Genomic DNA, 56,064 nt, shown 5'->3' with positions numbered 1-56,064 from the left:
TGGCTAGTAACAGCAATGCTAAGTACGTCCCTGTGCGTTTTACGATCATCTTGTCGTCATCCCCAACCTCAGCTTACTTTTTAAATAATTGCGTAAACTTTTGCGTAATCGCATCTTGATTTTCATTCATCCAGCTCCAGCTCACATCAAAAGTAGGGATATCCTTCGCATTAACGCGTCCTTGAATTTGAATGTCACTGCGACCTGAAAGCAAGTAAGAGTCCGTAACCAATTTTTGAGCTTCATCGGAAAGCAAGTAATCAATAAAAGCTTTGGAAGCATCGACATTTTTGGACGTTTTCATAATCATCGCAGGTCGTGGAGAGATCACCGTTCCGCTTGCTGGATAAATCAAATCAATCGGTTCACCTTTTGCTTTTGACGCGTACGTCATATAGTCAACGCTTGCCATAACAATCTTTTTCGCGCCTGAGATAACCGGATCCATAGCTTCTTGGTTAGCACCAGCAATAATAGCGCCATTTGCTTTCACTTTACCAAACAGATCCCAAGCAGCGTCACCGTTTTTATTCGTGTAGCCAGACATGAAATCAAGAGCGGAACCAGATTGAGCAGGATCTGGGATATTAATTTGATCTTTCCATTCTGGTTTCGTTAGATCGCTCCACTCTTTAGGCGGATTCGTTACAAGCTTCGTGTTATAAGCAATACCTAATGCTGACAAGCTGTAGCTAAAATAGTTACCCTCTTTATCCGAATAAGCAGGAATTAATTTATCAATATTTTTAGCTTCTTTATAAGGGAGAGTTAACCCACTTTTCGTAATTCCGATTGCGGAAGGAAGTGAAGCTAGAATAACAACATCGACGACTGGATTTCCTTTTTCAGCTTCCATACGTGCCATGATTTTACCTGTCGTACCTTGGAACATTTCAACTTCTACGCCAGTTTTTGCTGTGAAGCCTTTTTGAATGCTAACAGCAAGTGGGTTAGGTCCCGCACTATAAACAACGATTTTACCGCTTAACTTTTTTGCTTCAGGCGTTGTCGTTGGAGCTGTAGACGTGGATGCAGTTGCTGCTGCCGATGCTGTTGGTTTTTCCGTTGCTGTTCCAGCGGTCGTCGTTTGGCTGCCCGTTCCACACCCCGTTAATCCTACGCCGATCAAAACCGTCATTAAAGCTAATGTACTCGTGTGCAAAGATTTCTTCATTTTTGTTTTCATTGATAAACTCCCTCTCCTATGTATGGTAACTGCTTAAGAAAGCACGTGAATCTGTTGCTGTGAAACGTAAAGCTTTACGAAATCCCCTACCCTTAATCGCGTAGGATGATATGCCATCCAAACTTCTCCCGTATTCAAACGCACCGTGACCTCATAACGTTCTCCCATGTAACTTACCGTTTGTACAACGCCTTCATAGGTAAGGTCATTCTCAGAAAGAGATTCCCACCGCACATGCTCAGGTCGGATTAGTCGCTTGTCCACTTCTAACCAATTGGTTTTGCCAATAAAGCGAGCAGTGAAGGGATGCGTAGGCTTTTGATAAATGGCTTCTGGGGTATCTTTTTGTAAAATACGCCCATCTTTCATTACGATGATTTCATCTGACATCGACATGGCTTCAGTTTGATCGTGTGTGACATAAACAGTGGTGAAACCGATTCTTCGTACCAAATTCATCAGTTCTAATCGCATCTCTTCTCGCAAAAGGGCGTCAAGCGCGCTCATTGGCTCATCGAATAATACGAGCTGTGGCTGGATAACAATTGCACGAGCAAGCGCAACACGTTGCTGCTGGCCTCCTGAAAGTTCGTGCGGATAGCGCTTTTCCTTCCCTTGCAGCTGTACCAACTCAATCGCTTCCATCGTTCGCTGGCGCCAATTTGATTTGTCACCAGTAGCTTTAAGTCCAAATGCTACATTCTCCAGCACGGTTAAATGCGGCCAGAGTGCAAAATCTTGAAAAACCATACCAAAATTACGTTTGTGTACAGGGCGATTGATCCTGCTCTTCTTCGAGAACAAACAGATATCTCCGAAATGCAGCTCACCCGCATCAGGTGTCTCCAGACCAGCAATGATTCGAAGTAGGGTAGTTTTACCGCAACCCGAGGGACCGAGTAATGTAGTGAATCGTCCTTTGGCGAGAGAAAGCTCAATACCTTCCAACGCTGTCATAGAACCAAAAGATTTGCTTATACCGCTAAGTTGTAGAGACATCGCATGCTTCCTTCCGTGCTTTTGATCTCACCTTTAGTGTAAGAGCCTATCGTCAGCTAAGTGTCATAGCAAAGTAAATAGATTGTTAAGTTTTTATTGTGTATCTATTCATTTCCATAGATTTTTTCTATAATGATCCCCAAAGCAGATGGGTAAGAAAGAGGGATGAGCGATATGAATTGGAACATGTTAAAACTCCAAGTAATAGAACTACTTGATAAACACAAACGAATTACGTCAGTTGCAGAGCACCTAGGGCTTAAGCAGCCTACAGTCTCCTTTCATATGAAATCGATGGAGCAAGAGCTGGGTGTGCAACTATTTTATTCGCGCGGTGGCAAGGTCCATTTAACCGAGGCGGGGCAATCATTGAATCATTACGCGAAGAAAATTAACGCACTTGTTCAGGAAGCCGAACGAGTCGTGAAGGAGTTCGATGAGCGTGGCAGCGGTCATTTGAAAATAGGAGCAAGCTCCGTTCCAGGAACCTATGTGCTCCCAGAGATGCTGAGTTCATTTTCGAAGCTGTATCCGCAAATTTCAGTCTCTTTAACCGTAAGACCTACACCCGTCATTCAAGAAATGCTGTTAAATCATGAGATTGATATTGGCATCATGTCAGCAGAACCTTTTCAATGGTCGCCACTTGTTGGGGAAACGCTATGCGAAGATGAGCTCGTTTTCTTTTTTAATCCTAATCATCGCTTTGCGAGACAAGAATTACTGCACCCTGAGTTCTTAAACGAAGTACCCTTTATCCTGCACGGACAGGAGTCTAGCACAAGAACCATGACACTAAATTGGGCCAAAACACTAGGAGTTAAACTAAAACCAGTGATGGAGATGGACTCCTTAGAAGCGATTAAACAGGCCGTTATGACAGGGGAAAGTGTTTCAGTTATTTCTAAAATAGCCATCGCAAAAGAGCTGTTACGAGGTGAATTGAGCTGTCGAAGCATTCCTCAAAACCCTTTTAAACGCTATATTTATTTCACCTACAATGCGGATCGCATCCGTTCATCCGTCTTTGATAGCTTCCTTTCCTGCTTACATGATTCTGTACGATCCTTCTAATCCTATTTACAAAAAGCACAAATCTAGATGACAATCTACAAACAAATCACCTTTATGCTCAGTTCTGTAAGGGAAAAACTTTCCAGAACCGTAGAGGAGATGAAGTGATGTTTAGGAAAAAGGCAATGACTGTCATTATGGCAGCTGTAGTTGGGACTAGCTTAATTGCTAGTATCGGCGCGGTACCACAGTCAGTAAGTGCAGCAAGCAACATGGTTCCAGATTACGAGGTAAAGCTTCTCCTGAATCCAAGTGTCGTACTTGGAACTGATTTCAAGTTGACGAGCAGTGTAAGATCAGCATTTGGTATGCCGGATACCGTTACTAAAATGAACGTAGAATTCCTTGATACCAATGCTAAAGACATCTATAACAATGGCTGGAGTCCACGTATTCGTAAGACAGAAGGTGAGAGTGACTTTGAACTTAGCTATAAAAAGAGATATGCCATAACTGGAAGCGACATTAATGGGGCACTCACATTGGCTAATCAACAAGGATTTAACTCAGGGGATACAGGCTACGAGGCGCAAGTTGAGTGGGGCTATCAGAAGAAAACACTAAGTATCACTCGTTCGAAAAAAGGAAGTAAATCGGGCTATAGCGGAATGGATCTACCTAATCTTGCGGATTCACGCAGTTTACTCATAAATAATGCACCTGATAAATTCAACAACTGGGTTTCTAGCGGTTGGGGAACTAGTAAGCTATCGACTTCAAGAGTTTTTGGTCCAATCCTTGCTAAACGATCCATCGGTACTTGGAGTGGGTTGCAGTTGTACATTGAAGTTTGGCCAATAAAGAATGCAGCGGGGACAGGCACTGAATACGTCGTGGAAGCTTCCTTCAAAACAACAAGCCAGACGACAGCATCTACCAAACATGACGAGTTAATTACCTACCTTCAAGGAAAAGGCTGGTTCCTTGCACAAGATTCCTTGAAGACACAATTAATTATGGATCGTTACTAAATAACGAATGGAGATGAGTAAATCAATGTTCCAAGCTCATAAATTGTCCAAAGTAATCATAGCCTCAACCGCAGCGGCTTTGCTATTAACAGGAGGCATTCTTAGTCCTCAGCAGGCTTCTGCTGCCAACGGTACACCGAACTATGAAGTTAAATTTAACTTAAATCCTAGCATCGTCGTGGATTCAAGTCATAACTTGATCAGCAGCGTACGCAGTCAATTTTCGACCGGTTCTTCCTCCAAAGCTTATCGTGTTCAATACATGGATACAGCGACAGGAGCCATGGATGCACAAGGCTGGAGTGATCGTATTCGCAAAAAAAGCAGCGACAGCACACACCAATTCCAATTCAAAAAGCGCTACCCAATCACCAATGGAGATATTAACGGTGCGTTAACAACAGCAGCGAACGATGGTTTAAGTAGCTCCACTTCCGGATTTGAGTTCCAGGTGGACTGGACCTATAGTAAACAAACCTTAAGCGTCCAGTATGAAAAAGACGTGACCGTATCGGGCTACAGTGGTAGCGGATTGAATGCGCCAAACTTGGCAACATCACGCTCCGTTTCTGTTTCCAATGCGCCAAGCCAATTTAAAAACTGGACCAGCTCAGGTTGGGGAACAACGCAATTGAATAATTCAGTTATTTATGGTCCTATTGATTTTAAACGTTACGAAGGTACCTATGAGGATTTGGATCTCGATATCGAAGTATGGACCATCCTCAATGCAGCAAAAACAGGAACTGAGGACATTGTGGAAGCTTCCTTTAAGACAGACAGTCTAAGCGAGGCGACGAGTGTACGTACAGCATTAATGAATGTACTATCCACAAAAGGCTGGTTAGTGCAGTCTGACGTCCTCAAAACAAGCTTAATTATGGAGCGTTATGCACCTGTAGCCCAAACGCCAGATACCTCAGCTCCTTCCGTACCAGCTGGATTGAGCGCTACTGCAATGTCCAGCTCTCAAGTTCAATTGAACTGGACTGCATCGACAGACAACGTCGCAGTAACCAGCTACGATATTTATCGTAACGGTTCCAAAATCGGAACATCATCAACGGCAAGCTATAGTGATTCAGGATTAACAGCATCGACAGCGTACAGTTACACCGTCATTGCCAAAGACGCGGCAGGAAATGCTTCTGCAGCGAGCACGACTGCAGCAGTCACAACACTAGCGAGTGGCGGCACTGGTACAGGATCACTTTACTACAACATAAATGGAAGTGTCGTTTCGTATCTAGAAGCCGAGACTTTCACAGCAAAAACAGGCACATTCGCACAAGCGACTTGTTCGGCATGCTCCGGAACAGCTAACATGCAAACACCTAATGGATCTGGAGATAGTGATTCCAATTACCTCAAATATGACCTTGAAGTCACAAATGGCGGTTCTTTCTACATCTACTTGCTTTCCCAAGGTCCAGATGGCAGCTCGGATAGCTTCAACGTAGCCGTTGATTCAGGCAGTAACTACCAAGTAACAACGGGAAGCGCTGGTAGCTGGGCTTGGAAAAAACCAAGCAGCTCCATCTCACTTTCAACTGGCACACATACGCTATACATCAAAGTGCGGGAAGACGGCGCCATGGTCGACAAAATCGCCCTCTCCAAAACAAGCAGCACCCCAAGTGGACTTGGCGGTACTGCGCTCATTCCATCAACTCGTTAAAGAAAAATGCCTTTAATCCTGAAGCTCTCATTCCCATCCACGTGATGGTACTGAGAGCTTTTTTGTACAAGCCCCACCGCGCCCTCCGAGAAAAGCCTCGCCATGTCACCGTCTATTTGCGCGCCTTCATCGGCAAGCCCTGCTGCAGCCCTCCACAGTAAGCCCCACTGCACCTCCACGTGTAGTCCTGCCACGACCATCAAAGCAAGCTCCGCGAAAGGCTCTACCTCCAGCTCCAGCCCTGCTCCACTAACGGGACCAAGTAATTTTTCATTGTTTACTATTGGCACTATCCCTTTAGCTCAGAAAGAGATGGCGGGTCGAGAATACTTCAATTTTGCTACTCGTGAACAACGGGATGGTGTTAAGCAAGTAATGGAGAAACGGAATAGACGAGATAGAGAGCAATTTTACATCCATATGGACTTAAAGAGAGTGAGGTAATGTTATTAGTGAAATGAACTAAAAGCAATTTAAAGAAGAAAGTGTAGAATTTTGATCTGTGTAGGAAGCATAGGATGTGTTATTTCGTAGTGGAGGGGTTGGTGGTTCTAGAATTATTCATACAGGTTTTGACCAGATGTTCAAAAATAGGAGTATCAGACTTAATCAGATTGATACGATAGCAGAATTCGTCCAAATACGTTTGAAGATATTTAGGTCCAATACCGTGAAAGGTAGTGCTAATCCATGTGCTAACCTGTTTTGCGAATTCGAGAAGGGGGCGTTGTTTTTTTGATGTATAAAAGCCTGTAACCAATTCAATTGTTTCTACCATAGGATCAATATGTTTTTGTTGAAAGCTGTAAGTATCGGACTTTGTTATATGTTTGGTATGAGGTTGATTAGGTATTACATGTTTAATTTTAATCATGGTTGAAATCGCAGCTTGATCTTGCGAAGAGCCGATAAGAAGTAGTTGTTCTTGGGGATGTTTATGAACTGTTGGATTAAATGGGCGTCCATATATAGCAGAGTTAATCAGAATAGATCCAGTTAGCGGACAGTGGTTATCTGCCTGCTGAATGGAAGTGCGAATTTTTTGGAGGATTAGCCAGGCTGTTTTGTAAGTAACCTTAATAAGCTGGGACAGCTCTGTAGCTGTTGTACCAATATGAGTGCGTGAAACCAAAAATATAGCCAGCAACCATTTGCGAAGTTGTGTTCTCGAGCCCTCCATAATCGTTCCCGCGAGCAGTGAGACCTGATGTCGACAGTTAGAACATTCATATAAGGGTAAACGTCTGGTAGTTGTAATGTAAGCATGTCGATAATCACAACGTGGACAGCAAAAACCTGTCGGCCACTTGGATTGATATAGGTATTGAATGCAGGCGTCTTCCGAGGAGAAATGTGAGTGAAATTGCTCAAGGGACCAGCTAGAAATGTTCATGACATCTATCCTCCCAATTGCATAAAATAGAAACATTTGTTCCTATTTCATTATATCAAACATATGATCGTATTTCAATAATTTGGGAGTATTTTTCTTGAAAGTTATTTCTGAGTCAAAGGGATAGTGGTGATAGAGAGATGTAAGTTGAGATAAGCAAGTTGTGTGGGGGCAAGGTAAAAAAGTTGACAGGAATTGGCATAGGTATTGGAAAATCGAAGAGGAAGAGGAAGAGGAAGAGGAAGAGGAAGAGGAAGAGGAAGAGGAAGAGGAAGAGGAAGAGGAAGAGGAAGAGGAAGAGGAAGAGGAAGAGGAAGAGGAAGAGGAAGAGAATGAGAATGAGAATGAGAATGAGAATGAGAATGAGAGGGGGAGTTAGTCAAAGTTACTGGGAGAGAATTGTGTCCTAATAGTGTCGTGATACACGCGGGATGAAGGAATGTGTTTTCTTCTTTTTTAGGTCATGTCCGCATAAGGTAGTACTAATGAATTTGGCGCTATAACAGGAACGGGGCAATAGAGAAAGGGGGAACAGAATGCTGCAGAGGCGACGGTGGAGAAGCAGACCAACTGTGAAAACAAGCCGAAAAAAAGTACTGTGGATCGGTCTGCTCATCTTTGTCTTGTTTTGTGTACAGTTTTTTATCTTTGTAGAACGGAATATTAGACCACCTTTGATGAATTTGGCCAAGGTGAGGGTTAAGCAGATTGCAACTCAGGCGATTAATAGTGCGATTGCCGAACATGTTGCTGGAGGAGCGAATGCAGAGCAGTTGATTGATTGGAAAATGGATAAAAACAATAAAATTACGGGTTTCATGTTGAATTATAATGAGCATATGCGGATTACTTCGGAAGCTATTAAAACGGTGCAAGGTGAGCTGAACGGTTTGGAAACAATTTCTGATCATATACCCATCGGGCAAGCGATGAATAGTGCGATTCTGGCTTCTTTTGGGCCCGATATTCCGATTAGATTGCTTCCAGTTGGAAGTGTGAAGGTGGATTTGCATACACGTACGCAAAATGTCGGCATTAATATGGTGATGTTCGAAGTGTATGTGCGTATTATTGCTGAGGTTTCTGTTATTATCCCGTTTGATTCGGAAACGGAAATCGTAGAAACGGAGATACCAATTTCCTACTCGCTTGTAGTTGGGGATGTTCCTACTTACTACTATGATAATAAGGGAAATCCTGTGGGAGGTTCGAAGGAAGGCACCCCGCCAAGTATAACATTACCAACAATTCCTAACTCAGGGTCTACGAGTGCTCTCCCTAAGGAGGGAGTTACCAAATAATAAATAAAAAGAAGTAACTCACCCAAAAGGGAGGTTACTTCTTTTTGCTTCGATCTTCGCGTTCCCATCTGCGTAAGGACGGATAAGGATCATAACTCCACTCTGTTGCCCCATTATCGCGATACAGTCCAAAATGAAGATGAGGCGGGAATTTGCCAGATGTACCAGGTTTCCCATACCCAGAGCTGCCAACCCAACCAAGGGTTTGTCCGGGTTTGACGATGTCATTGATTTTAATCGTTTTTTGAAATCCAGATAGGTGGGCGTAATAGTGATAGATGTTATTTAGATCGCGAATACCAATTCGCCAGCCCCCGTAGGGATTCCATCCTTTTATTTCAACGATGCCGTAACAGGTGCTTCTTACAGGGACCCCGTAGCCGGCAAAAAGATCTGTACCTTCATGGGTCCGATGTCCACCCCAACCGCGACTATCCCCCCAGGTGCTGCGATACGAGTAGTTAGAGGTCACAGGTAGAGGGAAAGCGTGCGTATTTGCCTCTAGGCTGCCCAAAGACTCATAAATGGCAGTGAATTGTCGGATTCGCTCTACGCTTCGTGCATTTTGGTAGTAATTCCAGAGGTTAATTTGTAAGTTATCAACTCTAGTCCCATTGTTGCTTAAGATGGCAGCCATTGCCGCTAATACATCTAAATCGTTGGTGCGTTCTGCAAGACCATCCCCCGATCCATCCCGGCCAACGCCATGGAAAAAGGAGACGTTTTTCAGATTAGTGTCTTGTGGATCTGGGTTGAGCATGCCTGCCCAAATTTGTTCGGAGAAATAAATATTTGTCATGCGTTGTTGTACGGTTCGTTTCTTTACGGTATTCATTGTTTTCTCATATTGATCAACAGCAGCTAAGTAGGTCCAAGGGATACCTGTGAGTAAGCCTATTTTTTCAAAAAGTTCCTTTCGTTCTTCTTGTGTATACTTCGTGGGTTGGGAACTCGGCGTTGGAGCAATCTGGTGGTCATTAGCCATTGCATGTGATCGGTCTAGGTGTGAAAAAGGCGTTGGTGTGATTGCTGATAGGAGGAGGCTAAGGACGAGAACCTTTGACCAAAATGCTCTACTTTGCATCTCTATCATCCTTCCTGAAATGTTAGTTCTTAGGATGTACGGATATTTGGTTGTTTATCCTTCGATCTTTCGTTGCACCGGGATATTTGCTATGATGCCAATAAGAGGTGGGAATAGTGACTTTTAACCATAGGGAAGAACATGTTGACGATGACATGCTAGTTGTTCAAGCTAATTTGGATGATGTAAATCCAGAGTGGATGACTTATGTGATGGATAAGCTTTTTGACGCAGGTGCAAATGATGTTTACATGGTGCCTATTATAATGAAAAGAGGACGTCCAGGCATCATGTTGAATGTGCTTGTGGATGAGGAACGACTATCTTCCATTGAGGAGGTTATTTTTAGCGAAACTACGACACTGGGTATTCGCTATATGCGGGCATCGTGTCATCGATTGGCAAGAGAATTCGAACACGTGGAGACGCCTTGGGGGACTTTAACCGTAAAGGTGGGTTATCATGCTGGGAAATTAGTACAATTTGCACCTGAATTTAAGGAATGTGAACAAGTGGCAAGGCTGCATGAAGTTCCTCTAAAGATGGTCTATGAGGAAGTTAGGTTGTTATTTATGCAACAACAAAGACAAAAAAACGCTCTTCCACTGTGATGGAAGGGCGTTTTATCTTTATTATTGTGGAGTACCAGGAATGGCATCGCCTTGGTGCGTATGAGAATGAGAGTGACCGTGATGATGGTCGTGATGATGCTCGTGTTTGTGATCATGATCATGACTATGATCGTGACTATGATCGTGGCTGTGAGAATGGTCATGATGGTGGTGATGGTCATCGTGTGTATGCGCATGTTCATGGCTATGATCATGTGCCAGATGCTCATGACTTACTTGCCATTTTCCAATTAAGGGGTCGATTTTACCAACTACTACTCGTAGTACATTCGGTTGCTTAGGCAAGTCTCTTGTGCCTGCGCCATAGCCAATATGATCAACTACCATAGGTGGGAAGCTTTTGGAGAATTCATCAACAATTCCCGAAATAATACCGGCTCCTGTTGGCGTTGTCATTTCTAAACTATAAGGAGTTGAAGCGATAGGTACGCCTTTCATCATCTCCAGTGTGGCCGGAGCGGGTACTGGATAAATACCATGATCGATATGTATGGTACCAGATCCAAGTGGCACTGGAGAGGAGAAAATACGCTCGATTTGCAAGGAGTCGATGGCTAATGCAACACCTACGATGTCGACGATAGAATCTATGGCACCGACTTCATGAAAATGCACTTTTTCAATTGGAGTTCCGTGAATTTTAGCTTCGGCAATCGCAATTTTTTCGAAAATAGCCAAGCTTAGTGCTGTAACACGCTCATTGAATTCTGCTTTTCGAATGGTATTGACGATTTCTGAATAATGTCTGTGTTGCTTCGGTGGATGTTCAGGATCAAGAATGACATCCAGTTTGAGAGCGGAAATCCCGCGCTTCATAACACGTTTCCATTCCAAGGTGTAGGGCTCTAGTTTGATTTTGGAAAGCTCATCCTCAATATAAGCACGATCTGCTCCCGCATCAACTAAAGCGCCAAGGGTCATATCGCCGCTAATGCCAGAGAAGCAGTCCAAATATAAAATGCGCATGGTCGTTATTCACGCTCGTTTCGACATATTTTTGTTAATGAGTCCAGCATAATAACCACCGCCAAAACCATTGTCGATGTTAACGACAGAGATGCCTGGAGAACAGCTATTGAGCATGGACAGCAGCGGTGCGATCCCAGCAAGGTTCGCGCCGTAACCAATACTCGTCGGCACAGCAACGATGGGTTTAGACACAAGCCCGCCCATGACGCTGGCAAGTGCGCCCTCCATGCCGGCTACAACGACAATCGCGTTCGCACCGCGAATGAGTTCGAGCCGGCGGAAAAGCCGGTGAATGCCAGCGACACCCACGTCGTATACACGTTCAACGTGGCTGCCCAGGCATTCTGCCGTAAGTGCGGCCTCCTCCGCCACGGGGAGGTCGGAGGTGCCTGCGCACACGACGGCAATATAGCCGTCGTGGACTTTGAGCAAGGGGCGCTTAAACCAAGTGAGCGCCCGTGCAGTTTCGTGGTAGGTGACACCTGCCACGTTGGCTACAACATGAGCGGCTTTGGCCGCGTCGACGCGTGTGGCTAGCACGCGGTCGGTGTGCTCCATCAGCCGCCGGAAAATGGCCTCAATCTGCTCTGGCGTCTTGCCTTCCCCGAAGATAACCTCGGGGAAGCCTGTACGCTTCTCGCGATCGACGTCGAGCTGTGCAAATCCAAGATCAAGGTTGGCGGGACCTGATCCGCCTTCCTTGATGATTTGCTTTTTGGCTTCTTCTATATCCAGATCGCCGGTCTGAACGAGTTTTAAAATCTTCTCTAAGTCCATCATAAGGAAGCTTCTTTCACCTTATCTTTCGTTTCCTGGGATAGTACTTCATTCATACTTCCCGTGCGGTAGCCTTGCAGGTCTAGCGTGACATAGGTAAAGCCAAGCTTGCTGAATTTTTCATAGATCGCATCGCGATGTTCAACGACCTTGTGAATCTCATCAGGCATAACTTCAATACGAGCAATCTTCTCATGATGACGTACGCGTACCTGATAAAGACCAAGCTGGGATAGGAAGTACTCGCCTTCATCCAATTGGTCAATCTTCCACTTCTCGATTTGTGTACCGTAAGGGATGCGAGAAGATAAGCATGCAAAAGAAGGTTTATTCCATGTGCTTAACCCAAGCTCTTTGGAAAGCGCTCGGATCTCGTCTTTGGTTAAGCCGGCTTCTTGCAGCGTGCTGCGGACGCCTTGCTCATTCTTCGCTTGTAGTCCTGGTCTATAGTCGCCTAGATCATCGACATTGGAACCATCCAGGATATACGGATACCCCAGCTCTTTCGCAATATCTTGCAAATGGGAATAAAGCCCCGTCTTGCAGTGATAACAACGATCAGGATTATTGGCTACGAAATTCGCGTTCTCCAATTCCTTGACCTCTGTTTTGTGCAAGCGAACGCCAAATTGTTCGGCTAGTTGAGCGGCGGCATCGAACTCCCTCGTGGGAAATGTTTCGGATGCTGCGGTTACGGCAAGCACTTGATCACCAAGCTCTTGCTGTGCACGTTTAAGGACGAATGTACTGTCAACCCCTCCGGAGAAGGCGACGATGACACGGCCCATGTTTCTTAAAATTTCGCCAAGCTTGCGATCTTTCTCGCGCGTCACTTCAGTTATGCTCATGTTTCTATCCTCCCATACAGCCTTTATGTAGTAAGCTGAGCTGTTTTGGTCCATCTAAACAAGTGTATCACAAGTGACCCCCAAAGTGGATTGTTTTGTCAGTCATTCATGTTATAATAACATCATTGAGAAACCAAATAAAAAGGCGGGAATTACAGTGCCTAGAAAAGTATTAGAGAGAAAACCAGACTGGTTAAAGATCAATCTTAAAACCGATGAGAATTTTAAAGAAATTAAATCTATGATGCGTTCCAAGACGTTGCATACAGTGTGTGAAGAAGCCAAATGTCCGAACATTCATGAATGCTGGGCGAATCGGACAGCGACCTTTATGATATTAGGCGATATTTGTACGCGTGCATGTCGCTTTTGTGCAGTCAAAACAGGTCTCCCAACGGAGCTTGATCTGGAAGAACCGGAACGTGTTGCAGACGCAGCCTTGCAAATGGGTCTTCGTCATTGTGTTGTTACTTCTGTAGCACGTGATGATTTAACAGATGGTGGTGCGATGATATTTGCTGAGACGATCAAGGCGATTCGCCGTAAGCTGCCACTATGTACAGTAGAAGTATTAATTCCTGACTTCCTAGGTCGCGAAGAGTCACTTGCAACCGTACTAGAGGCAAAGCCTGACATTCTTAATCACAATATGGAAACCGTTGAGCGGATGTCAGATCGCGTGCGTTCCAAAGCGAAGTATCGTCGTTCGCTGGAGCTGTTGCAGCGTTCTAAGCAGATAGCACCTAACATTCCAACCAAATCCAGTGTGATGATTGGCGTAGGGGAAGAGTGGGACGAGCTGCTTCAAACGATGGAAGACCTACGTGAGGTGGATTGTGATATTATGACGATCGGTCAATATCTGCAGCCGTCTACAACACATTTAGCGGTATCACAATATTATACACCGGAGCAATTTGCCATGCTGAAGGAAGAAGGCATGAAACGTGGCTTTAAGCACGTGGAGTCCGGTCCGTTAGTGCGCAGCTCCTATCACGCGCATGAACAAGTGAAAGCAGCATCAAGCGTTTAGAATTTATTGAACGGATCATAGAAAGGAGAGCTTCCTACCACCATGATTCATATTGCAAATAAAACATACGAGCTTGTTACCGATCACAAAAATGGTTGGAACTTTGAAGTGTTCAAAGAACGTTTCAGCGAAGTATTGGAGCGGTACGATTATATTGTAGGCGATTGGGGATATAGTCAATTACGCTTGAGAGGGTTTTTCAAAGAAATCCACCCGAAGGCCACTAAAGAAACCTCCATTGCAGCTCTTCAAGATTACTTGAATGAGTACTGCAATTTCGGCTGTGCGTATTTTATTATTGAAAAAGTAAACGCGCCTAAACAGCAAACGCCAGTGGAAGTAATTAGTTCAACGACAGTTTAGCCATAAAAAACGCCATCTGAACTCCAATAATAAGGAGTTTCAGATGGCGTTTTGTTGTTCAGGGTTTGTTTAGGGTCCTATTTAACTTCAAGCCCTACGAATGCTTCACGGACACGATTCCAGAAGGGGAAAGGCCTGAAGCGAGCAAATTTCACTTTTACATTGGAAGCAACACGGCACCGAATAGATACGACATCTGCACGCTGCATATATTTATGGTCCAAAGACAGAAGCATATTTTGTTGTGCTTTCGGGTAAATGTCACAATGGTGATGCTTCGGTAAAATCATCGACGAACCTAGCGTACGGTACACCCGATTGTTGATCGACGCAATCTCAGCAATTTGAATAGCTTCTAGCGATGGATGAACCATGGCGCCGCCTAAGCTCTTGTTGTAAGCTGTACTGCCTGCAGGTGAGGAGATGCAGATGCCGTCTCCACGGAACATCTCGAACATTTCATCGTTCACGTGAAGTCGTGCGACCAGCGAAACTTCGATTCCGCGAATCGTAAACTCATTAAGTGCCAGATGTGTTTCAACGCCCTCGTCGGTCGTAATTTCGATCTCAACAACGGGGTATCGCACCACTTGCAGCTCCTCAGGTGTTGTAACGCTAAACATAAGTGAAGCCAGATGATCCAATTCATTAGGCTTCCAATCCGCAAAAAAGCCAAGATGTCCCGTATGGATCCCAACGAATGCGATATGATCTAACTTGTCCACATACTTATGAAAAGCTTGGAGCATTGTGCCATCGCCGCCAATAGACAGGACGATATCGGGATTTTCCTCATCCCTTGGCATACCTTGTTTCGCGGCGAGTGTGTGGAACCGTTCAGTCAGCCCCTTGGAGATGTCATCGCCTCGTTCAATGACGTTATATTTCAATCTTGTTCCTCCTAAGAGTTTTGCTTTAGCAAAACTTTCTTCGTAAGCGTGTGCTGAGTTTCATAGAATGTTCTGCTTTAATAATTCGAGCAATAGGCATCGATTTCTTGGAGAATGGAGTCAGGTGTATGCCGAAATTCTGCGGCAACGCGATAACTGTCGTTACTGAAGTGCGCAACTCTGACAATTTCGCCGTAGACTGTAATGGGTTGGGTAAGACTCGGGAGGATAAAGCTGAACTCCAGAATCAAAGGAAAGAAAAGTCGGTTGGATGTAACGAAAGATAATCCGCCAACACTAATATCGAGGAGTTGCCCTGTAAAAGCGACACCCTTCTGTGCAGACAAGTTTCGTATGCCGGCAACACGCAGTGTAATTGGTGTGCGAATGGTAAGTTTTGCACGAGGATGCCGTCGGTTTTGATGCTGAAAAACTTCCTCAGGAAGCGACAGCGTTAGCGAACAGATCGTCTTTTTGAGTTCAAGCTGAAGCAAATCAACATAAGCATAATATAAAATGGCACCGTCTTTGAAAGAGAACTCTACGAATGACACATGGTCAAGCTTGTCAAATGGGTATACACCCAATTGTTCCAGACATACCGTTATCGAATTTTCACTTATTTTGTCGATAGCAAAATGATCTTCAAAACAGAAAGGCTGTCCATCTTTGCATTCACCAACAATGATAATATGACAATCCTGATTTGGCGAAAAGGAAGCCAATTCTAGTACCTTATTCCAATCCATAGCATCACCAAGTCGTTAGATTTACATTCACATCTGCCTATACATCCAGTAATTCTTCTCTCATCATAATTTATATAAGTCAAGAAGAAAAGCCCCAAACGGGGCTTTCTCTAAGGTTTTACGATTTTCTTGTTAAGACAAGGTGCTCGTCACGAGTGAGAGCTCAAAGGAATGCGCAAAGTTGGTTGAGATGGGGCGCACACGTATTGAGAAGTGAGGGCCATGAATAAGATGAGACGGAATTGTAGCTTGGAAGCGCTGCGAATGATCAATAATCTCCCCTATGGGTGCCATCATGATGATTTTTTGCTCCCATGTTTCGCCATTTTCTGCGTAATAAATGACTTCTACAGCCGTATCCTGCGGCCAAATGGAGCCGAAGTGTATGTGCGCCGAAATCACCTTCGTCGATGGAGGGATTTCGTCTAAAGGCACGTCGGAAGTCGATTTATTGGCGTGATCATCGATACTCATAATTCGCACCTGATGCCAATTGTTGCGAATGAATTGCTTATAATCGGCCACTTTGGTAGCAACATCATATTGGTCCGCTACAAAGAGGCGAGCACGTTTGGCAGTGGGAACATACGTAAGATTCGTATAATCCTGCACCATGCGGTGTGTGTTATAAACAGGTGTCAGCGATTGAACCGATCGCTTCATGCGTCCAATCCACTGGTGTGGGACTTCACCTTGATTGTAGTAGAGGGGAATAATCTCAGTCTCTAACAGGTGATAAATCGCTTTCGTATTTTCTTTTTCCTGCGCGGCCCAGTCCGCGGTACCCGTGGATCCGATGGCCCAACCGTTCATGCCGTTGTAGCCTTCTTCCCACCAGCCGTCCAGTACACTGAAATTAAGGACGCCATTCATGGCAGCTTTCTGGCCGCTGGTACCGCTCGCCTCGAGAGGTCTGCGAGGGTTATTAAGCCACACGTCAACGCCTTGCACGAGATAGCGAGCCATATTCATATCATAATTCTCGAGAATAACGATCTTACCGAGGAACTCCTTCAGCTGTGAGATACGGTAAATTTCTCGAATTAATTCTTGACCGGGGTAATCAGCAGGATGGGCTTTGCCTGCGAAAATAAATTGTACCGGTCTCTCAGGATCATTGATTAATTTCTTGAGTCTATACAAATCATTGAAAATTAAATTCGCCCGTTTGTAGGTAGCGAAACGTCTTGCGAATCCAATTGTAAGGGCTTTAGGATTTAAATAGTGCCGTACCTCGTCAATCCGTTCTTCGGATTCTCCGTTACGTGTACGCTGCTCCATGAGATTTTGGCGGGCATAACGTACTAAATCCCCCTTCAAATGTTGATGAACATGCCAGATGGATTCATCAGGGATGACCTCGATTTGTGCCCATTGATGCTCGTTAGATTGTTCTGCTCGCCATGTACCTGGAAGGAAACGGTCAAATAGTTCTTTCCAAGCAGGTGCTGTCCATGTATCCAAATGCACACCGTTCGTGATGGATCCGATCGGCACCTCACTGGCATCGATATGCCCATGGAATTCTTTGAACATTTCGCGTGAAACTTGCCCATGCAGCTTGCTTACACCATTTCGCAGCCCCGCTGTATTCATCGCCAAATGTGTCATATTAAATTGACCGGACTTATGGTCAAGTCCTAACGCAATAATGCTTTGTTTATGCTTAGGCAGCTCGCTGAATAGGTGTCCCAAATAATGTTCCACCATCTCGACAGAGAAGGTATCATGACCCGCAGGGACGGGGGTATGCGTTGTAAATACAGTTGCGGAACGCACAGTCTCAACAGCAACGTGAAAAGGAAGACCTAAGTGAAGCAATTCCTTCAAACGTTCTAGGGTAAGGAAAGCCGCATGGCCTTCATTGATGTGGTAGACATTCGGGTAAATACCAAGTGCTCGAAGAACTTTGACACCACCGATGCCCAGCACCATCTCCTGAGCTATCCGCATATCTTGATTGCCGCCATACAGCTGGGCTGTCAACGCTCTATCAGCGTCATTATTGGCTTCATGGTCAGTATCCAGCAAAAAGACCAGATTGCGGCCTACCCGAGCAGCCCAAACCATAAGGGTGATATTTCGACCGGAGATATCTAGTGAGACCGTGAGCTGTTGGTTATTTTGAAGGACAGGACGAATCGGTAATTGCTTAAAATCATAGGGGAATAATTCACTTTGTTGACTGCCGTTCGCATCAATCTTTTGTGTGAAATATCCTTTTTTATAAAGCAGGCCAACGCCTGCAAGCGGTATGCCCAGGTCACTGGATGATTTGATATGGTCACCAGCGAGGATACCAAGCCCTCCGGAATATATCGGAAGCGATTCATGAAACCCAAATTCAGCTGAGAAATAAGCGATTTGAACATGCCCTTCGTCAGCATGGTTGTTCTCAAACCAGCCGGGTTCTTTCATATACGCATCGAAATTGGACATGACTTGCTGATAGCGTTCGATAAATGCCATGTTCTGACCAAGTGCCTCTAGTTGAGAGGCGTCTATGTCATGCAGCAGTCTTACGGGATTATGGCCGTAGGCTTTCCAGCGATCAGGGTCGATGCTTTCAAACAGCTGGAGCGCATCATGGTTCCAGCTGAACCATAAATTAAAAGCAAGCTCGTTTAAGCGTTCAATTGCCTGAGGTAACGCTTTCGCCTCTTGGGGGACGGCTTCTAACATATCTGAATATTCGCTCCCTTTATAAACATGATCGTAGTTTCCCATATTATCTTGTTCCACCAACCTTTTCATACACCAGTTTAAGTAAGGAATATGCGAGGAAGAGACCCATGATGACTGCAAAAGCACCAACAAAGACCATCGCACTTATCGGGAAAATAAGTTTTAGATAGCTCATCAAGGGGGCTGCCGCGTCATAGTGAGGCGCAAATACGGCTTGCGGACTTCGAAATTGCTGCATAGGCTCCCAAATCAGGAGAACAATAGCAGCAGAGAGAAATCCATGAAGGAGGCGGGCAAAAAGAAAAGGGAGATAGCGCATGTTGGTATGACTTAGCAAGCTGACAATTTGAGCATGCACGGACATGCCTGCCCAGGAGAGAATGAAGGCGCCTATCGCGACTTTACTGGAGAGGGCTAGATCAGCCGGAGCCCCGCCTGCAGCCTTAGCTCCTAATGTAACTTCGAATAACCCGTTCATAACAGCTTGTGAGAGCTCGTGAGGTAACCCTGTGATGGTTAAAAGGGACGTTATGAGCAGGTAGAACACATTCATGACCTGGGCAGAGGTGAGCACTTCAAGAACGACGGAGAAGAAAACAACAAGTCCACCTACAACGAAAATTAATCGTAGAGAGTGGAGGATAGAGTCACTTAACAAAATGCCTAAAGACCGACCATCCTGCATTCTTGCGTTGTGCATGGTCTGGAACGCTTGTTTCCATATAGGGCCCCTTTCCTTTAATGGTTGAGGCGTAGGTATGGCCTTCCTGCCATGAAACCGCATGGTGAGGCCGATTAGGAATGATCCTCCATAATGGGCAATGGCCAAAATAAAGGCTAAAGTAGCATCATGGAAAAATCCGATCGAAACAGCTCCGATCAGAAAGATCGGATCCGAGCTTGTAGTGAAGGCAACCAGCCGCTCGCCTTCTTCCCGATTGACCAGCTTCTGTTCCCAGAGCTGCGCTGTTAGTTTAGCAGCTACGGGATAGCCAGCAGCGAAGCCCATCGCCATAACGAATCCTCCGATACCAGGGATTCGAAAGAGGGGACGCATCATGGGATCAAGCAGCGTGCCAAAGAAATGAACAATTCCGAAGCCAAGCATAATTTCGGAGATAACAAAGAACGGGAATAGCGCTGGGAATAGCACGTCCCACCAAATGGAAACGCCGCGCAAGGCAGCTTGAAACCCGTCATGAGGGAAAAGGACTAAGCATACAATAATGCCAATAATGACGAATGACATAAGTAAGGCTGGGGTGAAGTTTGGTTTCGGCATAGACGATAGATACCTCCTCTTATTCAACTATATGAATAAGCTTGGACATACATGCCGTCCCGAATTTCATGAAGTAGTAGTAGGACTGAATAGCACTTTATTTTAGTCCTTGGGACTGTTCAGTCCTTGTTTTTATGGTAAAATAGAACTAGTATACGTAAATCCTATACATCGGGAGTGATTCAAATGACAGGTGTCATTGCCGGATTGGTTGTCTGTATGTTCGTGTTTGTCATTCGAGAAACGCTCATGCACACAGGAGATGAGGATTTAGAGAACTATTAGATATGAATTGCGAGGATCCTAGGTATGTCAGAGAGCAAGAACAGAACCATATTTGAGTTGATGGGTGGAGCGGAGACGGTAAATCGTTTGGTAGAGGCATTCTATCCGAAAGTCGTACAGCATCCGTTACTTTCGCCGCTCTTTCCAGCTGATATAGACCCAGTTATTGAGAAACAGAAGCTGTTTCTTACCCAATTTTTTGGTGGTCCAAGCTTGTATTCGGATCGCCATGGTCATCCGATGATGCGAGCTAGGCATATGCCATTTCCAATTACAAGGGAACATGCAGATGCATGGTTATCATGTATGACTGAAGCTATGGTAGATATAGGCATGCCGGAGGACCTAAAGGCTTTTCTCATAGAACGGCTTAGAGGTTCAGCGTATCATTTTATAAACACACCTGAGGAAGACTAGTCCGTTCTTCCTACCACACTAACTAGGGGAAAAGGCGGGAATTCAATTGGTCGAACCTTTATATGAGATATCAGTAACATGCACCTACTGTACCAATTCGTTCAAATCGAAGAAGGTTCGACCAAGCTTCAAAAAAGCGAGTAAATCAGATACGGATTTCTGCCTTCACTATAAGGATATTAACCCGGACTATTACGTTGTTCGGATCTGCCCTTTTTGCGGGTATGCGCATACGGAGAACTTCTCGGAAAAATGGACTCCGACGGAGCGAGAAGTGTTTCATGAGAAAGTAGCTCAGAACTGGTCGATGCGCGACTATTGCAGGGAACGAACATGGGAAGATTCGGTCCACTGTTTTAAGCTGGCTCTTCTCAGTGCACAAATCAAAAACGAGAAATCCCGCGTGGTTGCTGGTTTATTGCATCATTTGGCTTGGCTGTATCGGGGTAAAGGTGATTGGGAGCAGGAAGAACGCTTCCTATCCTACGCATTAGCTGCTTATATCCAAGTATTTGAAACGGAAGGCATGGATTTGAATAACGCGAAGCTTATGTATCTGATGGGAGAGCTAAGCCGAAGATTGAAACGTTTTTCAGATGCGGTCAAATGGTTTTCACGTATCATTAATGATCGTAAGATTATGGATGCCGGGATGATTAGAGCTAGTCGAGAACAATGGATCATTACGAGGGAAGATATGCTAGCGATGCGACTAGAGCTGCCTGAAGAGATGAAACAAGCTACTTAACTGAAGCCAAGATAGGCATGTAAATAAAATGAACGCTCAACCATGATACGGTCATCAACCGAATGGTTAGGCGTTCATTTTTTGTACAATGATTTGAGGGTGTTCATACAGGGTGGGCCGGTTCTTGCCGGTATGTTTGGATTGATAAAGCGCGTGATCGGCTTCTGCAATAAGCGTTCTAAGATCTGTGTGGGAAGATTCTGATGTTGAAATTCCAATCGAGATCGAGATCGGTGCGGCTTCTAGTCCGTTCTTTTTATGTAGAAATAATTCGGCAATCGAGGTACATAAGGTTTGGCCGTAGCTAAGAACGCGGGTAGGATCGGTTTCTGAACAGAGCAGAATAAATTCTTCTCCCCCATATCTGGCTAAGTAATCTTGCTCATCAATCAAATGATGCAGGACAGAACTTACTTCCTGAAGGAGTTGATCGCCTTCCAAATGTCCGAATCGATCGTTGTATAGTTTGAAGTTATCAAGATCAATCATCATGATGGAGACTTTTCGCTTATGTAGCGCACGCTGTGCAATGGGCATAAAGCTTCTTAAATTGGGCAGCTTGGTTAAACCATCTTGATTCGCTTGCAACTCAAGCTTTCGTTGCAGTCGCCAATTGTTGTTCTCGTCATTCACCATGATGATGATCATGAAGAGGGTGGCAGATGTAATCGCAAACATAAATAGTTGATCAAGGGTATACGACCAAGAAAAGCTGCTTGTCAGGAAGCTATGTGTAACTAGACGAAGAATGTAAACGAAAGCACATATTTGGAGTGCAAAACGAATAGGAATGTCCAAGAAGCCGTTACGGTACTCTTTGTTATGGAAAAAGGAGCTAATGAAGGCTGGGGCAATGAGGTCTTGTGCGATGATGAACCAAGCTTGATTGTCAGATACGATGAGACTAGTACCTGCTGGAAGTAAGGTTGAAAAAAGTGCAACAGGTAATCCATATCGCAATCCGGCCATGAAGATGGGTAATGAACGAAGATCGATGATGCCAAATGTCTCTGGGAGAGGAACCAGCATCATGATGATGCTGGCCAAACCCGTAAGTAATGATGCGAATAGATGTTCGTGTGAATCAATCAGCATTTTGCTATGAACTTTTAACGCTAAATAATTTAAGGTCACTAAGGTACATGCGCTTGTCAAAGGAATGAGATACTCATTCATAAAGGTTCGTTTGCTCCTTGCAATGAACTACGAATTATGTTTGTTTCGCACCGCGGTGTCCGCTAATAAATAATCTCGATCTGTATCCACAAGTGTCAATTTGTTATGACAGCAAGGGAACACAAGGAGTTTCTTTTTACCTTCGTGAATAGAGGTGAGTTCATCAATTTTGAGCGGCAATAAGACATTTGAGCTCAGACAGAATGGACATTGGGCCACGTAAATGTCCTTCATGATGATGTCGTAAGGCCATGTATTGGCAAAAGGTATCAAGAGTTACTTCGTTTCTGATTCGCTCTTGTCGGAGGAAGAACTTTTCGCGAGCTCAGCTAGTTTCTGCAGGAGAATATGTTGTGGCATATGCATGAGATGTTCTAAAGGTACTTTAAGCTGTTCCGCTAACTTCACAGCTGTTTCAGGAGAAATTTGCAACGGTTTCATTAGTAAGAAATCACCCATCCTGTTCCGATTTAGTCCGAAGGAACTATACATAATTGAAGCATACTTTTTGAAGAGAAGCAATGAGGAAGATGCGGATAGTTGGCGAATGACGAACGGATATGATTTAATTAAAAGTGGAAAGGATAGGTGATCGCATTGTTAACATTACCTCTTAATCAAACATGGAATCTTGAAACATTTTTCCCTGGAGGAAGTGACTCTCCTGCATTCGCTGCACACCTGAAGAAGCTTCAGGAATCGATTGCATCTTTTCAAGAGCAAGTTCGTCATACGGCTTCCCCGCAAAGCGTGGAGGACACAGCGCAACTAGCACAATTGATTGAATTGCTTCAGCACAATGTGATGCATATTCATGAGGCTGATTCCTTCGTGGGCTGCTTGCAGGCGGATAATCAGAAGGACAAAAAAGCACCTGTACTCAGTGGACAAGTGAAAAGCTTATATGCCGAGCATTTATCGTCCCTCACACATTTTGATCAGATTCTGACAGGTGTGCCAGATCAGGTCTGGGGAGCGATACTGCAGCAAGAGCCTTTTCAAGCTATTGCCTTTTCATTGGATGAACGACGCTCACTAGCAAAAGAAAAACTCCCGCCAGAACAAGAGGCGTTAATTAATGATTTGGCCGTAGACGGCTATCATGGGTGGAGCGATTTGTACAATTCGACCGTAGGTCAATTCAGCATGGCTGTTGAAGTCGATGGTAAGCAGGTTGAATTATCTGCGGGTCAAGCCTTTAATAAGCTGCATACGGAGAACCGCGAAGAACGTCTAGATTTATTTGAGAAATGGGAACAAGCTTGGACGAATAAAGAGGAATACTGTGCAGAAGCATTGAATCACTTGGCTGGCTTCCGTCTTCAGGTTTATAAGGCAAGAGGATGGAAAAGCATACATAAAGAACCGCTAGCGATCAATCGGATGGAAGAAAAAACATTGAACGTGATGTGGGACGTCATTGACCGTAATAAAGGTCTTTTCGTGGAATATCTCAATCGAAAAGCGAAGCTGCTTGGGGTTGACAAGCTCGCATGGGTTGACGTCGATGCGCCGCTTGGCGATTCATCCAAGAAGATTTCCTATGATGAGGGTGCGAGTCTGATCATTGATCAGTTCAAGCAATTTAGTCCGAAGCTTGCTGCCTTCTCAGCGGAAGCTTTCGAGAAGCGCTGGATCGAAGCAGAAGACCGTCCTGGTAAGCGCCCTGGCGGCTTCTGTACGTCATTCCCGCTAGCGGGTGAGACACGTATCTTCATGACGTACGGCGGAACGCTGAACAACGTCTCTACGCTCGCTCACGAGCTTGGGCATGGCTATCATCAACATGTGATGACCGATATGCCGGCTCTGGCGCAAGAATATGCGATGAACGTGGCAGAAACCGCATCTACCTTTGCTGAGATGATCGTAGCGGATGCTGTCGTGAAGAGTGCTTCGACAGATGATGAGCGCATTGTTCTGCTCGAGGATAAAATCCAGCGGGCTATCGCGTTCTTCATGAACATTCATGCGCGGTTTATTTTTGAGACGAACTTCTACGCGGAACGCAGTCAAGGCTTAGTCAGTGTGGAGCGCCTTAATGAGCTCATGGTTGATGCTCAAAAGCTCGCTTACAAAGATGCATTGAGCAGCTATCATCCGCATTTCTGGGCAGCTAAGCTGCACTTCTATGCGACGGATGTGCCGTTCTACAATTTCCCGTATACCTTCGGATACATGTTCTCTGCAGGTATTTACGCCAGAGCTGTGCAGGAAGGCGCGTCCTTCGAAGACAAGTACATCTCACTGCTTAGAGATACGGGCAGCATGAATGTAGAAGAACTTGCGAAAAAACATCTCGGCGTGGATCTGACAGAGCCAGATTTCTGGCAAAGCGCCGTGGATATGGCAGCACAAGACGTGAAGCAATTCATGGAACTAACGGAATCGAAAGTTCGCGTTTAGGCTATTTGCAAAGAAAAACAGCCCCTCGGAGAAGGTCTCTAGGGGCTGTTTCCTTTATGTATTAAAGTTTAAATATCTGAATCGTCTGCTGCAGTTGGGTCACTACCCGCGTCATTTCTTCCGCTTGTGTAACGATGCCCTGCACCGTTGAAATTTGCTCATTCATCGAAGCGGACACTTCTTGCGTACCAGCCGCGGATTCTTCTGTAATGGCTGAAATATTTTCCATGGCAGCAGCAATTTGTCCTGAGCTTTGAAGCATGCTTTCGCTCTCTTCAGCGAAGCGTGTGATCTCTTCCGAGATAAAGCCGACGCTGCCAACAATCTCAGCAAATACAACTTCGGTTTGATCGATCAAGACGGTCTGCTTCTTAACGACATCTTCGTTCACTTGAATGCTGCGAATGGCATCTTGGATCCCTTGTTCAATGCTCTTAACGAAGCCGAATACTTCACGTGTTAGGGAAGTCGATTCTTCAGCGAGCTTACGCACTTCTTGAGCTACGACGGCAAAACCACGTCCATGCTCACCAGCTCTAGCTGCCTCAATGGATGCGTTAAGGGACAAGAGGTTCGTTTGTTCAGCAATCTCAGAGATGGACCGAGTTACATTCGTAATACCAGCTGCTTGGCGAGCAAGCATAGCAATCGTATCTGAAACCTGTTTAGTCACTTCTACATTTCGTTTCATACCGACGCCTTGGCTCTCAACCGATGTGCGTCCTTTTTCAACGAGGGTCATCATTTGATCCGAACGGTGTTTCATTTCTTGGGCAGATCCAGCATAATTGACAATTTTCACTTCAATATCTTTGGACGTGATGGAAACGCCTGAAATCTCCTCGGAGATTTGTCCCGCACCCGCTGCAAGCTCATGGGCCGAAATACTCACTTGTTCAAGAACAGTGCGGAAGCTTTCATTTTTCACATAGATATCACGACTTGTCTGGAAGACCTGTTTCGAAATGGTCCCTGTATCACGTAAAATATCGCGAAGCTTGTCAATCATTTTGTTAAAAGATTGACCTAGTTGACCTAGGGAATCATCACTTGTAATTGCTACTTTTTGGGAGAAATCACCTTTGGAGATGTTGAGCGCAATGCGAGAGATATCTGCAATGGGTTCTGTCAATTGAGCTTCAAACCAACGAATGAACGGAAAACTTCCTGCTAGAATAATTACTAGGAAAATAATGCCAAGTAAGCGGTTCCAGTCTGAGGCAAAAGTTACAATTAACATGAAAAGAGAGTTTAAACCAATTAGTGCAAAACAACCAAGTTGTAGTTTCTTTCTAAACGATAAGGATGAGATTTGTTCCAATCCGACCGACTCCTCTGCAAAATTTGTTAACATATGGAGAATAATATTAAGCATATTCGAAAATTATATCACTGAACTTGGAAACATTCTACAGTTTTTCGACATGAAACGTTCAGTATTTACAAGAAAATTGACATTTTCATTATTTGAATATAAAGAATATAGCGAATATTTCAAATATTGGCAATTAACTGTTGAATTATGTAAATTGAGTGGGTATAATGGGACTACAGTCACAAAAAATTAACATAATTTATAAATAAAAGTAATTTAAGGAGTTGTAGCTCAAAAATGGATCATTTTACACTCGCGAGACAAATTGATGTGGTATTTCGAAAGATCAAAGAAGAGCTTTCGCATATGAACTCCGGCACTGTATTTGTTCATATTCGGAACAACGAGATTGGGAAATTTGGCATTAAACACCTGCCGTTTGAAGGTACAGAAGGTGCATTGTCAGCGGTAGAAAATGCGGGGCTGACGGAGTTGCAATTTCAATCTTTCCGTCAGATGGCGATAGAGTCATTGAAGCGTAAGAAGAGCTGGACACACGGGGAAATTTTGTTCGACTTCGCGGTAAGAAGAAATGTCATTTCCGTTAGTGTAAGTTTAGAAAGCAATTATAATATGGCTACATACGCCAGAACGATTTAGCACTTATACCGTTATAAAAGAAGAACCCCTATCACAATTGTGATTGGGGTTCTTTCGTTAGCAGGATGCGACCCTTGCCATACGGAATGCACATTGGTGTTCCGAAGATCGGATCGGTGGTCACTTGGCAATCCATATCGAATACCTCACGCAGCAAGGAAGCATTGACAATGTCCTCTGGCTTGCCTTCGGCATAGATAGCGCCTTTTTTAATGCTGACAATGTGGTGAGCATAGCGACAAGCTAGATTAATGTCATGAAGGACCATGACAATTGTACGTTGTTCTCGCTCGTTCAGTTCGAATAGTAAGTCCAGTACCTCAATCTGATGCGTAAGATCTAGATAGGTGGTTGGCTCATCTAGGAGCAAGGTAGGTGTATCTTGAGCTAAGGTCATTGCAATCCATGCGCGCTGGCGTTGTCCACCAGAGAGTGAATCTACAGTGCGATCGGCAACCTCTAACATATCGGTAAGCTCAAGAGCCTTCATGACCTTGTTCTCATCCTCTTCACTCCATTGCTGCAGCCAGCTTTGATACGGATATCGTCCCTGTTTGACGAGTTGTCTGACGGTAAGGCCTTCTGGTGCTACAGGCCCTTGAGGCAGGATGGCCATCCGTCTAGCGACTTCTTTCGTAGACAGCTTAGCGATCTCATGGCTGTCCAATAAGATGCTCCCTGAGGTCGGTTTCATGAGTCTGGCCAGCGAGCGCAGCAGCGTTGATTTCCCACAGCCATTGCTACCGATAAAAACAGTTATTTTTCCCTTTGGGATTTGTACATCTAAGCTTTGAAAAATGGTTGTTTCTCCATATGTCAAGCGAAGCGATTGGGCTTCGAGAGCTGGGTCTAAGGTTGTCATGAGCTTGTTCTCCTTTGTCGTAAACATGGCGGCTTAACCGCGATTTCTACTTCGATATAGGACATAGATGAAAATGGGGGCGCCGATTGCTGCTGTGAAAACACCTGCTGGAATGTCGAGCGGTTTGAATAGGAAACGACCCGCTAAGTCAGCAAGCAATAGCAGCAGGGAGCCTGTTAAAGCAGAGACAGGTATCAAAGAGCCGAAGCTAGGACCAACTAGCTTACGTGAAATATGTGGGGCCATAAGCCCGATGAAGCCGATGGCTCCGCCAAATGCAACAGCAGCTCCAGACAAGGCAACACTGAGCATAATTAACAGGAATCTTTGACGTTGAACCCGGCTACCAACACTCATCGCGATGTCTTCACCTAGGGATTGCACGGTAATATGCCGCGCACAGATGAAGATGACCGGGATTAAAACAATAACCCAGGGTAACAAGGGATACACAGCTTTGGTCCACGATACACCGTAAATGCTGCCCGTCATGAAAGTAAGTGATTGCTGAGCAAGCACAATAGGGCCTGTAAGCATTAAGAGATAGGAGATTGCACTCATCGCAGCTGTAAGCCCCGTTCCAATAAGTACGAGTCGCAGCGGAGTTATGCCATTTTTCCATGAAAACAAGTACACCAGCAAGGTTGCAACGAATGCACCTAGAATAGCGGCGACAGGAAGCCAATGGATGCTGAGTTTATCTGAGAAAAAGAAGAAAAACGAAACAGCACCAAGCGATGCCCCGCCTGTTGTACCAATCGTATCTGGTGACGTTAGCGGATTGCGGATGATCCCTTGCAGAATCGCACCAGCGACACCTAACGATGCACCGATTAGGACGGCCATAATGACACGTGGTAGGCGCAAAGTTCGCACAATCATTGTACTGGAACCTTCTCCATTGCCAAATACAGCGCGTACAACATCCAATGGTTTAATCGTAATACTGCCGACACCTGTACTTATAATCATCATGAGGATGACGGCAAGTAATAGAGATAGAGTGATGATAATGGCTTTTTTGCTTATTAAAAAAGAGTAACTTTGGCTTCGGATTGTCACATCACGCTTGGAAGTGCTCATTTCAAGAGTCCCCCTTTGCGCGCGATATAAATAAAGAACGGAACGCCTAGAATCGCTGTCATAACGCCGACATGAACTTCTTTTGGCATAATAATAAATCGAGCACCAATATCAGCGCTTACCAAGAGGATACCTCCAAGTACGGCGCAATAAGGAATAACCCATCGATAATCAATGCCTACTAGAAAACGGACAATATGAGGAATCATGAGTCCGACGAAAACGATGGGACCCGCAACAGCGACGGAACCGCCAGCAAGAATGACAATAATAATTGCAGTAATTACTTTTATGTAAACCGTTTGTTGACCAAGCCCTTTGGCAATGTCGTCACCCATCGATAGCACATTAATATGAGGAGATAATACGATAGCGCCGATCCAAGCAAGCAGCATATATGGGTATACCGACTGCAGCATGGCCATGGTACGTCCTTCTACGGAACCAACAAGCCAGTATAAAACTTGCTCAAAAGCTTTGCCATTACCTAGAAGAATGCCTTGCGTTAGAGAAGCGAAGAATGCTGTCATCGCTGCACCGGCGAGCGTAATTTTCATGGGTGTTAAGCCGTCGCGTCCCAGCGACCCAAGCGCATAGACCAATGTAGCACTCACGGCAGCACCCAAAAAAGCAATCCAGGTAAATTGTGATAGTCCGGATACGTTGAAAAAGCTAATAGCGATAACAATGGCAAATGCAGCTCCTGAATTAATGCCAAAAATACTCGGCGAAGCGAGTGGATTTCGAGTCATCGCTTGCATAAGGGCACCGGCAACTGCCAAACTGCCGCCAACGAGTGCGGCAATTAATGCTCTAGGGATTCGTACAGTCTGAATAATGATAGATTCATTCGTTGGTTTGTCAGAAGGATCAAAGGAAGTAAGGATTTGATCCCAGGAATACGTTTTGAGGCCAAATCGGACACTGCTGAGCATTAATGCGATGAGCACACAGGCCGCAGCCAATAAACCAATGCTCTTATAAATACGAGAGAGACGTTCTGTCGTCGTTGTGGCATGCATGTTGGATGGTTACCCTCTTTCTTTCTACCTTTCAATGTACCTTTCTTGCTTCATTTATTTTAAAGATAACCGTACTTGAAGTCAATGAATATGAGAATCATTATCAAAAGTATTGACAAATAAGACCCGATTCTAGTAGTATGTGCTAGAGAATGAGAATCGTTATCACGATAATTCACCAAGGGGGAACCAAATTAATATGTTTAGTACAAATCGTCGCAAAATTGGAAGAGCGTGGGCTATGCTTGCATGTCTCTTTGTATTTAGTATGATCGTAACGGCATGTGGGGGCAAAGCTGACACGCAAACATCCTCTGCTTCTGCAGCACCGCAAGCAACAGCCAAATCGGATGCTCCTCGTACAGTTAAGCATGCTATGGGAGAAACAGCCGTTCCTGCTAATCCGAAACGTGTAGTTATTTTGACAAATGAAGGAACAGAAGCTTTGCTTGCGCTTGGTATTAAACCGGTTGGCGCTGTTGAATCTTTTTATGGCAACCCATGGTTTGACCATTTCAAAGCGGACATGCAAGGCGTTACAACAGTTGGCGTTGAAGGACAACCCAATCTGGAAGTCATCGCATCACTTAAACCTGATCTAATTATTGGTAATAAACTTCGTCAAGAGAAAGTGTATGAGCAATTGAAAGCCATCGCACCAACGGTGTTCTCTGAAACACTTCGCGGCGAATGGAAAAACAACTTCAGTCTATATGCGGACGCTTTGAATAAAAAAGCCGAAGGCGATAAAGTCATTTCTGACTACGATAAACGTATTAATGATTTTAAATCCAAAGCAGGCGACAAGTTGAAAGAAAAGATTGCTGTTGTCCGGTTCATGGGCGGTAAAACAAGATATTACTTTGATGATATGTTCTCAGGCGTAGTCTTCAAGCAGCTTGGATTCGCACGTTCGGATGCTAAGAGTGCTGAGAAATCTTTCGAAGACATTACGAAAGAGCGTTTAACAGAACTGGATAATGCAGATCGCGTCTTCTACTTTACGTATGAAATCGGTGATGGCAAAGGGAATAAACAAGAGCAAGAGTGGATGAACGATCCACTATGGAAAAACCTGAAAGTAGTCAAAGACAATAAATTGGTCAAAGTAAACGATGCAACTTGGAACACAGGCGGCGGAGTGAGATCGGCTAACATCATGTTGGATGATTTATACAAAATCTACGACATTAAATAATGTAAAAAAGGGCTTTCACCGAGTATCTACCCGGATGAAGGCCCTTTTGTTGCTTAAGTATTTTGGATCGAAATTATCTGCTGAATTTATTGCTTGTACCAGCAAGTTGTTGCTCAGCAATTTGAACGAGACGACGAGTGATGCTGCCTCCGATAGAACCTGTGTCATAAGACGTCATGTAGCCGTAGTAGCCATCTTGAGGAATTTGGATGCCCAATTCTTGAGCAACTTCATACTTCAATTGGTCTAGTGCTGATGAAGCTTGAGGAACTACCAAGGAGTTACTGCTGCGAGATTGTCCTGTAGCCATCTGATATCACCTCCAGTAATAGGTAGTATGAACAGTTTTGTTAATATTACTCATTATTTTTTTGGAAATTTTAGCCTTTTTTTAAAAGCTCAAAAGCAGGAATGTTTCGTCTTTGTTATAATGGAGAAATGACGTCGGGAAAGCGGGGAGAAAGCATGTTTGAATTAGCGATTAAGGGCTGGTCTTTAGATAAAGATTTACAAATTATTCAGGCGGACGTTCACATGTCTGTGGAAGATAGTCTACTTATTGAAGAACCTTTATGCATAGATGTTGGACTGCCAGCTTTGTTATACAGTGCGTTGCATGATACCGCACCAAACCGTTTTGCCCCAGCAGATCAATGGGAGCGGATGCCGTTCTTCGTCTGTGGCTGCGGCGACCCCGAGTGCAGAGGGTTCTCCTTCGTTGTACGTCATTTGGGAGGGGAGCAGCTGGAGCTTTCGTCTGTAGAAGAGCGAACGAATGGAACGTACCGCGAATTAGAGACGCATGTCATTCCTGCTCTTGAATACCGTCAGCAGCTTGTTGACATTGGCGAGACGTATCTGCGATTTATAGCCGAGTTGGATTACCGGCCCTATTTCCATGATACCGTGAAAGTCGTCGAAGAGCTTGTCGCACAATTACATCTTAAATTACGGAGTGAATGATATGGCGTCATCAGTGAAATTTTATGTGGTTTGGGTAGGGCACAAGCCAGGTGTTTACCGTTCATGGGCCGAATGCCAAGCCCAGACCAATGGCTATCCACAAGCCAAATTCAAGTCTTATGAGTCTGAAAATGAAGCCCGCCAAGCACTTGAGAAGGGCTGGCAAAAGTCGCTTAATTTTGCTGCGAAAGGAACTGGCACTCAAGCTGCAGGTAAAAAGTCTGCGACTCCAGAATCTGCGCCTGAGGTCGATTATGATAGTATTTCTGTGGACGTAGGCTGCTCAGGAAATCCAGGAATTGTGGAGTACAAGGGTGTAGACACACGGACCGGCGAAATCATTTTCTATCAAGGACCGATTTCGAAAGGGACGAATAATCTAGGGGAATTTCTTGCCATCGTACATGGACTAGCCTACTTAAAGAAAAAGGGAAGTAATCAAACCATTTATACCGATTCGGTGACTGCACTGAGCTGGATTCGCAAGAAAGAAGTATCGACTAATTTAGTTCGGGATACATCAACGGAAGAAATTTGGACATTAGTGGATCGCGCATTGAAATGGCTGCATACGAATACGTACACGAATAAAATCGCCAAGTGGGATACGAAAAAGTGGGGCGAGATTAAAGCAGATTTTGGCAGGAAGTAAATGGATGAATCGTGTTTGTGAGTTGCTGGCAAGCTGATTTAGAATTACTTTGATGCGTTATCACACTAAAGGGAGAAATATTGCGAGAAGTGTGGTATGATAGTTTCATTGTTTTCATAACAGATATGAATTCTAGGAGGAATCAAGTATGGCACATCCAAAACAGCGCAGTGACATGATTAAAAAAGGTTTTGACCGCGCACCGCACCGTAGCTTACTACGTGCAGCTGGCGTTAAAGAGGAAGATTTCGGCAAGCCTTTTATCGCGGTTTGTAACTCTTATATAGACATTATTCCTGGACATGTTCACTTGCAAGAATTCGGTAAGCTCGTGAAAGAAGCGATTCGCGAAGCAGGCGGGGTTCCTTTCGAGTTCAACACGATCGGGGTTGACGATGGTATTGCGATGGGGCATATCGGGATGCGTTATTCCTTGCCGAGCCGTGAAATTATTGCGGATTCCTTGGAAACGGTAGTAAACGCACACTGGTTTGATGGTATGGTGTGTATTCCTAACTGTGACAAAATTACACCAGGTATGATCATGGGTGCCCTGCGCGTTAACATCCCAACGATGTTAGTAAGTGGTGGACCGATGAAAGCTGGTAAAGATAAAAACGGTAAATCCATTTCCCTTTCTTCCGTATTTGAAGGCGTTGGTGCTTTCCAAGCGGGTAAATTGGATGAAGCGGGTCTGGAAGAGCTTGAACAATATGGTTGTCCAACTTGTGGATCATGCTCCGGTATGTTCACAGCAAACTCAATGAACTGTCTTGCAGAGGGTCTTGGATTGGCTATGCCAGGTAACGGTACAATTCTTGCTGTTGCTGAAGAGCGTAAACAATTCGTTAAGGATTGTGCAAAACAACTGATGGTTCTAATCGAAAAAGACATCAAGCCGCGTGATATCGTAACGATTGATGCGATTGATAATGCATTTGCTTTGGATATGGCGATGGGTGGTTCCACGAACACAGTTCTTCACACATTGGCAATCGCGGCAGAAGCGGGTATCGAGTATCCAATCGCTCGTATTAACGAAGTAGCAGAGCGCGTTCCTCACCTTGCGAAAATTGCTCCAGCTTCCGATTACCACATTGAAGATGTGCATTTGGCAGGCGGTGTGAGTGCGGTAATTAATGAGTTGCTCAAAAAACCAGGTGCTTTCAACGGTGATTGTCTATCCGTTACGGCACAAACACTTCGCGAGAACGTGGCTGGACGTGAAATTCAGAACTTTGACGTGATTCGTCCACTTACGAACCCGCATAGTGATCGTGGTGGTTTGGCAGTTCTGTTCGGTAACTTGGCTCCTGAAGGCAGTATCGTAAAAGTTGGTGCTGTTGATAAGTCCGTTGGTGGACGTCACGTAGGCCCAGCGATTTGCTTTGACTCCCAAGACGAAGCATTGTATGGTATCGCAAATGGCAAAGTAAAAGAAGGACACGTTGTTGTCATTCGTTATGAAGGACCAAAAGGTGGACCTGGTATGCCAGAAATGTTGGCACCAACGTCACAAATCGTTGGTATGGGTCTTGGCGCGAAAGTAGCTTTGATCACAGATGGACGTTTCTCCGGAGCATCCCGCGGTATCTCACTAGGACACATGTCCCCAGAAGCTGCTGAAGGTGGACCACTTGCTTTCGTACATGATGGCGACATCATCGACGTAGACATGGATGGACGCAAAATCGAATTGCAAATCAGCGATGAAGAGTTTGCCAAACGTCGTGAGTCATGGGCTGGATTCCAACAGAAGATTACTTCTGGTTACTTGGCTCGTTATACTAAAATGGTAACGAACGCAAGTGCTGGCGCGATTTTGAAAATCTAATTTTTTGCAAAATTAAGGCCCTATCCGACTTGTGTCGGGTAGGGCCTTTTGTGCGACTAATGGATGTGGAACATGTTATACTCACTATCCCCTAAGCTCAGTTTTTCTAACGCAAGCTGTGGGGTGGAATGATCACTGATGCTACCATCATATGAGCACTATCCCCTAAGCTCAGTTTTTCTAACGCAAGCTGTGGGGGTGGTGGTCACTGATGCTACCATCATATGAGCACTATCCCCTAAGCTCAGTTTAGCCTTCATGGAACTGACAACCTGAGCGAAAGGGATAGTGCCCATAGATTTAGTTCTCGTGACACTCCACGTAACACGTAACTTGGGTATGTTCCCATTCAAGCCAGAAAAAAATGCATAAACAGAAGCGATCCACTCAAGACTGTTATCCCCACGACGATCGATAAGGTGAGGACGAAACGTGCCTTGAAGATCGATAGCATCATCAAGGTGCTCTTCACATCGATCATCGGGCCGAACACTAGGAAAGCGAGCAGAGAGCCCGGTGAGAACGATTTGGCGAAGGAAGCAGCTACAAAAGCGTCTGTCGTTGAGCATAGCGAGAGCAGATACGCGAAGCCCATCATGAACACATGCGAGACGAAGGCGCCTTGGCCGATGGCGCTCAGGCTATCCTGTGCCACGAATGTCTGAATTAGCGCGGTCAGCAGCGCACCTATCATTAAGTACTTGCTCATCTCGAAGAGCTCGGAGGAGCCGTGACTGATCATCGTCATGACGCGACTATCACCGTGAGCGTGGTTGTGACCATGATGATCGTGCTGGTGTCCGTGATTATGATGTTGATGCACATGGTTATGCTCGTGCTTGTGGTCATGATCATGGCTATGATGATCATGTTGGTGAGCATGACCATGTGTCTTGCTTGCGGCCGGCTCAATTGGATGGCGCAACGGATTGCTTTTGAGGAAGCGCGTGAGCAGGAAGCCAATCACAAGCGCAACGCCAAAAGTGAGCCCCATGCGTGAGTAGGCCATGGCTGGGTCGCCTTGGAAAGCCATCCACGTGGAAGCGAAAACGATGGGGTTAAGGATGGGGCCGACTAGAATGAAAATGACGGCGATGTAGACAGGCATCCCTTTGCGCATCAGTCTACGGACGAAAGGGATCATGCCACACTCACAAAGGGGAAACATAATGCCTAGCACACAGGCAAATAATATGCCCCCGATAGGGTGTTTAGGTGTCATTCGCTGAATGACGCCTTCAGGAATGAAGTTTTCTACGATCGTAGATAGCAGTACGCCGAGAATCATGAAGGGAAGGGCGTCTAAGAAGATGTCCAGAAAAGCCATAAACACTTGGCTGATTGGCTCCATGATCATCCCCAGAGGGGGGAGTTGTCTTGTTGTCACGATCAGAAACAAGAGAAATACGCAAATCACCGTGGAAACGGGAAGGCTCCATCGGTATAGAGTTGAGGACAATGCATTGACACCCCTTTGCCGCAAGGATTGGTATGTATCTATCCTATGTACATGCTAGGCTATCTAGGACAATGTCCTCGATTGACATTGATCTTTAAGGGTGTATAATAATAGAAAATCAATTGCGATGATAGGAACAAGTACGTTTGTTTTTTTTCGTTTCTCAGAGAGCCGGTGGTTGGTGCGAACCGGTGAAACAAGCAAACCGAATGGATCCTTGAGCTTGAAGCTGAACGCTGTGTAGAATCACCGGAACCTAGGCCGGATTAAAACCACAGTTAACTATGCTAAACGGTAGCTCTCCGTTATCAGAGCCTGAAGGTTTACATGCGCATAACTTTGGTTTATGCAGGTAGACAAATTAGGGTGGTACCACGGTCTCTCGTCCCTTGCGGAGGGAGGCTTTTTTGTTGTCTTTTTTACCGATACGAATGAGAAGAAGTGAAAATCATAGGAGGTTTTTGAGATGAAACGTGTATTATCTGGCATGCAATCCAGCGGTCAGCTGACGATTGGTAATTATATTGGCGCACTACGCAACTTTGTGAAGCTGCAGGAGCTCCACCGTTGCTATTTCATGGTGGTTGATATGCACGCAATCACAGTGCCGCAAGATCCTGCGGCGCTCCGCGAACAAACCGAGTCTATCGCTTCGCTTTATATTGCTTCGGGTCTAGACCCGAATAAGGCATCTGTCTTCCTGCAGTCCCATGTTCACGCACATGCGGAGCTAGGCTGGATTATGACGACGCTAACCCATATGGGCGAGCTGGAGCGCATGACACAATTTAAAGATAAGTCAGAAGGCAAGGAATCCGTGGGTGCAGGGTTATTCACCTATCCGTCGCTAATGGCAGCAGATATTTTGCTGTATAATGCGGATTTAATTCCTGTTGGCGACGATCAGAAGCAGCATTTGGAGCTGACGCGCGATTTGGCGAACCGTTTTAACAACCGTTTTGGAGATATGTTTGTTATGCCACAACCTTATATGCCAGAAGTTGGCGCAAGAATTATGTCACTAGATGATGCATCAAAGAAAATGAGTAAGAGTAGCCCGAATGCCGGTAGTTACATCGCGATGCTCGATGAGCCAGCCGTGATTCGTAAAAAGCTTAGTCGCGCGGTTACGGATTCTGGGCGAGAGGTCAAGTATGATCCTCAGAACAAGCCTGAGGTAAGTAACTTGATGTCGATTTACTCACACTTTGCGGATATGAGTCTGGCTGAAATTGAAGCTAGATACGAGGGACAGGGGTATGGTCCATTCAAAAAGGAGCTAGCTGAGCATATTGTTTCTGTTTTGGAGCCAATTCAGCAACGCTATCGTGAGATTCGCAGTTCGGGAGAAATTTTTGAGATTTTGAAAAAAGGTGCGGATGAAGCTGCAGAAGTTGCCAATCAAACGCTGCTTGAAGTGAAGAAACGTATGGGCTTTATTGTACGATAACGTATAAAGTCATCTATACAACCAAAAAAAGCTCGAAATCCCTAAGATCGCGGATTTTGAGCTTTTTTAATTTACTCGCTAGGTGTATTTTTACGACGCATCTTAGCCTTCACAGCAAAACCGTAACCGATAAATCCTAACGATATAAGCGTGAAGAGGAGTACCATCCAAGGCTCTCGAAGAGCAATGAAAAGGGAGATAGAAGCGAGCAGCAGCGTACCTACAACTGCGAATAGGAGTGCGAGTGGTTTACTCATAGGTGTGACCTACTTTCTAGAAGTTATGGCTATGATCTTATTTTAAACTTTTTTTAACGCTGTGCATATAAATTCATTTCCTCCACATACTATCTTTGCAAGCTTGCAAATACATCAAAGATTATAGCTGACTGAAAGGAGTACGATCCTGATGGCACAATCTCGTAGCAGTAACACACTAGTCGTTCCGCAAGCCAATCAAGCTTTAGATCAATTGAAATATGAGGTAGCTCAAGAACTGGGCATTCAAATCCCTCAAGATGGTTACTATGGCAACATGGCAACCCGTGATACTGGTTCTATTGGTGGTGCGATTACTCGTCGCTTGGTACAAATTGCTGAGCAATCGCTCGCGGGACAATCTGGGTCTAACTACCGTTAACTTAGAGTCTCCGTACTAGCATACCCGAAATATGTAATAATAAAGCTCAGGAGCCTAAATAGCTCCTGGGCTTTTGGTGCGTAATCGAAAGATCAACAATGAAAAAGAAAAAGACCCAGGCAACTTGCGCATGGGCCTCGCTCGATGTTGGATCTCAGTTAATGAACTTTCAGTAAAGATCGACCTTCAGTTTCTTTCCAAGCTTGGTGTCGTTCACCCAACCTACATAAGAATCAAGGGTTTGGAAGTTATGATCCATCAGGATGACGCCGACGAATGGGTATTGCTTACGATGACGATAGCGGACATCTGCCCATCTCACTTCATAGCCCCATCGATGTTCTTTGACCTCAGCGGAGGTGAAAGAGGAGAAATAGAGGAGCGATTGAATGTCCTCATGGTGCTTGGAAACCTCGATAGCCGGGTGCTCTGCACAAGTAATCGTGTCCAACCACTTGAGCTTGCCATTCTTGAGCTCGCCTAATTGATACGTGCCATCAGCGCACTCTTTGACGACATTCCAGACATAGAGATTGAATGTTACAATAAGCGTATATTTGTCACCGGGTTGATAGGTCGCATCTTTGCGATAGAGACCTTTTTCGATAATGGCATGGTCTAAGGTTCGCCAAATGTAATAAAGCGCGAGTAAGCCGTACAAGGTTGGGAAGATGAATTGTGGTCTAGCGAGATCGAAGGACCACATGAAAATCGCAGCAATGTGACTTGTGAAAATAAATGGATCGAAGATGTGAATAATGTTCCAAGATACCCATTTTTCCGAAAAAGGTCGAAGGGCTTGTGTGCCATAGGTATTGAAACAGTCGGTAAACACATGCACACAAACGGCGATGCCGATCCACATGGCCAGATGTAAGAAGGAAATACCATGGAAAAATGGCGCAAGAGCACCAGTAATCAGTAACGTCCATAAGGGAAGGGCTGGCAAGGAATGTGAGCGACCACGGTGATTACGAATATAGACGGCATTTCCCTTGAAACGGAGAAGTCCATCAATATCAGGAATCTGAGAACCGACGACAGTTCCAATAAAAACAGCCGTCGTTGCTGCAGTACTTGCAGAAATGCTCGGGTCAATTTGTGAAAGGCCTGCTAAACCTAAGCCGATGACGAGATGAGTGCCTGTATCCAACTGGTTTTCCTCCTAAGTGTTTCTGTACATAGTTTGTCTGCAAAGTGGTGGGTTATTTAACATCTTCCTCTTAGTTTACCATTTTAGAGTAAAAAATAAATCAGAAGGAGATCTAAAAATGTCTAAAGTTTTTGTAGAGTATGCCATAAAATCGGAGTATCGGGCCTCATTTCTCATCTATATGCAAGGACTTCAGCGGCGGGAAGGGCGTTTGGAGCTATTGACGGGAACAGATCAAGAAGGACTTTTTGTAGAAATTTGGCATGATGTAACGTATGAAGACTACCTGAGCATGAAGGAAGTTCGATTAAACGTAGAGCGATTGCGTGATGGGCAACATGGTGATTGGGAGCAATGGATCAAAGGCGGCATTCAAAAACTGCACATGTGGCATTTTTCGTCCGTTACATATTCTTAAACAAAAAAACCGTTGCTCTATCAGAGCAACGGTTTTCGTATGGGATTCAGCGATTATCTGGAGATTACTCCTCCACGGAAGGGATAGCTGTAATTGAGTTCTTCATCGAATGTAATGTAATCCAGATTCACCATAAGTAATAGGAAACGCATGCCAGTTACAGGGTCGCTGATGATGATATGATCACGGCCTGCAGCCTCCAATCTTCCTTTGAAAATCTTGGCGTTCCACTCGGAGTTATTTTCATAAGTCATGTAGATGGTGGCCATTTTACCGAGGTTCAAACGCAGGATATTTTCAATGTATGACTCTTCCACTGGAAGGCCAGGGATATTAACGCCTGTTTGTAATCCGCTTCCTGGTGGCGTAAGAACAGATCCCGCTGGCGTTTGGGGAACAACTTTATTCGTAATGTTAGTCGGGACAGGGAATGCCGGATAGGGACTGCCGTATGGCATTTGCGGCATCGCTTGATTACCTATTTTGTAAGGGTTATTCAACATGATGATAATTTCCTCCTTGAGCTTTCAATATGAAAGCTTCCTTCATTTGATGTGTTTTAACGATCTAAAAGGTCATTTTCCATAATCATCATATTGTGCTAGTGCCTATTTGGTGACGAATTTGAAAGGAATTCACAAAACAAAAAAGCTCCCGAAGGAGCTTACGTGAATAGAAATTTATAACCGACACCCCACACGGTTTTGATGTGCTTGGGTTCTTTAGGATCATCTTCAACTTTTTTGCGAAGGTTGGCGATATGCACATCGATTGCACGTTCCGTTACTTGGGAATCAAAGCCGCGAACACGGTTCAACAACTCTTCTCGACTGTATACTCTGCCTTGATTTTGCCAGAAAAGCTTCATAATCTCGAATTCGGAGAAGGTTGTTTCAATATTCTTGCCGTCAACGTAGAGACAGCGTTTCTCGAAATCCAATTGTATCCCTTGTTGTTTAAGTTCGGTAGACGATAGAGACTGTTGTGTAAAGGTGTTGGAACGGCGAAGTAAGGCTTGAATTCTGGCGGACAGCTCTCTCATCGAAAACGGTTTGCATAAATAGTCGTCAGCACCCGTCTGAAGCCCCTTAACACGATCTGAAACTTCGTTCTTGGCAGATACCATTAGAATTGGAATGTTTGAGGTATGACGAATCGTCGTACATAGGTGTATCCCATCCATATCGGGCAGCATGAGGTCAAGAATAATCATATCAGGCTGAAATTCTCGAAATAAGGCTTCACCTTGTCTGCCATTCTCCGCACGTTTCACTTCATAGCCATCTTCGTATAAGTAAATGGACATCATTTCACCGATACTTACATCGTCTTCAATAATTAAAATTTTAGACATACAGGTTCCCCTCCTTTTCCTTTAAAAGGCTAGGTGCTCGCTATGCCCTCCGCAATAATCGATCCTATCTATATGACATGTTATCCTATCCATTTTGTGACGTCCAGTTTTAACTTTATTTTTGAACGAGAAAAAAAGAAGCCCTTCGTAACTTTAACCCTCGGTACTCAGGTCAAGTTAGCCAGCTTCTTGGGGGTAAGGTGATAAAGAATAAAACAATCATACGGTCAAATGCTTTCGGACAAGATCTTCGCTTAAATGCTCCGCTTTCCCTTCGGCGGCAATGGTGCCGCGGTCGAGAACATAGTAGTAATCCGCAATACTTGTGGCGAATTCTAAGCTTTGTTCGACTAGGAGCACCGCAATTTCTCGATTGCGCTTAATTGTTTCAATGATGGCTTCGATCTCCATGACAATAGATGGCTGTATCCCTTCCATGGGTTCATCCAGCAGCAACAGCTTAGGTCCTGAAGCTAACGCTCGTGCGATAGCTAGCTGCTGCTGCTGACCGCCGCTGAGGTCGCCACCTTTGCGATGAAGCATTTGGTGAAGAACCGGAAACGTATCAAAGAGAGTTTCAGGCAATTTCTTGCGGCGATCAGCCGCGGCCTCGAGGCCTAACATGAGATTTTCCTCAACAGAAAGTTGGGGAAATATTTCCCGGCCTTGTGGCACATAGCCGATACCGGACTTCGCGCGGCGATCTGGTGAAGAGGAAGTTATGTCATTGTCCATGTAGTGGATATGGCCAGATCTTGGCTTAATGAGACCCATAATACTCTTCATCAGTGTTGATTTGCCAACCCCGTTGCGCCCCATTAGGCAAACGATCTGACCGGGTCTTACTTCAAGGTTGACGTTGCGAATAACCATGCTCTCACCGTAGCCGGCTTCTATACTCTGTAGTTTAAGCACCGCGCTCAACTCTCCTTCCGAGATAAACTTCCGCTACTTTATCATCATTCTGTATGTCTTGCATGGTGCCTTCTCGAAGGACCGTTCCTTCATGAAGTACGGTTACCGTTCTAGCGAATTGGCGTACGAACTCCATGTCATGCTCAACGACAATAATCGTTTGATTCTCTGCGATCTCATGAAGCAGCTCGCCGGTTTTCTCTGTTTCACTGTCGGTCATGCCCGCAGCAGGCTCATCGAGCAGCAACAGATCAGGCTCTTGCATCAGCAGCATGCCGATTTCGAGCCACTGCTTCTCCCCATGGGAGAGGGAGCCTGCGCGTTCTTTCGCTTTACTCTGCAGGCCGATCATGCCAAGCCTGAGGTGGAGGCGTTCTCTTTGTTCGCTAGTTGTTTTAGCCCAGAGCGCGCTGAGGAGGCCGCGCTGCTGCTTCATAGAAAGTGCCAGATTCTCAAAAACCGTTAGGGTAGAGAAAACCGTAGGTGCTTGGAATTTACGTCCAATACCTAGCTGGGCAATCTGGTGCTCTTGGTGCTTGGTGAGGTCAATCGCTTCTTTGAAAATGACATGGCCTTGGGACGGCTTTACTTTGCCGCAAATGACATCGAGCAGCGTTGTCTTACCGGCACCGTTAGGGCCGATAAGAAAACGGAGTTCGCCAGACTTTAACGAGAAATCTAGATTTCGCAAGGCTTTGAATCCGTCGAAGTTCACCTCAAGTCCCTTGACGCTCAGGATGGTCTCGTCAGTTGTCGGTTGTTGTTTCGCTAATTGTCCTAGCATTGAAATGTTCCCCTTTCTGGTTTTCATAAGCAGAGTTTACGTTTCTATGACTTCTTGCGATGAAGTGATAATTTTGGGATGGCTATTTCTTTTCCATTTAGGGAGATAGTGCGTCAATGTGCCCACGATTCCCTTCGGTAAGAGGAGAACAACTATGATGAACATGGCTCCCATCATGATTGGCCACCAAGCGGGATAAGCTTCGCTAAACGTCGTTTTGGCTGTATTGGTAAGTAAGGCCCCAAGAACGGCACCGCCAATGGTTGAACGACCGCCAATAGCTACCCATAGCACCATTTCAATTGAGGGTACAATCCCCATTTGCGCTGGCGAGATAATACCTTCTTGAAGTACGAAGAGTACACCCGCAAGTCCAGCTAAGCCCGCCGAGACGCAATAGATGAAGACTTTATACGTGACGGGATTATAGCCGATGAAGCGCACCCTGTTCTCACCATCCCGAATCGCAGTGAGGATATTGCCGAGTCGGCTGGTTACGAGCAAAGAACTCAGGATGAGAACGACGAGTACAACGGCTAAGGTGAGATAGAAGAATATCAGTTTGGTCGATTGGGATTGCAGGTTCAGGCCAAGAAAGGTTGTAAAATTCGTCAAGCCATTCGTGCCGCCTGTATAACCTTGCTGACCGACGAACAGTGTTACGGTAATGATGACTAATGCTTGCGATAAAATGGAGAAGAATGCTCCTTTAATCCGATTGCGGAAGGTGAAATAGCCAAGGATGAAGGCGACAATCATCGGTACTATGAGCGCTAACAGGAACGCTGCTGTTGCACTGTGAAACGGTACCCAGAACCACGGTAAGCTTTTGACACCGCTCCAGGACATGAAATCAGGCAATTGATTAGGCGTGGAAGAGAGCTTCAGATGCATCGCCATGCAATAAGCGCCAAGCCCAAAGTAAACGCCATGTCCCAGACTTAAAATACCGGTATACCCCCAGATTAAATCAATTCCGATCGCGATAATGGCATAAGCCAGGAATTTGCCGAGTAAGGATAAACGAAAGTCAGACAAGAACAGGGGGGCAAGCGCGATGAGTAATAAACCTATCCCATAGATGGTTAGTTTGAGCTTAGATTGTCTGGCAAAGAGCATAGATGAGGTCACATCCTTTCTTCAATCTAAGGATCTCGAACGCATCGTTACAAGTCCCATTGGTTTCCATTGTAAGAACGCGATGATCAGTGTAAATACAAGCACTTTACCGAGTGTAGCGCTGGTTGTATATTCCAAGGCGGTATTGAAGACGCCGATCCCAAGCGCACCAGCCACAGTGCCAATTAATTTGCCGATTCCACCTAGTACGACGACCATAAAGGCATCGACAATATAATAGGTGCCAATTGTAGGCCCGATTGGGCCAAGCAAGGACAACGCACAGCCAGCGATACCTGCCATGGCTGAGCCGAAAGCGAAGGACTGTGCATCGACTCTACGGGTAGAGATACCTAAACACGAAGCCATTTGGCGATTTTGCATAACAGCTCTCATACGTCTGCCGCCAGCAGAGTGGTAGAGATACAGATAGATGATGAAGATACATAATGCCACGAGCCCTAAGATAAAGAGTCTCTTATAGGGAAGGATCAAGTCTGCTGTTACATGCCATCCGCCTTCCAGCCATTGTGGTGCCTTAACGGCCACATTGGGTGCCCCAAAGATGGAGCGGGCAATTTGTTGCAGGGCAAGAGAGACACCCCAGGTAGCTAATAGGCTATCCAATGGTCTACCGTACATGAAACGGATGAGTACAACTTCGAGCAGCCAGCCAATGGCAAAGGCTACTACGAAGGCGACACCAAGTGAAACGACGAAATACCATCCGAATGCAGAGGCCGGTAAATAGGTTTGGAAGCCTTTTTGTACGAGGTAAGCCATATAGGCACCGATCATAATAAATTCGCCATGTGCCATATTCATTACATTCATGAGACCGAAAGTAATAGCGAGACCGATGGCGATTAAGAGCAGAATGGAGCTTAAGCTGAGTCCGTTAAATATTTGAAGCAGTAGCAAACTCATGACAACATCTCCTTTCTGAAGAAGCGGGAGTGAAATGATGAAATCCAGGACTGCGGTTAGGCAGTCCTGGTTTCTGAGTGTACAGAATGCTGATCACTTCGTTACTTCTGCGCCCCATGGGTACGTTTTGAGGAAAGGATCCGGTTTGAGTGCTTTGCCAGAATTCCAAATTTCTTTAATTTGGCCATCTGCTGCAATTTGACCAATTCGTGCTGTTTTGTAAATATGTTGATTCTCACCATCAATGGTAACTTTGCCTTCAGGTGAGTTCCACTCGATGCCTTTGGCCGCTGCTTTGACTTTCTCAACGTCAAAGGAGCCAGCTTTTTTCACAGCTTCTGCCCAAAGGTATACAGCTGTGTATCCAGCTTCAATCGGATCATCCGTTACACGGTCTTTGCCGTATTTCGCTTTGTAAGCCTCAACGAACTTCTTATTCTCAGGTGTATCTGTCGTTTGGTAGTAGTTCCATGCTGTGTAGTGACCGTCGAGAACGGAAGCGCCGATACCGCGCACTTCTTCTTCAGCGATACTCACGGACATGGTAGTTAAATCTTTAGACGTAATCCCAGCATCTTTCAGCTGCTTGAAGAAAGCAACGTTACTATCGCCGTTCAAAGTGTTGAAGACAACGTCTGGTTTTTCCTTTTTAATCTTACTAATGATTGTATTGTAGTCCGTGTGTCCAAGTGGTGTGTACTCTTCAGCAACAAGCGTTCCGCCATCTGCCTTCAACTGCTCTTTAATAATTTTGTTAGCAGTTCTTGGGAATACGTAGTCGGAACCGAGGAGGAAGAATTTCTTGCCTTTGTTTTGCAGGAGCCAAGTTACTGCGGGGATGATTTGTTGATTCGTTGTCGCACCGATGTAGAAGATGTTAGGTGAGGACTCTACGCCTTCATACTGAACCGGGTACCACAGCAAACCTTTGTTTTGCTCAACCACAGGTAGCACGGCTTTACGGCTAGCGGATGTCCAGCAACCAAAAATTGTAACTACGCTGTCTTTTTGCAGGAGCTTCTTTGTCTTCTCTGCAAATGTTGGCCAATCCGATGCCCCATCTTCGATGACGGGTTTAATCTTTTTACCTAATAGACCCCCAGCTGCATTAATTTCGTCAATCGCCATGAGTTCAGCATCTCTAACGGATACCTCACTGATGGACATTGTACCTGTTAGTGAGTGAAGAATTCCCACTGGTACGGTGTCGCCAGATGTTGTTGAAGCCGCAGGTGCAGTCGTCGTAGAGGTGGTAGTTTCTGTCTTCGCACAGCCGGCCGCTACCAACATCAAAGCCATACTTAGTGCAACTGTAAGCTTACCTTTGTTTCTTATCTCTCTCATTCACGTCCCACTCCCTTGCCTTACAAGATTTGGATTACATGGCTTATGATAAATGCCGATACAAGTTAATGTCAATATACATGACATAAACAGGATGTTTTTTGTTGTCGATGCACAAAAGGAAGTGGGATTCCTGTGAAAATCACATAATAACGAAATATTTTTATGAAATTCGAGGATTAAGTGTCACTATATATAACATTAAAGATTTACAATCCTAAAATACACGAATATAATGAGTGTAAAGGATTACCATTATTCGGTTTTTGATGAGGTGAGACATGTGCATTTAACGGAAAGAGAAAAAGAGAAGCTGCTCATAACCGTGGCTGCTGATCTAGCTAGACGAAGGCTAGCCAGAGGATTAAAGCTTAATTACCCTGAAAGTATCGCTCTGCTGACTTCTGAAATCATGGAAGGAGCTAGGGATGGCCTGACAGTTGCCCAACTTATGACGTTTGGCACGACGATTTTGAAAGCAGATCAGGTTATGGAAGGCGTTCCTCAAATGATTCATGAAGTGCAAGTGGAAGCTACGTTTCCAGATGGTACGAAATTAGTTACCGTACATGAACCCATTACATAATTACTAAGGAAAGGGGCGAGCGCATGGTTCCAGGTGAATATCGAACAGCCAAAGGTTTTATTGAAATGAACGCCAACAGACAGACGATAGAAATCATCGTTACCAATACAGGAGATCGCCCAGTCCAGGTAGGATCGCATTTTCATTTTTTTGAAGTAAATAGAGGCTTAGCATTCCCGCGAGAGCTGGCATTCGGCATGCGGCTAGATATTCCAGCTGGAACGGCTGTCCGGTTCGAACCTGGCGAGCAGAAGCCCGTTCAGCTTGTCGAATTAGGCGGAGCAAAGCTGTCTTATGGACTTAATAATCTGAGTCAAGGCTTGGCGGAAAAAGACAAAATGTCGGTCGAAACAAGAGAAAGATGGCAGACTTGGGAGGGGATGCTCGGTGAGTCGAATAGATCGTAAGAACTATGCGCTGATGTTTGGCCCAACAACAGGTGATGCCATTCGATTGGCAGACACAGAGCTTTGGGCACAAATCGAGCATGATTACACCGTTTACGGAGATGAATGTAAGTTTGGCGGCGGGAAGGTTATCCGCGACGGTATGGGGCAGTCCAGCGGTGCAACCCGTGCACAGGGTGTCTTAGACACATTAATAACGAATGCTGTCATTATTGATCATTGGGGCATTGTCAAAGGCGATATTGGCATTCGGGATGGTCATATTGTGGGTATTGGCAAAGCAGGGAACCCGGATATTATGGATGGCGTGCATCGGAATATGATCGTTGGTGCAAGCACGGAGGTTATTGCAGGTGAGGGCAAAATCGTAACAGCTGGCGGCATCGACGCACATATCCATTTCATATGCCCACAACAAATTGAAACGGCACTTTCCTCAGGCGTCACGACGATGATCGGTGGTGGTACTGGTCCGGCAACGGGAACCAACGCGACAACCTGCACGCCAGGTGCTTGGCATATGCAGCGGATGTTGGAAGCAGCCGAAGGGTTCCCGATGAATCTGGGATTTACCGGCAAAGGGAACTCATCCTTCTTGGAGCCTCTGACAGAACAAATTGAAGCGGGCGCCATTGGTTTGAAGCTCCATGAAGATTGGGGAACAACGCCGGCAGCGATCGATATGTGCTTGGAAGCAGCAGATCGTTATGATGTGCAAGTAGCGATTCATACGGATACATTAAATGAAGCGGGATTTCTAGAGGATACCTTGGCCGCGATCAAAGGGCGTACCATTCATACGTATCATACCGAGGGCGCAGGGGGCGGTCATGCACCGGATATTATCCGAGCGGCTGCAGAGCTGAATGTTCTCCCCTCTTCAACGAATCCGACTCGCCCATATACGATTAATACCATTGAAGAACATTTGGATATGTTGATGGTGTGTCATCACTTGGATAGTCGTATTCCGGAAGATGTGGCATTCGCAGATTCTCGGATTCGCCCTGAAACGATTGCTGCGGAAGATATTTTGCATGATCTTGGCGTGTTCAGTATGCTGAGCTCCGATTCCCAAGCGATGGGGCGCGTGGGAGAAGTGATTATTCGTACGTGGCAAACGGCGGATAAAATGAAAAAGCAGCGCGGGCCGCTAACTCCTGATACCGCTGAGTATGATAATTTTCGTATTAAACGTTATATAGCGAAATATACAATCAATCCAGCTATAACGCACGGCATCTCGCATCTTGTTGGGTCCATTGAACCAGGCAAGTTTGCAGATTTGGTCGTTTGGAATCCGATGTTTTTCGGTGTGAAGCCGGATTTGGTTCTCAAAGGGGGCAGTATCGCGTATGCGCAAATGGGAGACCCAAACGCCTCCATTCCTACGCCTCAGCCGGTCTTCGGCAGACCGATGTTTGCTGCATTTGGGAAAGCGTTGACGCAAAGCTCGATAACCTTCGTCTCTCAGGCGGCATATGACGGTGGGATTGCAGAACGCTTCGGATTACAAAAGCGGGTAGAACCGGTGAAAGGCTGTCGCAGCATCTCTAAGAAGGACATGATTCATAACGATGGAACACCTTCTATTGAAGTAAATCCCGAAACCTACGAGGTGAAAGTTGACGGCGAAGCAGTAACCTGTGAGCCTGCGACAGAGCTGCCGATGGCTCAGTTATATTTCTTGTTTTAAATAGAATAGAAGGAAGCCGCGATTGAGGATTGAGGTGACGATATGACAGCAACAGAACAATCATCCTTTCATTGGTTAGCCTATCAGCAACTGTTGGATTCGGCGCTTCCAATCGGCGGGTTCTCCCATTCATTTGGACTGGAAACACTTGTCCAGCAGGGGAGATTGACGACGATCTCCGAGCTGGAGGCCTACATTCGTTCGATGCTTGCTAATAGCTGGGTATCATCTGATGCGATGGTCATTAAAGCGGCTTATATGCACATTCCTAGCGGGGAGCTTAGTAATCTGTGGGACATTGACCATATGCTTCATGTGCAACGAGTTGGCAGTGAGAGTCGGATTGGGGTTCAGAAAATGGGACGCAGACTGCTTCAATTAGCTCGATCCCTCTATCCAGAACTGAATTGGAAGCCTTTTGATGAGGCTGTGAGTGCTGGGAGATGCAGCTCGAATCATCCTGTTGTTCACAGTTGGGTGAGCTACCATCTTGGTGTTTCACTCCATCAGGCAGTGGAGGGTTATCTATATACCTGCATCCTAACTTGCATCAATAGTGCGCTCAGATTGATGTCCATTGGACAAACGCAAGGTCAGATGCTCCTAGCGAAGCTAGTCCCTTTGACAGGCAGCGAATGGCAGCGTGTTTCCGAGATGGATCCAAAGGAAGCATATACGAATTCACCTGTGGGGGATTTAGCTATGATGCAGCATGAAACCTTATATTCACGTTTATTTATGTCTTAAAAAAATCTAATCATAGATCTGAGGAGGAATGACGATGTGTCAAGGTAACGGTCATCATCATCATCACGAATGGGAGAAGCCAGCAGGGGATCGCGATCGTCCAATGCGAATTGGCATCGGAGGTCCCGTGGGTTCAGGCAAAACAAAACTGGTAGAACGCTTAGCCGGAAAGCTCAGTAACCGCTACAGTATAGCTGTTATAACGAATGATATTTATACGAAAGAAGATGCGAGAATTCTGATTAGCACGGAAGCGTTGCCGGAGGAACGAATTATTGGGGTAGAGACAGGTGGATGCCCGCATACAGCTATTCGTGAGGATGCTTCAATGAATTTCGAGGCGATAGAAGAGCTGGAGAAGCGTTTTGAGAATCTCGATATTATTTTCATTGAGAGTGGCGGCGATAATTTGGCGGCTGCTTTCAGTCCGGAGCTTGTAGATCGTTTCATTTATATTATTGATGTGGCCCAAGGGGAGAAAATACCGCGTAAAGGCGGTCCTGGTATTATGCGTTCAGATATGCTCATCATTAACAAAATCGATCTTGCCCCTTATGTAGGCGCTAGCCTCGAAGTAATGGATTCTGATACGAAAAAAATGCGCGGCGAACGTCCCTATATTTTCTCCAACTTGATGGGTGGTACGGGGCTGGATGATATCGTTACTTGGGTGGAGACGGAGTTCAGTCATGCCTAAGCTGACTGGGGAGATATCTGCACAATTTGCTGTACGCAGTGGGCATACGCGACTCGTGCACAAGTATCATGCCTCCCCGCTCAAAATCGCCAAAACGTTCCGTTATGAGAACGATACGTTCAATGATGATGCCGCTCCTATGGATCAATTGGGCGTTTATATGATGGACTGCTCACCTGGGCTGATGGCGGGTGATCATTATGAAATTAACGTGCGCCTTGATGAGGGCGCACGTGTTTTTCTAACGAACCAGTCGTTTACCAAGGTTCATCCAGCTGCAGAGGATCAAGGAAGCAGGCAGTTTCAGATTCTTCGGCTTGCAGCAGATTCGTTGTTAGAGTATATACCTGAGCCGTTGATGCTGTATAAGGACGCCAAGTTGTTCGCGGCAACAGAAGCTCATCTAGCGAAAGGGTCTACATTAATATTCTCGGATGTTACCTGTCCAGGACGAACACAGCGAGGGGAAATATTTCAATATTCACGATATGTGAATCGGATGAAAGTTTGGTATGAGGGAGAGTTAATCTTTTATCAAAATCAGCGTATTGAGCCGTCGACCATGCGTCTGACTTCTCCAGGTTGCTGGGAAGAGGAGACGCATCTGGGGAGTCTGTTTATTTTCTCAGATCGTCTCAGCCAGCGTCACTTGGAGGAGATGGTGGAGAATCTAAGCCAGTCGGAAGGTGGCGCGGTTCGAGTGGGAGCGAGTATGACGTATAAACATGGCCTCGTCGTGACCGTCATGGGGAGGCATGCTTGGGAGCTGCAGGATGTCTTGACGACAGCGTGGCATCAGATTCGGCGCAGCTTAATGGCGTTAACACCATTGCTAGTGAATAAATAGAAAGAGGAGGCAGGCTATGACCTGTCTCCTCTTTCTATTTATACCAGCTACATGGGGGGTGGAATGCTAAAGTTTATGGCCACTATCCCTTAGGCTCAGGATTGTCGACGCGTGCTCTCCTGAGCAAAGGGGATAGTGGCTATAGATTGCTCTGTGAGAGCATAGATAGGGGTGTAAAGATGTCCGGCGCGATAATCTCCACAACTTTTTCACATATTCCAAATTGGAATCGAATGGTAAGCTCATTTTCCACGCATACTGGAAAGGAGAATCGACAATATGATGACAACTGCCCTTGCTTCATTGTCAAATGATGTAGGGGTTGGTATGATGAGAATGTTCATTGAGATGTGTGATCGGAAATTCGACATAGAGGAGGTACATGTATATGGATAATCAAGTCACTTACGAAAATGTTTCAACCGGTTCGTCCCAAGGGCAAGCTGGAACTGATGCCATAGATGCTAGCCAAGCGAAAGGTGCAAATGGGCCTGTTACGATGAAGGAATATTACCGATTGGTGAAACCGGGTATTATTTATTCCAATTTGATGACAGCATTCGCTGGATACTGGGTAGCGGCCAAGTGGGAAGTCGACTGGCTCCATTTACTTATGACGATGCTAGGCACAGCACTTGTTATGGCTGGAGGAACGGTACTGAATAATTATTTGGACCGTGAGATGGATGCCAAAATGGAACGCACGCAGAATAGAGCACTGCCAAGTGGGCGGTTAACGGCTAATTTTGTTCTTTGGTACGGAATTATTCTAGGTACAATTGGTTTAGGGGTTCTCTACTTAGGGGCTCATTCACCATTAGCTACATTAATGGGTTTACTTGGATTGTTCTTTTATGTATGGATCTATACAGCTTGGTTCAAAAGAACTTCGGTATGGAGCACATTCGTAGGCGCGATCTCAGGAGCAGTACCACCTCTAATCGGTTATTGCGCAGTTAGCGGGACAATTGATCTGGGAGCAATTTTGGTTTTCTTATTCTTATTCCTATGGCAGCCGCCGCATTTTTGGGCACTAGGTATTCGCCGCATGGAAGAGTATCGTGCTGCTGGATTTCCACTGTTGCCGGTCGTTAAGGGGAGTTTCGTAACGAAAATTAGTATGGTTCGTTATGTTGTTCTATTAGTACCTGTTACGGTGATGCTAACGGCATATGGTTATGTAGGAACGATCTTTTTAATCGTATCAACGATTCTTGGATTAACGTGGGTTTTCATGAGCGTCAAAGGATTCAAAGCAACAGGGGAAGCGGAAATTGTATGGGCAAAGCGTATGTTCTTGTTCTCCCTTTTATATTTAACGCTGTTATCGATCTTGATGGTCATTGATACAACGGCGAAAATTAGTTAATCTGGGGGACGGAAACGATGGGGACGTTTTTCGAAAAAAACTGGTTCAAACTAGCATTGGCTGCGATACTAATCGCGATGATTGCATCTTTTGCTTATAAATTAGTGACCAACGGCAGTAAGCCGGATGAAAGATTAACAGCTATGAAGGCTGCACCTTCTTTTCAGTTGCAGGATTTAGATGGCAAAACAGTAACCTCCCAAGATATGGAAGGTAAAGTGCGACTCGTCTATTTCTTCTTTTCTTACTGTCCTGATGTGTGCTTACCGACAAGCTTTTTAATTTCACAAGTGCAAGATGAATTGAAGAAAAAGGATTTACTCGGCTCGAAAGCAGAGATTTTATCGATTACAATTGATCCAACGAGAGATACACCAGAGGTGTTAAAAGCATTCGGAAATCGCTTCGAATCGAAGCCAATTCCAGGCGGATGGACGTTCCTCCGAGGTGAGGAAGCGAAGGTTCAGAAGCTTGCTGAGGACTTCGGTATCATGGTAATCAAAGAGAAGGACGGTAACTTCTCGCATGCGAATGCGATTCTTCTAGTGGATCCCAAAGGTCAGCTAAGAAATTACTATGACGCTAGCAATCCAGAATTGGATGCAGCGCATATCGTGAAAGACGTTGTAACCCTTTCAAAAGGGAAATAACGCAAAATAGTTATTCATAAGCAGGGTTGGGCGCAGGGTAGATAATATACGCGTCCAGTCCTGCTTTTTCTAATTGCTGTATGAGATATTCCTCAGGTGTTCCCTCGACACCCGCATAGCCCTTACGGGTATACATGTGTTCTGCATCTGGAAAAGTGTCACGCAGCAAAAAGCGGATCTTTTTGCCAGAAGCATCATTATCCGTGAAAATATAAACGGGCAGATGGTCAACTTTTTTGCGCAGCGCGTCAAGTGTAATGGAACTAGGCGTTCCGAACGTGCAATGGATGCTAACTGTATCATCAACGACGCGCTTTAAGCGGCTTTTATCGTTTTTACCCTCAACAATAATGGCAATGGACATAGATTCACCGTCACTCCCTTTTTAGAGTAGTATACCCCGTTTGGAGCGGCGATCCAAGTAACATGCACCAACGTTATTTCCTGGGAAATTACAAGTATTTACAGCGTATGACACATGGAAAAAAGGCTTGATGACATCAAGCCTTTTTTCCATGAGGAAATTATGATGTTATCAGTGGCGATTTGAATGTACGAAGCGGCAAAAGTGATAAGGCTAGCATCAGAATGAAAAATGCGATGAAGTAGGAGGAAATGTGGTCACGAAGCTGACCAGCCATCATAGGGCCAATGAAGGCGCCGACAGAGTAAGAAATGGATAGCAAGGAAAATACACGACCGTATCTAGCGCTGTTTGTTATGCTCGCAAGTAAGGCTGCAAGCGCAGGATAGATAACACCTTTGGCCATACCGATGAGAAAGAGGGATACTGCTAAAGGAATCGGCCACTGAATGGCTAGTCCGAAAAATACGGCGGCAAGCCCGATACTCCCGACAATCGTCCGGAGGAAGGGTGATATTTTGTTCAAAAACCAGAATGAGATACTTAGCAGGGCACCTAAACTGACCAATGTAAAAAATACGCCTGAAGTAAGGATGGACTCCCGTGCTGATTTCATTAGAGGGAGCTCAAAGAACAAAATCCCTTGCGAGCAAGAAAGTGCCATAGGGATGAGGAAGAACAGCCAAGGGATATTCACATCATTCGATCCTTCATGGAGATCTTCTGTAGAGACATGATGACCATGAGCGTCTAAGATAGCTGTTGAACCCTTCTGCTTCCCTTGGTGAGCTAAGAGTTGCTTCTCTTTCACACCGAAAATTGCGAGGAAGCCCGTGATGATAAGGATCCAGCCTAACACGGAAAAAGCCGTGGTAAATCCGATTTTGGCCACTAAAACAGCGCCTGCTGCAGGAGAAACCACGGATGCCAATGTGTGAACGAGGCCGTTGCCGGCCATAAGCTTGCTTTGCTGAATGCGGTCACGGGCTATGCGAGCTAGTAAAGACAAACAAGCTGGGGATAGGAAGGCAAGGACAAATCCGCTGATGGAACGAATGTAGAGCAAATGCCAGGGGTCTTTGACATTCGATTGAAATAATAAGATGATCCCTGCTACAATTAAACTACAGACGATGAATATTTTACTGCCGTATTTGTCTACACCATAACCTGCAATGAGATTGCCAGGGAGATGGGTAAGCGAGTATACACCCATGATGAGCCCTATAAATGAGGGAGCAGCGCCCAGTGATAAGGCGAAAGGAGATAAAATCGGGTATTGCGCATGTAAATCAAAAAAGGCAACAAACATAAATAAGTACAACCATATGGCTGTTCGCACGGTTTCACCACCTCGTTCCTTTCGTCTAACGACATAGCCGTTTATTTCATCTCTTCTTAAGTTTTACGCCGCTCGTCCCAAGGATATGACCGTTCGGGACAAATGACACATTTTCGTACATAGGAGGAAGTATGGATCCCATTGTTTATATACTGTTGGCTGCAGTTGGTATATTTCTCGTATTCCGTTTGAGACAGTCCTATCTGAGGACAGGGAAGACGTTGGATAAATCCAATGAAATCGAGCAGAAGCTTGCCCAATTAAGGAAAAAAAGAGATGAAGATTAAGGAGTCCATGTAGTATGATAGGAATGGACTTTTGGATGATGAGGAGGGGTTAAAGATGGATCAGTGGATTTCGTTTGCACAGGATCGTTGGTATTTAATTGTAGGTGCTATTATTGTTCTATTTATTGTGATTGGTATTGTCAAAACCGTGGTGAAATGGGTAGTTGTTCTTGTCATTGTAGGGGCGATTGTCGTTTATGGAGCGAGCTATAAGGATAAAATAAAGGATATTGGGACAAGTGTCGTTTCCCAAGTCAGTGATGATATCAAGGATAAGGCAGTCAGTGCCTTAACGTCCGAGGCCAAAGAAGCCAAATTTAAGGCGAACCCGGATGGTTCCTTTTTGATTACGACGAAAAGCTTGCAGGTAGAAGGTAAATCAGGATCGGACGAAGTACAGGTGACGTTTCTCGGGAAATCCTTCAAAATGAATGCCAACGCAGCTGTGAATGCCTTTATTGAACAAGCCAAGAAAAATAGCTAGCTATTTCGCAGGTCAGCCTAACAAAGGAAGGTGAGTACACATGACGGATAACACGTGGTTGTCAAGCTTATCTATCAATCTCATATCCATCTTGATCGTTCTCACCATTGCGGCTTCCGTGCTGCAGGGATTTTTCCGTGGTGGCTCTGGCTCGGCAAGGCATTTTGTAGCCATGTTGGTGGAAGCCGTGCTCGCTGTCATATCTCTGTTGATTGCATGGAAAGCCGTGCAGCTGATTTCACCTTGGATCCAAACGTGGTTAAAAGATCAGAATCTGCAAATTCCAGTGGTTGATTTAAGTGCGATAAAACAAGCCTATTATACCGTCATCACTAGCTTGCGTGATTTTCCATTACTCCGTTTCGGAGTTTTATTTATCCTTGGTTATGTCATTATCAAACAAATTTTGAATCGCTTGGTGGATGTATGGCTTGGACGTTGGCTAGCTGAACGGTATGCTATGCCGAGACAAAGTCATTCCGTACTTAGTT

General features: G+C 45.2%; 63 protein-coding genes and 1 other annotated feature (2 of these 64 only partly in view). Of the genes, 30 read left to right on the top strand and 33 right to left on the bottom strand.

The features are described from left to right. The 3 genes in view from AC58QT_RS23330 to AC58QT_RS23320 are tightly spaced (at most 33 nt apart) and all read right to left on the bottom strand, a layout consistent with a single transcriptional unit that may run on beyond the window. Window positions 1-49, bottom strand: partial view of an ABC transporter permease gene (locus tag AC58QT_RS23330; RefSeq protein ID WP_497411120.1) — the 5' end (the start) only. Its footprint begins 1,607 nt before the window's first position; only the first 49 of its 1,656 coding nucleotides appear in the window; its start codon is at window positions 47-49; its stop codon lies off the left edge, out of view. Between the two features lie 24 nt (window positions 50-73). Further along, window positions 74-1,186 carry an ABC transporter substrate-binding protein gene (locus AC58QT_RS23325; RefSeq protein WP_497411119.1) on the bottom strand — a complete coding sequence of 371 codons (1,113 nt, stop codon included), beginning with the start codon at window positions 1,184-1,186 and terminating at the stop codon, window positions 74-76. Between the two features lie 33 nt (window positions 1,187-1,219). Next, window positions 1,220-2,185 carry an ABC transporter ATP-binding protein gene (locus tag AC58QT_RS23320; RefSeq protein WP_497411118.1) on the bottom strand — a complete coding sequence of 322 codons (966 nt, stop codon included), beginning with the start codon at window positions 2,183-2,185 and terminating at the stop codon, window positions 1,220-1,222. A gap of 174 nt (window positions 2,186-2,359) precedes the next feature. On the opposite strand from AC58QT_RS23320, the gene AC58QT_RS23315 reads away from it, so the two are divergent. The 3 genes from AC58QT_RS23315 to AC58QT_RS23305 all read left to right on the top strand — a co-directional run bounded on the left by AC58QT_RS23315 (window position 2,360) and on the right by AC58QT_RS23305 (window position 5,908). Further along, entirely contained in the window at window positions 2,360-3,259 is a 900-nt protein-coding gene (locus tag AC58QT_RS23315) for a LysR substrate-binding domain-containing protein (RefSeq protein WP_497411117.1), read from the top strand. Window positions 3,260-3,366: 107 nt separating this feature from the next. Next, a complete protein-coding gene (locus tag AC58QT_RS23310) occupies window positions 3,367-4,230 on the top strand; it encodes a hypothetical protein (protein ID WP_497411116.1) in 864 nt (287 codons plus the stop codon). Between the two features lie 25 nt (window positions 4,231-4,255). After that, the gene (locus AC58QT_RS23305) at window positions 4,256-5,908 is read left to right on the top strand and encodes a fibronectin type III domain-containing protein (protein WP_497411115.1); all 1,653 of its coding nucleotides are present in this window, start codon (window positions 4,256-4,258) and stop codon (window positions 5,906-5,908) included. Here AC58QT_RS23305 and AC58QT_RS23300 read toward each other — a convergent pair. Together AC58QT_RS23300 and AC58QT_RS23295 are read right to left on the bottom strand one after the other, a co-directional pair. Continuing rightward, entirely contained in the window at window positions 5,905-6,198 is a 294-nt protein-coding gene (locus tag AC58QT_RS23300) for a hypothetical protein (RefSeq protein WP_497411114.1), read from the bottom strand. The two genes, AC58QT_RS23305 and AC58QT_RS23300, sit on opposite strands and share 4 nt — an antisense overlap. Before the next feature lie 233 nt (window positions 6,199-6,431). Beyond that, window positions 6,432-7,301, bottom strand: a complete 870-nt coding sequence (locus tag AC58QT_RS23295) for a transposase (RefSeq protein WP_497411113.1) — start codon at window positions 7,299-7,301, stop codon at window positions 6,432-6,434. Window positions 7,302-7,486: 185 nt separating this feature from the next. On the opposite strand from AC58QT_RS23295, the gene AC58QT_RS23290 reads away from it, so the two are divergent. Both AC58QT_RS23290 and yunB read left to right on the top strand, forming a co-directional pair. After that, window positions 7,487-7,711, top strand: a complete 225-nt coding sequence (locus AC58QT_RS23290) for a hypothetical protein (protein WP_497411112.1) — start codon at window positions 7,487-7,489, stop codon at window positions 7,709-7,711. A gap of 126 nt (window positions 7,712-7,837) precedes the next feature. Next, window positions 7,838-8,602 (top strand): sporulation protein YunB, encoded by a 765-nt coding sequence (yunB, locus tag AC58QT_RS23285; protein WP_497411111.1) that lies wholly within the window; start codon window positions 7,838-7,840, stop codon window positions 8,600-8,602. Between the two features lie 34 nt (window positions 8,603-8,636). On the opposite strand, the gene AC58QT_RS23280 is transcribed toward yunB, so the two are convergent. After that, window positions 8,637-9,686 carry a M23 family metallopeptidase gene (locus AC58QT_RS23280; protein ID WP_497411110.1) on the bottom strand — a complete coding sequence of 350 codons (1,050 nt, stop codon included), beginning with the start codon at window positions 9,684-9,686 and terminating at the stop codon, window positions 8,637-8,639. 116 nt (window positions 9,687-9,802) lie between these two features. Here AC58QT_RS23280 and larC2 point away from each other — a divergent pair, with 116 nt between their 5' ends. Then, window positions 9,803-10,297, top strand: coding sequence for a nickel pincer cofactor biosynthesis protein LarC2 (gene larC2 / locus AC58QT_RS23275; protein WP_497411109.1), 495 nt, complete (start codon window positions 9,803-9,805; stop codon window positions 10,295-10,297). A 21-nt stretch (window positions 10,298-10,318) separates the two neighbouring features. Here larC2 and larC read toward each other — a convergent pair whose 3' ends face one another. The 3 genes from larC to larE are packed head-to-tail and all read right to left on the bottom strand — an operon-like array spanning window position 10,319 to window position 12,912. Continuing rightward, window positions 10,319-11,284, bottom strand: coding sequence for a nickel pincer cofactor biosynthesis protein LarC (gene larC / locus AC58QT_RS23270; RefSeq protein ID WP_497411108.1), 966 nt, complete (start codon window positions 11,282-11,284; stop codon window positions 10,319-10,321). A gap of 9 nt (window positions 11,285-11,293) precedes the next feature. Continuing rightward, entirely contained in the window at window positions 11,294-12,067 is a 774-nt protein-coding gene (gene larB, locus AC58QT_RS23265) for a nickel pincer cofactor biosynthesis protein LarB (protein WP_497411107.1), read from the bottom strand. Then, complete coding sequence (gene larE / locus AC58QT_RS23260; protein ID WP_068668198.1) at window positions 12,064-12,912, bottom strand: ATP-dependent sacrificial sulfur transferase LarE; 849 nt, start codon at window positions 12,910-12,912, stop codon at window positions 12,064-12,066. The genes larB and larE overlap by 4 nt, the downstream gene beginning before the upstream one ends. A 73-nt stretch (window positions 12,913-12,985) precedes the next feature. Here larE and lipA point away from each other — a divergent pair, with 73 nt between their 5' ends. Together lipA and AC58QT_RS23250 are read left to right on the top strand one after the other, a co-directional pair. Then, window positions 12,986-13,945 (top strand): lipoyl synthase, encoded by a 960-nt coding sequence (lipA, locus tag AC58QT_RS23255; RefSeq protein WP_497411106.1) that lies wholly within the window; start codon window positions 12,986-12,988, stop codon window positions 13,943-13,945. A gap of 42 nt (window positions 13,946-13,987) precedes the next feature. After that, window positions 13,988-14,308, top strand: coding sequence for a YutD family protein (locus AC58QT_RS23250; RefSeq protein WP_497411105.1), 321 nt, complete (start codon window positions 13,988-13,990; stop codon window positions 14,306-14,308). Window positions 14,309-14,385: 77 nt separating this feature from the next. Here the strand turns inward: AC58QT_RS23250 and AC58QT_RS23245 are convergent, their stop codons facing one another. The 4 genes from AC58QT_RS23245 to ylbJ form a co-directional block, all read right to left on the bottom strand. Continuing rightward, complete coding sequence (locus AC58QT_RS23245; protein ID WP_497411104.1) at window positions 14,386-15,198, bottom strand: NAD kinase; 813 nt, start codon at window positions 15,196-15,198, stop codon at window positions 14,386-14,388. 77 nt (window positions 15,199-15,275) lie between these two features. Then, window positions 15,276-15,947 (bottom strand): PilZ domain-containing protein, encoded by a 672-nt coding sequence (locus AC58QT_RS23240; protein ID WP_497411103.1) that lies wholly within the window; start codon window positions 15,945-15,947, stop codon window positions 15,276-15,278. Between the two features lie 132 nt (window positions 15,948-16,079). Further along, window positions 16,080-18,674, bottom strand: a complete 2,595-nt coding sequence (gene glgP, locus AC58QT_RS23235) for an alpha-glucan family phosphorylase (protein WP_497411102.1) — start codon at window positions 18,672-18,674, stop codon at window positions 16,080-16,082. A gap of 1 nt (window position 18,675) precedes the next feature. Beyond that, entirely contained in the window at window positions 18,676-19,914 is a 1,239-nt protein-coding gene (gene ylbJ / locus AC58QT_RS23230; RefSeq protein WP_497411101.1) for a sporulation integral membrane protein YlbJ, read from the bottom strand. A gap of 309 nt (window positions 19,915-20,223) precedes the next feature. On the opposite strand from ylbJ, the gene AC58QT_RS23225 reads away from it, so the two are divergent. Both AC58QT_RS23225 and AC58QT_RS23220 read left to right on the top strand, forming a co-directional pair. After that, the gene (locus AC58QT_RS23225; RefSeq protein ID WP_310501547.1) at window positions 20,224-20,616 is read left to right on the top strand and encodes a globin domain-containing protein; all 393 of its coding nucleotides are present in this window, start codon (window positions 20,224-20,226) and stop codon (window positions 20,614-20,616) included. Between the two features lie 46 nt (window positions 20,617-20,662). Next, complete coding sequence (locus AC58QT_RS23220; RefSeq protein ID WP_497411100.1) at window positions 20,663-21,364, top strand: DUF2225 domain-containing protein; 702 nt, start codon at window positions 20,663-20,665, stop codon at window positions 21,362-21,364. Window positions 21,365-21,430: 66 nt separating this feature from the next. On the opposite strand, the gene AC58QT_RS23215 is transcribed toward AC58QT_RS23220, so the two are convergent. Genes AC58QT_RS23215 through AC58QT_RS23205 form a run of 3 tightly spaced genes read right to left on the bottom strand, consistent with a single transcriptional unit; the run spans window position 21,431 to window position 22,981 of the window. Next, a complete protein-coding gene (locus AC58QT_RS23215; RefSeq protein WP_497411099.1) occupies window positions 21,431-22,540 on the bottom strand; it encodes a GGDEF domain-containing protein in 1,110 nt (369 codons plus the stop codon). 27 nt (window positions 22,541-22,567) lie between these two features. Further along, window positions 22,568-22,813 carry a hypothetical protein gene (locus AC58QT_RS23210; protein WP_310501544.1) on the bottom strand — a complete coding sequence of 82 codons (246 nt, stop codon included), beginning with the start codon at window positions 22,811-22,813 and terminating at the stop codon, window positions 22,568-22,570. A gap of 3 nt (window positions 22,814-22,816) precedes the next feature. Continuing rightward, window positions 22,817-22,981 carry a YycC family protein gene (locus tag AC58QT_RS23205; RefSeq protein WP_310501543.1) on the bottom strand — a complete coding sequence of 55 codons (165 nt, stop codon included), beginning with the start codon at window positions 22,979-22,981 and terminating at the stop codon, window positions 22,817-22,819. A 147-nt stretch (window positions 22,982-23,128) separates the two neighbouring features. Between AC58QT_RS23205 and AC58QT_RS23200 the strand changes: the two genes are divergently transcribed. Continuing rightward, on the top strand, window positions 23,129-24,946 hold the full coding sequence (locus AC58QT_RS23200; RefSeq protein ID WP_497411098.1) for a M3 family oligoendopeptidase: 1,818 nt from the start codon (window positions 23,129-23,131) through the stop codon (window positions 24,944-24,946). A 61-nt stretch (window positions 24,947-25,007) separates the two neighbouring features. On the opposite strand, the gene AC58QT_RS23195 is transcribed toward AC58QT_RS23200, so the two are convergent. Then, window positions 25,008-26,267, bottom strand: a complete 1,260-nt coding sequence (locus AC58QT_RS23195) for a methyl-accepting chemotaxis protein (protein ID WP_497411097.1) — start codon at window positions 26,265-26,267, stop codon at window positions 25,008-25,010. 291 nt (window positions 26,268-26,558) lie between these two features. Here AC58QT_RS23195 and AC58QT_RS23190 point away from each other — a divergent pair, with 291 nt between their 5' ends. Beyond that, complete coding sequence (locus AC58QT_RS23190) at window positions 26,559-26,921, top strand: O-methyltransferase (RefSeq protein ID WP_497411096.1); 363 nt, start codon at window positions 26,559-26,561, stop codon at window positions 26,919-26,921. Window positions 26,922-26,952: 31 nt separating this feature from the next. Here AC58QT_RS23190 and AC58QT_RS23185 read toward each other — a convergent pair whose 3' ends face one another. Genes AC58QT_RS23185 through AC58QT_RS23175 form a run of 3 tightly spaced genes read right to left on the bottom strand, consistent with a single transcriptional unit; the run spans window position 26,953 to window position 29,888 of the window. Then, window positions 26,953-27,783, bottom strand: coding sequence for an ABC transporter ATP-binding protein (locus AC58QT_RS23185; protein ID WP_310501539.1), 831 nt, complete (start codon window positions 27,781-27,783; stop codon window positions 26,953-26,955). 33 nt (window positions 27,784-27,816) lie between these two features. Continuing rightward, complete coding sequence (locus tag AC58QT_RS23180; protein ID WP_497411095.1) at window positions 27,817-28,866, bottom strand: FecCD family ABC transporter permease; 1,050 nt, start codon at window positions 28,864-28,866, stop codon at window positions 27,817-27,819. After that, a complete protein-coding gene (locus tag AC58QT_RS23175; RefSeq protein WP_497411094.1) occupies window positions 28,863-29,888 on the bottom strand; it encodes a FecCD family ABC transporter permease in 1,026 nt (341 codons plus the stop codon). The genes AC58QT_RS23180 and AC58QT_RS23175 overlap by 4 nt, the downstream gene beginning before the upstream one ends. 199 nt (window positions 29,889-30,087) lie before the next feature. Here AC58QT_RS23175 and AC58QT_RS23170 point away from each other — a divergent pair, with 199 nt between their 5' ends. After that, window positions 30,088-31,086 (top strand): ABC transporter substrate-binding protein, encoded by a 999-nt coding sequence (locus tag AC58QT_RS23170; RefSeq protein WP_497411093.1) that lies wholly within the window; start codon window positions 30,088-30,090, stop codon window positions 31,084-31,086. A gap of 73 nt (window positions 31,087-31,159) precedes the next feature. On the opposite strand, the gene AC58QT_RS23165 is transcribed toward AC58QT_RS23170, so the two are convergent. After that, window positions 31,160-31,396: an alpha/beta-type small acid-soluble spore protein gene (locus AC58QT_RS23165; protein ID WP_056613391.1), complete on the bottom strand. Its 237-nt coding sequence runs from the start codon at window positions 31,394-31,396 to the stop codon at window positions 31,160-31,162. Window positions 31,397-31,551: 155 nt separating this feature from the next. Between AC58QT_RS23165 and AC58QT_RS23160 the strand changes: the two genes are divergently transcribed. The 3 genes from AC58QT_RS23160 to ilvD all read left to right on the top strand — a co-directional run bounded on the left by AC58QT_RS23160 (window position 31,552) and on the right by ilvD (window position 34,535). After that, window positions 31,552-32,049 carry a hypothetical protein gene (locus tag AC58QT_RS23160; RefSeq protein ID WP_497411092.1) on the top strand — a complete coding sequence of 166 codons (498 nt, stop codon included), beginning with the start codon at window positions 31,552-31,554 and terminating at the stop codon, window positions 32,047-32,049. A 1-nt stretch (window position 32,050) separates the two neighbouring features. Further along, window positions 32,051-32,701, top strand: coding sequence for a ribonuclease H (gene rnhA, locus AC58QT_RS23155; RefSeq protein WP_310501534.1), 651 nt, complete (start codon window positions 32,051-32,053; stop codon window positions 32,699-32,701). Window positions 32,702-32,849: 148 nt separating this feature from the next. Continuing rightward, entirely contained in the window at window positions 32,850-34,535 is a 1,686-nt protein-coding gene (gene ilvD, locus AC58QT_RS23150; RefSeq protein ID WP_497411091.1) for a dihydroxy-acid dehydratase, read from the top strand. 349 nt (window positions 34,536-34,884) lie between these two features. Here ilvD and AC58QT_RS23145 read toward each other — a convergent pair whose 3' ends face one another. Further along, on the bottom strand, window positions 34,885-35,886 hold the full coding sequence (locus AC58QT_RS23145; protein ID WP_497411090.1) for a permease: 1,002 nt from the start codon (window positions 35,884-35,886) through the stop codon (window positions 34,885-34,887). A 226-nt stretch (window positions 35,887-36,112) separates the two neighbouring features. Further along, window positions 36,113-36,387 (top strand) — a binding site (T-box leader). A gap of 73 nt (window positions 36,388-36,460) precedes the next feature. Here AC58QT_RS23145 and trpS point away from each other — a divergent pair. Next, entirely contained in the window at window positions 36,461-37,444 is a 984-nt protein-coding gene (gene trpS / locus AC58QT_RS23140; protein WP_310501532.1) for a tryptophan--tRNA ligase, read from the top strand. Window positions 37,445-37,515: 71 nt separating this feature from the next. Here trpS and AC58QT_RS23135 read toward each other — a convergent pair whose 3' ends face one another. Next, window positions 37,516-37,701 (bottom strand): DUF5325 family protein, encoded by a 186-nt coding sequence (locus AC58QT_RS23135; RefSeq protein WP_310501531.1) that lies wholly within the window; start codon window positions 37,699-37,701, stop codon window positions 37,516-37,518. A gap of 151 nt (window positions 37,702-37,852) precedes the next feature. On the opposite strand from AC58QT_RS23135, the gene AC58QT_RS23130 reads away from it, so the two are divergent. After that, the gene (locus AC58QT_RS23130) at window positions 37,853-38,083 is read left to right on the top strand and encodes an alpha/beta-type small acid-soluble spore protein (RefSeq protein WP_397341622.1); all 231 of its coding nucleotides are present in this window, start codon (window positions 37,853-37,855) and stop codon (window positions 38,081-38,083) included. A 169-nt stretch (window positions 38,084-38,252) separates the two neighbouring features. On the opposite strand, the gene AC58QT_RS23125 is transcribed toward AC58QT_RS23130, so the two are convergent. After that, complete coding sequence (locus tag AC58QT_RS23125; protein WP_497411089.1) at window positions 38,253-39,236, bottom strand: metal-dependent hydrolase; 984 nt, start codon at window positions 39,234-39,236, stop codon at window positions 38,253-38,255. Window positions 39,237-39,354: 118 nt separating this feature from the next. On the opposite strand from AC58QT_RS23125, the gene AC58QT_RS23120 reads away from it, so the two are divergent. Beyond that, window positions 39,355-39,654: a hypothetical protein gene (locus AC58QT_RS23120; protein ID WP_497411088.1), complete on the top strand. Its 300-nt coding sequence runs from the start codon at window positions 39,355-39,357 to the stop codon at window positions 39,652-39,654. 53 nt (window positions 39,655-39,707) lie between these two features. Here AC58QT_RS23120 and gerQ read toward each other — a convergent pair whose 3' ends face one another. From gerQ to urtA, 7 genes are all read right to left on the bottom strand, one after another. Next, window positions 39,708-40,157, bottom strand: a complete 450-nt coding sequence (gene gerQ, locus AC58QT_RS23115; RefSeq protein WP_497411087.1) for a spore coat protein GerQ — start codon at window positions 40,155-40,157, stop codon at window positions 39,708-39,710. A 161-nt stretch (window positions 40,158-40,318) separates the two neighbouring features. Beyond that, entirely contained in the window at window positions 40,319-41,008 is a 690-nt protein-coding gene (locus tag AC58QT_RS23110) for a response regulator transcription factor (RefSeq protein ID WP_497411086.1), read from the bottom strand. A 219-nt stretch (window positions 41,009-41,227) separates the two neighbouring features. Continuing rightward, window positions 41,228-41,923: an urea ABC transporter ATP-binding subunit UrtE gene (gene urtE / locus AC58QT_RS23105; RefSeq protein WP_497411085.1), complete on the bottom strand. Its 696-nt coding sequence runs from the start codon at window positions 41,921-41,923 to the stop codon at window positions 41,228-41,230. Further along, window positions 41,916-42,707, bottom strand: coding sequence for an urea ABC transporter ATP-binding protein UrtD (gene urtD / locus AC58QT_RS23100; RefSeq protein ID WP_497411084.1), 792 nt, complete (start codon window positions 42,705-42,707; stop codon window positions 41,916-41,918). The genes urtE and urtD overlap by 8 nt, the downstream gene beginning before the upstream one ends. A 36-nt stretch (window positions 42,708-42,743) precedes the next feature. Beyond that, window positions 42,744-43,826 (bottom strand): urea ABC transporter permease subunit UrtC, encoded by a 1,083-nt coding sequence (gene urtC / locus AC58QT_RS23095; protein WP_497411083.1) that lies wholly within the window; start codon window positions 43,824-43,826, stop codon window positions 42,744-42,746. A gap of 21 nt (window positions 43,827-43,847) precedes the next feature. After that, complete coding sequence (gene urtB / locus AC58QT_RS23090) at window positions 43,848-44,753, bottom strand: urea ABC transporter permease subunit UrtB (RefSeq protein WP_497288273.1); 906 nt, start codon at window positions 44,751-44,753, stop codon at window positions 43,848-43,850. 93 nt (window positions 44,754-44,846) lie between these two features. Continuing rightward, the gene (gene urtA / locus AC58QT_RS23085; protein WP_497288272.1) at window positions 44,847-46,097 is read right to left on the bottom strand and encodes an urea ABC transporter substrate-binding protein; all 1,251 of its coding nucleotides are present in this window, start codon (window positions 46,095-46,097) and stop codon (window positions 44,847-44,849) included. Window positions 46,098-46,380: 283 nt separating this feature from the next. On the opposite strand from urtA, the gene AC58QT_RS23080 reads away from it, so the two are divergent. The 8 genes from AC58QT_RS23080 (at window position 46,381) to AC58QT_RS23045 (ending at window position 53,096) form a co-directional block, all read left to right on the top strand. Beyond that, window positions 46,381-46,683, top strand: coding sequence for an urease subunit gamma (locus tag AC58QT_RS23080; protein WP_497411082.1), 303 nt, complete (start codon window positions 46,381-46,383; stop codon window positions 46,681-46,683). A gap of 23 nt (window positions 46,684-46,706) precedes the next feature. Beyond that, window positions 46,707-47,090 carry an urease subunit beta gene (locus AC58QT_RS23075; RefSeq protein ID WP_497288270.1) on the top strand — a complete coding sequence of 128 codons (384 nt, stop codon included), beginning with the start codon at window positions 46,707-46,709 and terminating at the stop codon, window positions 47,088-47,090. Next, window positions 47,071-48,786: an urease subunit alpha gene (gene ureC / locus AC58QT_RS23070; RefSeq protein ID WP_497411081.1), complete on the top strand. Its 1,716-nt coding sequence runs from the start codon at window positions 47,071-47,073 to the stop codon at window positions 48,784-48,786. Before AC58QT_RS23075 ends, ureC begins: the two co-directional genes overlap by 20 nt. Window positions 48,787-48,828: 42 nt before the next feature. Then, on the top strand, window positions 48,829-49,533 hold the full coding sequence (locus AC58QT_RS23065; RefSeq protein ID WP_497411080.1) for an urease accessory protein UreF: 705 nt from the start codon (window positions 48,829-48,831) through the stop codon (window positions 49,531-49,533). 34 nt (window positions 49,534-49,567) lie between these two features. Continuing rightward, window positions 49,568-50,230 carry an urease accessory protein UreG gene (gene ureG / locus AC58QT_RS23060; protein ID WP_497411079.1) on the top strand — a complete coding sequence of 221 codons (663 nt, stop codon included), beginning with the start codon at window positions 49,568-49,570 and terminating at the stop codon, window positions 50,228-50,230. Then, window positions 50,223-51,077 (top strand): urease accessory protein UreD, encoded by an 855-nt coding sequence (locus AC58QT_RS23055; protein ID WP_497411078.1) that lies wholly within the window; start codon window positions 50,223-50,225, stop codon window positions 51,075-51,077. Before ureG ends, AC58QT_RS23055 begins: the two co-directional genes overlap by 8 nt. Window positions 51,078-51,465: 388 nt before the next feature. Beyond that, window positions 51,466-52,446 carry a heme o synthase gene (gene cyoE / locus AC58QT_RS23050; RefSeq protein ID WP_497411077.1) on the top strand — a complete coding sequence of 327 codons (981 nt, stop codon included), beginning with the start codon at window positions 51,466-51,468 and terminating at the stop codon, window positions 52,444-52,446. A 17-nt stretch (window positions 52,447-52,463) separates the two neighbouring features. Then, the gene (locus AC58QT_RS23045; RefSeq protein ID WP_497411076.1) at window positions 52,464-53,096 is read left to right on the top strand and encodes an SCO family protein; all 633 of its coding nucleotides are present in this window, start codon (window positions 52,464-52,466) and stop codon (window positions 53,094-53,096) included. 10 nt (window positions 53,097-53,106) lie between these two features. Here the strand turns inward: AC58QT_RS23045 and AC58QT_RS23040 are convergent, their stop codons facing one another. Continuing rightward, the gene (locus tag AC58QT_RS23040) at window positions 53,107-53,460 is read right to left on the bottom strand and encodes a toprim domain-containing protein (RefSeq protein ID WP_497411075.1); all 354 of its coding nucleotides are present in this window, start codon (window positions 53,458-53,460) and stop codon (window positions 53,107-53,109) included. A 160-nt stretch (window positions 53,461-53,620) separates the two neighbouring features. Then, the gene (locus AC58QT_RS23035; RefSeq protein WP_497411074.1) at window positions 53,621-54,802 is read right to left on the bottom strand and encodes an MFS transporter; all 1,182 of its coding nucleotides are present in this window, start codon (window positions 54,800-54,802) and stop codon (window positions 53,621-53,623) included. Window positions 54,803-54,933: 131 nt separating this feature from the next. Here AC58QT_RS23035 and AC58QT_RS23030 point away from each other — a divergent pair, with 131 nt between their 5' ends. The 3 genes in view from AC58QT_RS23030 to AC58QT_RS23020 are tightly spaced (at most 55 nt apart) and all read left to right on the top strand, a layout consistent with a single transcriptional unit that may run on beyond the window. Further along, entirely contained in the window at window positions 54,934-55,089 is a 156-nt protein-coding gene (locus tag AC58QT_RS23030; protein ID WP_497411073.1) for a hypothetical protein, read from the top strand. Between the two features lie 55 nt (window positions 55,090-55,144). Further along, a complete protein-coding gene (locus AC58QT_RS23025; RefSeq protein WP_497411072.1) occupies window positions 55,145-55,573 on the top strand; it encodes a hypothetical protein in 429 nt (142 codons plus the stop codon). Between the two features lie 40 nt (window positions 55,574-55,613). Beyond that, window positions 55,614-56,064 carry the 5' portion of a transglutaminase domain-containing protein gene (locus AC58QT_RS23020; protein ID WP_497288259.1) on the top strand. 698 nt of this gene lie beyond the right edge of the window, so the window shows 451 of its 1,149 coding nt (coding positions 1-451); it begins with the start codon at window positions 55,614-55,616; its stop codon lies beyond the right edge, outside the window.

It is taken from the genome of Paenibacillus sp. J31R109 (genome assembly GCF_059692055.1).
The sequence above is the reverse complement of the archived record's forward strand: the minus strand, read 5'-3'. Positions and strand labels throughout refer to the sequence as shown.

Bases quoted from the DNA above. Each gene is read 5' to 3' on its own strand.
- AC58QT_RS23325 (WP_497411119.1), bottom strand. From the start codon at position 1,186: ATGAAAACAAAAATGAAGAAATCTTTGCACACGAGTACATTAGCTTTA.
- AC58QT_RS23320 (WP_497411118.1), bottom strand. From the start codon at position 2,185: ATGTCTCTACAACTTAGCGGTATAAGCAAATCTTTTGGTTCTATGACA.
- AC58QT_RS23315 (WP_497411117.1), top strand. From the start codon at position 2,360: ATGAATTGGAACATGTTAAAACTCCAAGTAATAGAACTACTTGATAAA.
- AC58QT_RS23310 (WP_497411116.1), top strand. From the start codon at position 3,367: ATGTTTAGGAAAAAGGCAATGACTGTCATTATGGCAGCTGTAGTTGGG.
- AC58QT_RS23305 (WP_497411115.1), top strand. From the start codon at position 4,256: ATGTTCCAAGCTCATAAATTGTCCAAAGTAATCATAGCCTCAACCGCA.
- AC58QT_RS23295 (WP_497411113.1), bottom strand. From the start codon at position 7,301: ATGAACATTTCTAGCTGGTCCCTTGAGCAATTTCACTCACATTTCTCC.
- yunB (WP_497411111.1), top strand. From the start codon at position 7,838: ATGCTGCAGAGGCGACGGTGGAGAAGCAGACCAACTGTGAAAACAAGC.
- AC58QT_RS23280 (WP_497411110.1), bottom strand. From the start codon at position 9,686: ATGCAAAGTAGAGCATTTTGGTCAAAGGTTCTCGTCCTTAGCCTCCTC.
- larC (WP_497411108.1), bottom strand. From the start codon at position 11,284: ATGCGCATTTTATATTTGGACTGCTTCTCTGGCATTAGCGGCGATATG.
- larB (WP_497411107.1), bottom strand. From the start codon at position 12,067: ATGATGGACTTAGAGAAGATTTTAAAACTCGTTCAGACCGGCGATCTG.
- larE (WP_068668198.1), bottom strand. From the start codon at position 12,912: ATGAGCATAACTGAAGTGACGCGCGAGAAAGATCGCAAGCTTGGCGAA.
- AC58QT_RS23250 (WP_497411105.1), top strand. From the start codon at position 13,988: ATGATTCATATTGCAAATAAAACATACGAGCTTGTTACCGATCACAAA.
- AC58QT_RS23240 (WP_497411103.1), bottom strand. From the start codon at position 15,947: ATGGATTGGAATAAGGTACTAGAATTGGCTTCCTTTTCGCCAAATCAG.
- glgP (WP_497411102.1), bottom strand. From the start codon at position 18,674: ATGGGAAACTACGATCATGTTTATAAAGGGAGCGAATATTCAGATATG.
- ylbJ (WP_497411101.1), bottom strand. From the start codon at position 19,914: ATGCCGAAACCAAACTTCACCCCAGCCTTACTTATGTCATTCGTCATT.
- AC58QT_RS23225 (WP_310501547.1), top strand. From the start codon at position 20,224: ATGTCAGAGAGCAAGAACAGAACCATATTTGAGTTGATGGGTGGAGCG.
- AC58QT_RS23215 (WP_497411099.1), bottom strand. From the start codon at position 22,540: ATGAATGAGTATCTCATTCCTTTGACAAGCGCATGTACCTTAGTGACC.
- AC58QT_RS23205 (WP_310501543.1), bottom strand. From the start codon at position 22,981: ATGAAACCGTTGCAAATTTCTCCTGAAACAGCTGTGAAGTTAGCGGAA.
- AC58QT_RS23190 (WP_497411096.1), top strand. From the start codon at position 26,559: ATGGATCATTTTACACTCGCGAGACAAATTGATGTGGTATTTCGAAAG.
- AC58QT_RS23185 (WP_310501539.1), bottom strand. From the start codon at position 27,783: ATGACAACCTTAGACCCAGCTCTCGAAGCCCAATCGCTTCGCTTGACA.
- AC58QT_RS23180 (WP_497411095.1), bottom strand. From the start codon at position 28,866: ATGAGCACTTCCAAGCGTGATGTGACAATCCGAAGCCAAAGTTACTCT.
- AC58QT_RS23175 (WP_497411094.1), bottom strand. From the start codon at position 29,888: ATGCATGCCACAACGACGACAGAACGTCTCTCTCGTATTTATAAGAGC.
- AC58QT_RS23170 (WP_497411093.1), top strand. From the start codon at position 30,088: ATGTTTAGTACAAATCGTCGCAAAATTGGAAGAGCGTGGGCTATGCTT.
- AC58QT_RS23165 (WP_056613391.1), bottom strand. From the start codon at position 31,396: ATGGCTACAGGACAATCTCGCAGCAGTAACTCCTTGGTAGTTCCTCAA.
- AC58QT_RS23160 (WP_497411092.1), top strand. From the start codon at position 31,552: ATGTTTGAATTAGCGATTAAGGGCTGGTCTTTAGATAAAGATTTACAA.
- rnhA (WP_310501534.1), top strand. From the start codon at position 32,051: ATGGCGTCATCAGTGAAATTTTATGTGGTTTGGGTAGGGCACAAGCCA.
- ilvD (WP_497411091.1), top strand. From the start codon at position 32,850: ATGGCACATCCAAAACAGCGCAGTGACATGATTAAAAAAGGTTTTGAC.
- AC58QT_RS23145 (WP_497411090.1), bottom strand. From the start codon at position 35,886: ATGGAGCCAATCAGCCAAGTGTTTATGGCTTTTCTGGACATCTTCTTA.
- trpS (WP_310501532.1), top strand. From the start codon at position 36,461: ATGAAACGTGTATTATCTGGCATGCAATCCAGCGGTCAGCTGACGATT.
- AC58QT_RS23135 (WP_310501531.1), bottom strand. From the start codon at position 37,701: ATGAGTAAACCACTCGCACTCCTATTCGCAGTTGTAGGTACGCTGCTG.
- AC58QT_RS23130 (WP_397341622.1), top strand. From the start codon at position 37,853: ATGGCACAATCTCGTAGCAGTAACACACTAGTCGTTCCGCAAGCCAAT.
- AC58QT_RS23120 (WP_497411088.1), top strand. From the start codon at position 39,355: ATGTCTAAAGTTTTTGTAGAGTATGCCATAAAATCGGAGTATCGGGCC.
- gerQ (WP_497411087.1), bottom strand. From the start codon at position 40,157: ATGTTGAATAACCCTTACAAAATAGGTAATCAAGCGATGCCGCAAATG.
- AC58QT_RS23110 (WP_497411086.1), bottom strand. From the start codon at position 41,008: ATGTCTAAAATTTTAATTATTGAAGACGATGTAAGTATCGGTGAAATG.
- urtD (WP_497411084.1), bottom strand. From the start codon at position 42,707: ATGCTAGGACAATTAGCGAAACAACAACCGACAACTGACGAGACCATC.
- urtC (WP_497411083.1), bottom strand. From the start codon at position 43,826: ATGCTCTTTGCCAGACAATCTAAGCTCAAACTAACCATCTATGGGATA.
- urtB (WP_497288273.1), bottom strand. From the start codon at position 44,753: ATGAGTTTGCTACTGCTTCAAATATTTAACGGACTCAGCTTAAGCTCC.
- urtA (WP_497288272.1), bottom strand. From the start codon at position 46,097: ATGAGAGAGATAAGAAACAAAGGTAAGCTTACAGTTGCACTAAGTATG.
- AC58QT_RS23075 (WP_497288270.1), top strand. From the start codon at position 46,707: ATGGTTCCAGGTGAATATCGAACAGCCAAAGGTTTTATTGAAATGAAC.
- AC58QT_RS23065 (WP_497411080.1), top strand. From the start codon at position 48,829: ATGACAGCAACAGAACAATCATCCTTTCATTGGTTAGCCTATCAGCAA.
- ureG (WP_497411079.1), top strand. From the start codon at position 49,568: ATGTGTCAAGGTAACGGTCATCATCATCATCACGAATGGGAGAAGCCA.
- AC58QT_RS23055 (WP_497411078.1), top strand. From the start codon at position 50,223: ATGCCTAAGCTGACTGGGGAGATATCTGCACAATTTGCTGTACGCAGT.
- cyoE (WP_497411077.1), top strand. From the start codon at position 51,466: ATGGATAATCAAGTCACTTACGAAAATGTTTCAACCGGTTCGTCCCAA.
- AC58QT_RS23045 (WP_497411076.1), top strand. From the start codon at position 52,464: ATGGGGACGTTTTTCGAAAAAAACTGGTTCAAACTAGCATTGGCTGCG.
- AC58QT_RS23040 (WP_497411075.1), bottom strand. From the start codon at position 53,460: ATGTCCATTGCCATTATTGTTGAGGGTAAAAACGATAAAAGCCGCTTA.
- AC58QT_RS23030 (WP_497411073.1), top strand. From the start codon at position 54,934: ATGGATCCCATTGTTTATATACTGTTGGCTGCAGTTGGTATATTTCTC.
- AC58QT_RS23025 (WP_497411072.1), top strand. From the start codon at position 55,145: ATGGATCAGTGGATTTCGTTTGCACAGGATCGTTGGTATTTAATTGTA.